The 57,671-nt window shown below is 35.6% G+C and carries 51 protein-coding genes (1 of these 51 running past the window's edge); 28 read left to right on the top strand and 23 right to left on the bottom strand.

The annotated features are described in order from the left end of the window. Positions 1 to 457: the 5' end (the start) of a non-ribosomal peptide synthetase gene (locus BC008_RS28355; protein WP_058184098.1), read on the bottom strand. Its footprint begins 6,173 nt before the window's first position; 457 of the gene's 6,630 nt are visible here — the first part of the coding sequence; its start codon is at positions 455 to 457; the stop codon falls past the left edge of the window. Then, positions 454 to 648 carry an acyl carrier protein gene (locus tag BC008_RS52815; RefSeq protein ID WP_153009678.1) on the bottom strand — a complete coding sequence of 65 codons (195 nt, stop codon included), beginning with the start codon at positions 646 to 648 and terminating at the stop codon, positions 454 to 456. Before BC008_RS52815 ends, BC008_RS28355 begins: the two co-directional genes overlap by 4 nt. Positions 649 to 1,192: 544 nt before the next feature. Between BC008_RS52815 and BC008_RS49770 the strand changes: the two genes are divergently transcribed. Continuing rightward, positions 1,193 to 1,330: a hypothetical protein gene (locus tag BC008_RS49770; protein WP_161938173.1), complete on the top strand. Its 138-nt coding sequence runs from the start codon at positions 1,193 to 1,195 to the stop codon at positions 1,328 to 1,330. Between the two features lie 491 nt (positions 1,331 to 1,821). Here BC008_RS49770 and BC008_RS28350 read toward each other — a convergent pair whose 3' ends face one another. The 5 genes from BC008_RS28350 to BC008_RS28330 all read right to left on the bottom strand — a co-directional run bounded on the left by BC008_RS28350 (position 1,822) and on the right by BC008_RS28330 (position 7,725). Next, positions 1,822 to 2,478 carry a M48 family metallopeptidase gene (locus tag BC008_RS28350; protein WP_027842202.1) on the bottom strand — a complete coding sequence of 219 codons (657 nt, stop codon included), beginning with the start codon at positions 2,476 to 2,478 and terminating at the stop codon, positions 1,822 to 1,824. Positions 2,479 to 2,738: 260 nt separating this feature from the next. Further along, positions 2,739 to 3,623, bottom strand: coding sequence for an NAD(P)-dependent oxidoreductase (locus tag BC008_RS28345; RefSeq protein ID WP_036264992.1), 885 nt, complete (start codon positions 3,621 to 3,623; stop codon positions 2,739 to 2,741). Between the two features lie 87 nt (positions 3,624 to 3,710). Further along, positions 3,711 to 4,307 carry a Crp/Fnr family transcriptional regulator gene (locus tag BC008_RS28340; protein ID WP_058184097.1) on the bottom strand — a complete coding sequence of 199 codons (597 nt, stop codon included), beginning with the start codon at positions 4,305 to 4,307 and terminating at the stop codon, positions 3,711 to 3,713. 101 nt (positions 4,308 to 4,408) lie between these two features. After that, a complete protein-coding gene (locus BC008_RS28335) occupies positions 4,409 to 5,644 on the bottom strand; it encodes a BaiN/RdsA family NAD(P)/FAD-dependent oxidoreductase (RefSeq protein ID WP_027842200.1) in 1,236 nt (411 codons plus the stop codon). A 299-nt stretch (positions 5,645 to 5,943) separates the two neighbouring features. After that, positions 5,944 to 7,725 carry a M61 family metallopeptidase gene (locus BC008_RS28330; protein ID WP_027842199.1) on the bottom strand — a complete coding sequence of 594 codons (1,782 nt, stop codon included), beginning with the start codon at positions 7,723 to 7,725 and terminating at the stop codon, positions 5,944 to 5,946. A gap of 328 nt (positions 7,726 to 8,053) precedes the next feature. On the opposite strand from BC008_RS28330, the gene BC008_RS28325 reads away from it, so the two are divergent. The 7 genes from BC008_RS28325 (at position 8,054) to BC008_RS28295 (ending at position 15,805) form a co-directional block, all read left to right on the top strand. Next, on the top strand, positions 8,054 to 8,545 hold the full coding sequence (locus BC008_RS28325; RefSeq protein ID WP_153009676.1) for a carboxymuconolactone decarboxylase family protein: 492 nt from the start codon (positions 8,054 to 8,056) through the stop codon (positions 8,543 to 8,545). Positions 8,546 to 8,724: 179 nt separating this feature from the next. Beyond that, positions 8,725 to 9,603, top strand: coding sequence for an RNA polymerase sigma-70 factor (locus tag BC008_RS28320; RefSeq protein ID WP_027842197.1), 879 nt, complete (start codon positions 8,725 to 8,727; stop codon positions 9,601 to 9,603). Between the two features lie 325 nt (positions 9,604 to 9,928). Continuing rightward, positions 9,929 to 10,531: a vWA domain-containing protein gene (locus tag BC008_RS28315; protein ID WP_027842196.1), complete on the top strand. Its 603-nt coding sequence runs from the start codon at positions 9,929 to 9,931 to the stop codon at positions 10,529 to 10,531. Between the two features lie 61 nt (positions 10,532 to 10,592). Then, positions 10,593 to 11,198 (top strand): vWA domain-containing protein, encoded by a 606-nt coding sequence (locus BC008_RS28310; RefSeq protein ID WP_027842195.1) that lies wholly within the window; start codon positions 10,593 to 10,595, stop codon positions 11,196 to 11,198. Between the two features lie 35 nt (positions 11,199 to 11,233). Beyond that, a complete protein-coding gene (locus BC008_RS28305) occupies positions 11,234 to 11,704 on the top strand; it encodes a salt stress protein, Slr1339 family (protein WP_027842194.1) in 471 nt (156 codons plus the stop codon). Between the two features lie 606 nt (positions 11,705 to 12,310). Continuing rightward, positions 12,311 to 14,674, top strand: coding sequence for a peroxidase family protein (locus BC008_RS28300; RefSeq protein ID WP_027842193.1), 2,364 nt, complete (start codon positions 12,311 to 12,313; stop codon positions 14,672 to 14,674). A 273-nt stretch (positions 14,675 to 14,947) separates the two neighbouring features. Then, positions 14,948 to 15,805: a 2OG-Fe(II) oxygenase gene (locus BC008_RS28295; RefSeq protein ID WP_161938172.1), complete on the top strand. Its 858-nt coding sequence runs from the start codon at positions 14,948 to 14,950 to the stop codon at positions 15,803 to 15,805. Positions 15,806 to 16,136: 331 nt separating this feature from the next. On the opposite strand, the gene BC008_RS28290 is transcribed toward BC008_RS28295, so the two are convergent. Then, entirely contained in the window at positions 16,137 to 16,547 is a 411-nt protein-coding gene (locus BC008_RS28290) for a universal stress protein (RefSeq protein WP_027842191.1), read from the bottom strand. Between the two features lie 89 nt (positions 16,548 to 16,636). Here BC008_RS28290 and BC008_RS28285 point away from each other — a divergent pair, with 89 nt between their 5' ends. The 5 genes from BC008_RS28285 to BC008_RS28260 all read left to right on the top strand — a co-directional run bounded on the left by BC008_RS28285 (position 16,637) and on the right by BC008_RS28260 (position 26,138). Beyond that, positions 16,637 to 17,842, top strand: a complete 1,206-nt coding sequence (locus tag BC008_RS28285) for a phosphoglycerate kinase (protein ID WP_027842190.1) — start codon at positions 16,637 to 16,639, stop codon at positions 17,840 to 17,842. Positions 17,843 to 18,055: 213 nt separating this feature from the next. After that, the gene (locus tag BC008_RS28280; RefSeq protein WP_027842189.1) at positions 18,056 to 18,700 is read left to right on the top strand and encodes an NUDIX hydrolase; all 645 of its coding nucleotides are present in this window, start codon (positions 18,056 to 18,058) and stop codon (positions 18,698 to 18,700) included. Between the two features lie 858 nt (positions 18,701 to 19,558). Continuing rightward, positions 19,559 to 22,651: a GAF domain-containing sensor histidine kinase gene (locus BC008_RS28275; protein ID WP_235595949.1), complete on the top strand. Its 3,093-nt coding sequence runs from the start codon at positions 19,559 to 19,561 to the stop codon at positions 22,649 to 22,651. Positions 22,652 to 22,994: 343 nt separating this feature from the next. After that, positions 22,995 to 23,339, top strand: a complete 345-nt coding sequence (locus BC008_RS28270) for a hypothetical protein (protein WP_027842188.1) — start codon at positions 22,995 to 22,997, stop codon at positions 23,337 to 23,339. Between the two features lie 816 nt (positions 23,340 to 24,155). After that, positions 24,156 to 26,138, top strand: a complete 1,983-nt coding sequence (locus tag BC008_RS28260; RefSeq protein ID WP_027842187.1) for a DUF3857 domain-containing protein — start codon at positions 24,156 to 24,158, stop codon at positions 26,136 to 26,138. 78 nt (positions 26,139 to 26,216) lie between these two features. Here the strand turns inward: BC008_RS28260 and BC008_RS28255 are convergent, their stop codons facing one another. From BC008_RS28255 to BC008_RS28240, 4 genes are all read right to left on the bottom strand, one after another. After that, entirely contained in the window at positions 26,217 to 28,019 is a 1,803-nt protein-coding gene (locus BC008_RS28255; protein WP_027842186.1) for a HEAT repeat domain-containing protein, read from the bottom strand. A gap of 114 nt (positions 28,020 to 28,133) precedes the next feature. Continuing rightward, entirely contained in the window at positions 28,134 to 29,090 is a 957-nt protein-coding gene (locus BC008_RS28250; RefSeq protein WP_027842185.1) for an effector-associated domain EAD1-containing protein, read from the bottom strand. Positions 29,091 to 30,267: 1,177 nt separating this feature from the next. Next, complete coding sequence (locus BC008_RS28245) at positions 30,268 to 30,903, bottom strand: ABC transporter permease (RefSeq protein WP_072207780.1); 636 nt, start codon at positions 30,901 to 30,903, stop codon at positions 30,268 to 30,270. Beyond that, the gene (locus BC008_RS28240; RefSeq protein WP_027842184.1) at positions 30,900 to 31,649 is read right to left on the bottom strand and encodes an ATP-binding cassette domain-containing protein; all 750 of its coding nucleotides are present in this window, start codon (positions 31,647 to 31,649) and stop codon (positions 30,900 to 30,902) included. Before BC008_RS28240 ends, BC008_RS28245 begins: the two co-directional genes overlap by 4 nt. A gap of 423 nt (positions 31,650 to 32,072) precedes the next feature. On the opposite strand from BC008_RS28240, the gene BC008_RS28235 reads away from it, so the two are divergent. From BC008_RS28235 to BC008_RS47680, 5 genes are all read left to right on the top strand, one after another. Continuing rightward, positions 32,073 to 32,474 carry a GFA family protein gene (locus BC008_RS28235; RefSeq protein WP_058184101.1) on the top strand — a complete coding sequence of 134 codons (402 nt, stop codon included), beginning with the start codon at positions 32,073 to 32,075 and terminating at the stop codon, positions 32,472 to 32,474. After that, complete coding sequence (locus BC008_RS28230; protein WP_058184095.1) at positions 32,471 to 32,677, top strand: hypothetical protein; 207 nt, start codon at positions 32,471 to 32,473, stop codon at positions 32,675 to 32,677. Before BC008_RS28235 ends, BC008_RS28230 begins: the two co-directional genes overlap by 4 nt. A 63-nt stretch (positions 32,678 to 32,740) precedes the next feature. Further along, positions 32,741 to 33,325: a protoporphyrinogen oxidase HemJ gene (gene hemJ, locus BC008_RS28225; protein ID WP_027842182.1), complete on the top strand. Its 585-nt coding sequence runs from the start codon at positions 32,741 to 32,743 to the stop codon at positions 33,323 to 33,325. A 1,116-nt stretch (positions 33,326 to 34,441) separates the two neighbouring features. Next, positions 34,442 to 34,876 (top strand): ArsR/SmtB family transcription factor, encoded by a 435-nt coding sequence (locus BC008_RS28220; protein ID WP_235595948.1) that lies wholly within the window; start codon positions 34,442 to 34,444, stop codon positions 34,874 to 34,876. Positions 34,877 to 35,059: 183 nt separating this feature from the next. After that, entirely contained in the window at positions 35,060 to 35,410 is a 351-nt protein-coding gene (locus tag BC008_RS47680; protein WP_058184094.1) for a hypothetical protein, read from the top strand. A 276-nt stretch (positions 35,411 to 35,686) separates the two neighbouring features. Here BC008_RS47680 and BC008_RS28210 read toward each other — a convergent pair whose 3' ends face one another. The 5 genes from BC008_RS28210 to BC008_RS28190 form a co-directional block, all read right to left on the bottom strand. Next, positions 35,687 to 36,832 carry a sensor histidine kinase gene (locus BC008_RS28210; protein WP_027845475.1) on the bottom strand — a complete coding sequence of 382 codons (1,146 nt, stop codon included), beginning with the start codon at positions 36,830 to 36,832 and terminating at the stop codon, positions 35,687 to 35,689. A gap of 106 nt (positions 36,833 to 36,938) precedes the next feature. Further along, on the bottom strand, positions 36,939 to 37,343 hold the full coding sequence (locus BC008_RS28205; protein ID WP_027845474.1) for a hypothetical protein: 405 nt from the start codon (positions 37,341 to 37,343) through the stop codon (positions 36,939 to 36,941). Further along, positions 37,344 to 37,841: a Rab family GTPase gene (locus tag BC008_RS28200; protein WP_027845473.1), complete on the bottom strand. Its 498-nt coding sequence runs from the start codon at positions 37,839 to 37,841 to the stop codon at positions 37,344 to 37,346. A 13-nt stretch (positions 37,842 to 37,854) separates the two neighbouring features. Beyond that, positions 37,855 to 39,639, bottom strand: coding sequence for an OmpA family protein (locus BC008_RS28195; RefSeq protein WP_027845472.1), 1,785 nt, complete (start codon positions 39,637 to 39,639; stop codon positions 37,855 to 37,857). Between the two features lie 191 nt (positions 39,640 to 39,830). Then, the gene (locus BC008_RS28190) at positions 39,831 to 40,436 is read right to left on the bottom strand and encodes a coiled-coil domain-containing protein (protein WP_027845471.1); all 606 of its coding nucleotides are present in this window, start codon (positions 40,434 to 40,436) and stop codon (positions 39,831 to 39,833) included. 769 nt (positions 40,437 to 41,205) lie between these two features. Here BC008_RS28190 and BC008_RS28185 point away from each other — a divergent pair. The 3 genes from BC008_RS28185 (at position 41,206) to BC008_RS47675 (ending at position 45,880) form a co-directional block, all read left to right on the top strand. After that, positions 41,206 to 41,703, top strand: a complete 498-nt coding sequence (locus BC008_RS28185; RefSeq protein WP_027845470.1) for a GNAT family N-acetyltransferase — start codon at positions 41,206 to 41,208, stop codon at positions 41,701 to 41,703. Between the two features lie 145 nt (positions 41,704 to 41,848). Continuing rightward, entirely contained in the window at positions 41,849 to 42,898 is a 1,050-nt protein-coding gene (locus tag BC008_RS28180) for a Bug family tripartite tricarboxylate transporter substrate binding protein (RefSeq protein WP_201026189.1), read from the top strand. Positions 42,899 to 43,852: 954 nt separating this feature from the next. After that, a complete protein-coding gene (locus BC008_RS47675) occupies positions 43,853 to 45,880 on the top strand; it encodes a calcium-binding protein (RefSeq protein ID WP_058184092.1) in 2,028 nt (675 codons plus the stop codon). 422 nt (positions 45,881 to 46,302) lie between these two features. Here the strand turns inward: BC008_RS47675 and BC008_RS28170 are convergent, their stop codons facing one another. Further along, positions 46,303 to 47,445 carry an ARPP-2 domain-containing protein gene (locus tag BC008_RS28170; RefSeq protein ID WP_036266728.1) on the bottom strand — a complete coding sequence of 381 codons (1,143 nt, stop codon included), beginning with the start codon at positions 47,443 to 47,445 and terminating at the stop codon, positions 46,303 to 46,305. 130 nt (positions 47,446 to 47,575) lie between these two features. Here BC008_RS28170 and BC008_RS28165 point away from each other — a divergent pair, with 130 nt between their 5' ends. Continuing rightward, positions 47,576 to 47,932, top strand: coding sequence for a four helix bundle protein (locus tag BC008_RS28165; RefSeq protein ID WP_027844890.1), 357 nt, complete (start codon positions 47,576 to 47,578; stop codon positions 47,930 to 47,932). On the opposite strand, the gene BC008_RS28160 is transcribed toward BC008_RS28165, so the two are convergent. Both BC008_RS28160 and BC008_RS28155 read right to left on the bottom strand, forming a co-directional pair. Further along, positions 47,929 to 49,359 (bottom strand): hypothetical protein, encoded by a 1,431-nt coding sequence (locus tag BC008_RS28160; protein ID WP_027844889.1) that lies wholly within the window; start codon positions 49,357 to 49,359, stop codon positions 47,929 to 47,931. The two genes, BC008_RS28165 and BC008_RS28160, sit on opposite strands and share 4 nt — an antisense overlap. Positions 49,360 to 49,863: 504 nt before the next feature. Continuing rightward, on the bottom strand, positions 49,864 to 50,226 hold the full coding sequence (locus BC008_RS28155; RefSeq protein WP_027844888.1) for an alr0857 family protein: 363 nt from the start codon (positions 50,224 to 50,226) through the stop codon (positions 49,864 to 49,866). A 1,060-nt stretch (positions 50,227 to 51,286) separates the two neighbouring features. Here BC008_RS28155 and BC008_RS49765 point away from each other — a divergent pair. Then, on the top strand, positions 51,287 to 51,436 hold the full coding sequence (locus BC008_RS49765) for a hypothetical protein (RefSeq protein ID WP_161938171.1): 150 nt from the start codon (positions 51,287 to 51,289) through the stop codon (positions 51,434 to 51,436). A 994-nt stretch (positions 51,437 to 52,430) separates the two neighbouring features. Then, positions 52,431 to 52,841: a DUF4278 domain-containing protein gene (locus tag BC008_RS28150; RefSeq protein WP_027844887.1), complete on the top strand. Its 411-nt coding sequence runs from the start codon at positions 52,431 to 52,433 to the stop codon at positions 52,839 to 52,841. 540 nt (positions 52,842 to 53,381) lie between these two features. Here the strand turns inward: BC008_RS28150 and BC008_RS28145 are convergent. After that, entirely contained in the window at positions 53,382 to 54,554 is a 1,173-nt protein-coding gene (locus tag BC008_RS28145) for a hypothetical protein (RefSeq protein ID WP_027844886.1), read from the bottom strand. A gap of 13 nt (positions 54,555 to 54,567) precedes the next feature. Between BC008_RS28145 and BC008_RS28140 the strand changes: the two genes are divergently transcribed. Continuing rightward, the gene (locus BC008_RS28140) at positions 54,568 to 55,185 is read left to right on the top strand and encodes a glutathione S-transferase family protein (protein WP_027844885.1); all 618 of its coding nucleotides are present in this window, start codon (positions 54,568 to 54,570) and stop codon (positions 55,183 to 55,185) included. Between the two features lie 133 nt (positions 55,186 to 55,318). Here the strand turns inward: BC008_RS28140 and BC008_RS49760 are convergent, their stop codons facing one another. Next, the gene (locus BC008_RS49760) at positions 55,319 to 55,483 is read right to left on the bottom strand and encodes a hypothetical protein (RefSeq protein WP_161938170.1); all 165 of its coding nucleotides are present in this window, start codon (positions 55,481 to 55,483) and stop codon (positions 55,319 to 55,321) included. Positions 55,484 to 55,508: 25 nt separating this feature from the next. Between BC008_RS49760 and BC008_RS49755 the strand changes: the two genes are divergently transcribed. After that, positions 55,509 to 55,652, top strand: a complete 144-nt coding sequence (locus BC008_RS49755) for a hypothetical protein (protein WP_161938169.1) — start codon at positions 55,509 to 55,511, stop codon at positions 55,650 to 55,652. A 289-nt stretch (positions 55,653 to 55,941) separates the two neighbouring features. Here the strand turns inward: BC008_RS49755 and BC008_RS28135 are convergent, their stop codons facing one another. After that, complete coding sequence (locus BC008_RS28135) at positions 55,942 to 56,202, bottom strand: metal ABC transporter solute-binding protein, Zn/Mn family (protein WP_058184091.1); 261 nt, start codon at positions 56,200 to 56,202, stop codon at positions 55,942 to 55,944. Between the two features lie 101 nt (positions 56,203 to 56,303). On the opposite strand from BC008_RS28135, the gene BC008_RS28130 reads away from it, so the two are divergent. Next, positions 56,304 to 57,038: a metal ABC transporter ATP-binding protein gene (locus BC008_RS28130; RefSeq protein ID WP_027844884.1), complete on the top strand. Its 735-nt coding sequence runs from the start codon at positions 56,304 to 56,306 to the stop codon at positions 57,036 to 57,038. Next, positions 57,032 to 57,439: a metal ABC transporter permease gene (locus tag BC008_RS51600; RefSeq protein WP_235595947.1), complete on the top strand. Its 408-nt coding sequence runs from the start codon at positions 57,032 to 57,034 to the stop codon at positions 57,437 to 57,439. Before BC008_RS28130 ends, BC008_RS51600 begins: the two co-directional genes overlap by 7 nt. The last annotated feature ends 232 nt before the right edge of the window (positions 57,440 to 57,671 follow it).

The following is a 57,671-nucleotide window of genomic DNA, read 5'->3' as shown; positions in this document are numbered from 1 at the left end:
AATAAAGTTCTGTTTCATCCCAATCTGAAGCATCTATATGCTGCCAATTTAATTGAAAAATTTGATGTATTTTTTGAATTGGTTGTTCGCCATGTTTTGGAAAAGTACTACGTAAGCAAGGGTGGCGTTCAACTAATTCTAAGCAAGCTAAACGTAATTTTTCTACATCTAAATAATTACAAATACGAGCAGAAAAAACTTGGTTATAAGCGGTACTTTCAGGTTCTAATTGCCATGTAAACCATAGAGCTTTTTGACCATGGGAAAGAGGGTGAACATTAAAGATATTTGGCTCAGACTTAAGCAGTTGGATAATTGAAGCTTTATTCTCTTGGAGTTGAGCTACGATTGTAGGAGTTAATATTTTCCTAGAACCATCACAACATAATTCTTCTCCCTTAATCGAGAACTTTACTCCTTGACAAGAAAGTTCTTGTAGAAATTTAACCAACTTCATAGTTTCACCTTTATCCAATTACTTTGTTTTAGGTCTACTTGCTCAAGTTTATGCTTATTTTTTTGATTCAAATTGAATTTATCAAAATGTACTTTCATCAAATATTCACTCAATTTAACAATTGTCGAATATTCAAAGATTAAAGAGGGAGCAATTGAAATATTCAAACTTTTTGACAAATTTTCTATCAGTTCTACACCTTTAAGTGTTTAAGTGAATCAATACCTAAAGCAAAAAAACTTTTACTTAAATCCATCTCAATTTCTCTACCTTGGAGAAAAATATAAGCTTGTTTGTCCTACTGATATTGCGCTTTATGACTGAGAATGTCTTATAAGTACTTAGACAAAATTAATTGGGCAGAGGGCGAACGCATCTTGTCATTAAAACTCTCTGTTCTCAATAAAGCCTCAAGTAATCGTACTAAGCAATGCTTATTAAGTTTTCACTTAGTTAGCCTTCTGACTCAAGTTTTATAAGTAGACAAGATATCCTCGATGATAAATCTTATTTTCTCGCTTCATTCATAAATAAGTTCTTTCGTCAATAGCTTATGCACTAAATTTAGATGTATTTGCCCTGATTAATTGGGTTGTGTTGTAAAAATTAGAGATGGTGATGTAATCGCCAAGCGAGTATTAATTATCAAGAAAGGTAGAAGTTTGTACGCACTGCGTGAATGCCTCCTAACGTAAGTAAAACCGGTAGCTGCTGGCGTTTGCCCACACTAAGTGTATGACTAACACACGCTACGCTAAAATCCGTAATGATGCGGACAAACAAGCACTTGCACATTTTATTTATTTATTGAAAATGCCCAAGTTCAACTTAAAAAGTAATCGGGAAAAACTAGGGAAGATGGTAGTTCTGTAGAAATAATAATGTTAGGGGCAAATATGCCCAACCACGAACAAAGAAACGGTTGTATTGCAAAAATAGGGGTAATGTTGTAGATGAGTTGAGGATATAGTAAAAGGCTATTGAGACTAAGTAAAATTAATCTTAATTCATGGCTATATCTCACTTTTTCAATATTTTTATTTTCATGTGAAAAACTTCTTTTTCTTTTTTCTCAATATAAATCTTGAATAGTTAGCGATGCTTGGAACCACCATCAACATCAACCCACAAGCTTGCTTAAATATTTGTACGTATAACTGTGGTAATATTTTTAGTTTATTCATAGCATTTCTTATGCTACAAAGTGAAGTACAGGATTTAGGTTATCCCTCTGAGTATTTCAACATTTACTTTATTTCAGGTAGGATTCATTTATATATCCTACTCTGGAATTTTTCTTGTAGCATCTTCCTTTTTTGGTTATTTAGTTTATATAATGTTATCAAAATCTGATATTTTTCTTCTTAGTTAATCCAATATCTTCCATTTTTCTTCAACCATATTTTTGCCTCTTTGCATTTAGGGTATATACTTTCTACTACTTCCCAAAAGGCAGGTGAATGATTCATTTCTTTTAGGTGAGATACTTCATGAGCTATAACATAGTCAATAATAAAAGTAGGAGTTTTTATTAAGGATAGATTGAAATTAAGATTCTTCTTAGAGGAGCAAGAACCCCATCTACTTTTAAGTTTTTTAATTCTAACTGTGTTAATTGCTACTTGAAGTTTATGACTAAACAAAGTGATTTTTGGTTTGATGTGGGTGCTTAACTCTTCTTGGTAGAATCTATCGAGTTCGAAAAAATCATCATTGAACAATATAGTTTTATTGTTATTTTGAATTAGATAATTGTTTACTTTGCTATCATTCCTTAATTGAAACTCACTACCTTTGAACCAGATTTGATTAGTAGTATTGTGGTATGGAGTATTCTTTTCCAGTACTTTGTTTTCCCAATTCTTAAGTTTTTTATCGATCCAAGGTTCTTTTTCCTTGACTAGATTACTAATCACCTCTTTTGGAGTTTTCTGGGGTGCTCTGATAGTTAGACCTTCTTGATTAATCTCTAAAGCAATAGTTTTTCTTGCAGAGTATATTATTTTGTAATCTGGGAGCATTAGTTTATGGGATAGATATTTATTTGGTTGTAAGCTATCTTAGAAGATTTCACTTCACTTCATGATTACAATTGATTACTAACTATTAATCTAATCATCATCACTTTAGTATTAATTACCAATAGTGACGATTGGGTGACGAGTTATTCAAATCATGATTTTGTGCAGCATAATAGTGATTTTATTATCAGTAAAGAGGCACCGGAATGCGCCCTTACGAGTAATGTATTTTTTATTTGAAATTTTTATTTGAAAGTTTCTTAATTCCCTGTTCCTTCTTTCAAAAAGCTGTAAATTGCTGAGAAATCTTCTTGTCCCAACCCTTGTTGCATTGCTAGTCGATACACTTCTTTAACAGAACTTGTCACTGGAATTGCAACACCGACTTCATTAGCTGCAGTAGCTACCATATGTAAATCTTTCTGCATCCATCTTAGGGGAAACTCTACATCATAATCTTCCCGTTCTAGCTTTTCTTTCTTCGTGGACACAAAAGGTGCAACAACTGGTCCTCCTAACAAAACGTTGAATAGCATCTCTTGTGAGATACCCAAAGCTTGTCCTAAGACCATACCCTCCGCAAATCCCGCCATTGATGTACCAAGTAACAAGTTAATTGCAAGTTTCATTGAAGTTCCCATCCCGTGTCCTCCGACATGGACGAACTTACTTCCCATAATTTCAAATAGGGATTGACAAGTTTTCACATCTGCTCGATCTCCCCCAACAAAAAAGACTAATTTTGCGTTTTCAGCCTGATTTTTTGAACCTGCTACTGGTGCATCTAAAAAACGAACTTGTTTGTTTCCAGTTTCTTGAGCCATTTTACGAGAAAATGAAGGATGAACTGTACTGCAATCGACCCATAAAGTATCTGGTGCAAGAGTATCTAAAAAACCATTTTCTCCCAGTGCTACGTTCGTAACAGCTTCTGGATTTGATAACATAGTGAAGAGAATATCAACTTGTTTACCTAAAGCTTTCGGACTATCTGCCCATAAAGCTCCATTATTTATCAAAGAAGTTGCTTTATCTTGGGTACGGTTGAAAATTATTATTTCCCGATCCTGTTGGTTACGCAGAATATTTCCAGCCATTCGGCTACCCATGATTCCCATTCCGATGAAACCAATTTTTATGTTCATTGTTGTGTGTCGCTCTAAATTCACTGCGAGCACAATGTACATGAAAACAAAATGGTATCGCCTTAACAAATGATAAGAAACAAGTTGTTATTTGAATGTGCGTTTGAGCCGAGATAAAGATACTTCAGTTATTCCCAGGTACGATGCAATATGATATTGGGGTACCCGTCGAACCAAATCGGGATAGTGTTTGATAAACTCCAGATATCGTTCCTTAGCTTGTTGTTGTTGTAGACTTCTAGCTCGTAATTCCTTTCTTATTAACAACCATTCAGCTAATTTTCTTCCCAAACGTTCGAATATTGGGTGTTTTTCAAATAGATATACAAAATCACTAAAACTAGCAGCTAAAAAAGTTGTTGCTTCCAAAGCCTGAACCCCATAAAGAATAGGAAGATCCAGATGATAAGCTGCAAGGGAACCAGCAAAAGTATTTTCACTAATAAACGCCTTATTTGATTCTGTACCGTTGTCTCCAATATAGTAAAAGCGCAGTAATCCGCTACAAACAAAATATAATTCGTGTACTTTGGCTCCGGGGAAAAGAATATATTCTTGTTTTTCAATTGTTCTAACTTTAAAAATTGATGCTAGTTGCTCCCATTGGGAATCTGTTAAATCAACCCAATTATTCAAAGTTCCTCGCATTTGTTTGTAGTGAATAGATATTTCTGCTGTATCCATAAATTCAATAAAGACTCATACAAACAAGAATACTTTCGTTTGCATTTGGCATAGTCTATTTTTATTGGATTAAGTGCACGGATAAATTAGAGCACAATTTTCTAGTCCCCCATCCCCAAACCTGCTAAATAACCAGTTGTCCAAGCACTCTGAAAGTTGAAACCCCCGGTGACACCATCTATATCTAAAATTTCTCCTGCAAAGTGTAAACCTGGAACTAATTTACTTTCCATGGTTTTAAAATCTACTTCTTTGAGATGAACGCCGCCACAGGTTACAAATTCTTCTTTGAATATACCTTTACCACTAATAAAATACCTTGCTTGGGTAATTTCTTGAACCAATTTATTCAGATGTTTTTTAGATAATTCCGCCCAACGGTCTTCTGCAGAGATCCCAACGCGACTAACCATATATTGCCAAAGACGATGGGGTAAATCCACTCCTCGATGTAATGCGATCGCTCGCTTTCCCCATTCATCTTTTACGGCTAATATTTGTTGTCGTACTTCTTCCTGCTTGAGGTCAGGTAACCAATTTATTTGTAAACTACCTTGATAATTGTTTGAGTGTAGTATCCTTGCACCCCATGCGGAAAGCTTGAGGACAGCAGGACCGCTCACACCCCAATGAGTAATCAAGATTGGACCAGTTTGTTCGAGATGGGGATTTTCTGGAACTGCTAAACGTACGCGCACTGACTTAACGCTAACGCCAGATAATTCTTGAAATTCTGGATCTCGAATATTAAAGGTAAATAATGAGGGTACTGGTTGTTTAATTTGATGTCCTAAAGACCTTGCTATTTTGTAACCCGAGGGATTGCTACCAGTTGCTAATAATACAGAGTAGCATTGCAATTTTTCTTCTGACTTTAGGGTAATTTCAAAACCCCCATCTTTTCCTGTAGGTGAAACGAAGTTTACAGCTTCACCAGTGCGAACTTCTACCCCAGCAAAATGTGCAGCTTTGCTCAAACAGTCAATAATAGTTTCTGAATTGTCTGTAACGGGAAACATTCGCCCATCTTTTTCGGTTTTGAGTTTGACACCATGTTTAGTAAACCAATCTACGGTATCTTTTGCCTGAAAGCGACTAAAAGCACCAATTAAAGCTTTACCACCCCTAGGATAATTTTGCACTAATGCTTTTGGTTCAAAGCAAGCATGGGTTACATTACAGCGTCCACCACCAGAAATACGTACTTTGGAAAGTGTTTGCCGACTACCTTCGAGTAATATTACCTTTGTATGGGGATAGGTTCTCGCTGCAGTAATTGCACCAAAAAATCCTGCAGCACCACCACCCACAACAACTATATTTTGTTTATTTATCATCTGTATTTTTCATTAATTACTTATTACTGTGGGAGTAAAACGCGCCTTGCAATACCAAAGGTATACTATTGACCAACGTCATGCAGGGCGCGCTTACACGTTTGGACGCACTACGTGTTAGTACGCGCCTTCCGGCGAACGCCTAAGCCGCGTCAACAAACACCGTAGGTGCGTCTTTCGCTGCTAACTGCTAGGCGCTAAAATACTCATTACTTATTACTCATTACTCATTACTTATTACTCATTACTCATTACCCATTACTTATCACCGATCACTCAAATTTCCCAGTAATTATCTATCAAATATTTTTCAACGGTTTACCCAACCATCCAGCAAAATTTTCTTGCTGAGTAGAAGATGGATTTTCTACTACTTTGAGGTAATGCTTGTTAGGACGTGGTGAATCTAGAGTAACAGGAAAACTACGCAGTTCGTCTTGGTGGAATACTGTAACTTGAATCGTATCTCCTGCTTGATAATCTTTGAGGCGATCGCTCAATTGGGATGCTGCTACTTTCAGCCCATCAATAGCAAGTAATTCATCTTTGGCGTCAATTCCTGCTTGCTGTGCTGGCGATAGGGCTTCAACAAATTTAATAACTTCCCGTCCATTTTCGTTATTAACTCGAATACCCAAATAAGGTTCTTCTGGTAAGTCTTCAACTAAATGTAAACCAAAAGGTTCTAGATATTCATTGAATGGTAAGTCTTCGGTATTGTGAACGTAACGTTGAAAAAAGTCGTGTAATTGAGTATCTGCAACTGACTCAATGACTTCTTGCAATTCTTCTGGGGTAAAGCCAATTTCTGACTTACCAAATTTTTCCCACATTTGCACCATCACATTATCAAAGGAACGCTTATTGCTGTGACGTTCTCGAATCAGTAAATCCAGTAGTAAGGATACAAGTTCTCCTTTTAAATAATAGGAAATCTGGGAATTACCACTGTTTGCATCTTGACGATAAAGTTTAATCCAAGCATCAAAACTTGATTCGGAGACCGGTTGAACCCGACGTCCCGGAGTTTGTTCGTATCTTGTAATTTCCTTATTTAAATTCTTGATGTAAGTTTTAACATCATAAATCCCTGCTCGGTAAGGAATTAACAGATCGTAGTAACTAGTTGCTCCCTCACAAAACCATAGAGAAGGCGTGTAATTTTCTTGATCGTAATCAAAAACTTCTAAAACTTTAGGACGAATCCGTTTAACATTCCACAGATGGAAAAATTCATGTGCAGCTAATTGCATAAACCGTTCGTATTTCTCGCGATCGCGAAAGCCAAAACGGGGATAAATTAAGCAACAACTATTTTTATGTTCTAAACCACCGTAAGCTTGGGCGAACAAATGTAAGAAAAATACATATCGATCGTAGGGTAACCCACCGAACATCTTTGCTTCGACATCAATAATCTTTTGGAAATCGGCGATTACTGGTTCTACTTTTAAGTTTCCCGAACCCCAAATTGCGAACTCATGGGGTTTACCCAAAGCTTCAAAATGGTGTATTTGGTGGGTTCCAATTTCAAATGGACTATCTACAACTGTGTCATAGTCAGCAGCAAGGAAAGTATTTTTCTCACCAGAAACCGGCGGTAATCCCGTGGTGACTCGCCATTGGGGGGCTGGCGGAATGATAGTAATTTTGACTGCTTGCTTATCTAGTCCTGGAATCCGGAACAGTGTTGCTGCGCCGTTAAAATAACCGTGGGAAGCATCTAAATGATTTGTGCGAACTGTAAGTTCATTCGCAAAAATACTATATTTAATTGTTATTTTGGCAACTTCTTCTGTTTCTACTTGCCAATGATTTTTGCTAACTTTTCGCCAAGTTAGGGGTTCTTCGCCGCTGAAAGCTTCAAAATCCTGGAGATGTTTGGCATATTCCCTTACTAAGTAAGAACCTGGAGTCCATACAGGTAATTTTAAATCTAGTAATGGGGATGAATAATTGCTTATTTGTAAGGTAACCTCAAATAAATGATTTTGAGGTTGAGGCATTGCCACCTGATAATCAATTTTAACTTGGGCAGGGGAAACTTCACTGTTAAGAAGAGGTGCTGTAACTTGGGTCATCTTTGTTTCAGATTTAGGCTACCTTCGTTAAGAGTCAAGAGTTAATTAACATAAAACTCATAACTTATAAATCCTAACGGTTTGTTAAGCCAAAAGAGGCGAGCATACGTACTACAGTCTACACATATTGAGCACAAAAACCATATTGCAGCGGCAATTTACAGCCAATTTCATCTAAGTGAAGTACACTTCATATCTTTATAATGCACAGAAGTAAGGGAGTAAGGAGCAAGGGAAATTTACCTTATCCACTTGCAATGTCACAACAGATAATACTATTTCGTCTTTATTTGTAAATACTTCCTATCATTTTTTAGGAGATTTATAAATGCAACCCAGAATGGAATTTGACAGTTACTCTGCTGCATATGGAGCAATGCTTCAATTGGAAAAGTATGTCCGAGGTTGTGGTATTAATGCGAGATTATTGGAACTAATTAAAATTCGCGCATCCCAACTTAATGGTTGTGCTTTCTGTATTGACATGCATACCAAAGATGCCAGATTATACGGTGAAACAGAACAGCGAATTTATGCCCTTAGTGCATGGCGGGAAACTCCATTTTTTACAGCGGAAGAACGAGCAGTTCTCACCTTCACAGAAGCCGTGACCATGATTTCGGCTGATCATATTTCAGATGAAATTTACGATGATGTGTGTGGTTATTTTACTCAGGATGAAGTTGCTAATATGCTGATGGCAATCATTACAATTAATGCATGGAATCGCATTGCTATTACAACCCGAGTAGTTCCGGGAACTTATGAGCCTCAAAAATTACAAAACAGCAAAGATTCCGAAACGTTGTCTATGAAATAGTACTCGACCACATTAATTATGATGGGTTAGTTTTTCCAAAAAACCTGGTAGAGGCGTTGCATGCAACCTCTCTAGGGGGGTTTTGACAACAAACCAATCCGTCATAATTAATGAAAAAGACTACTAATCTACTCCTTCAATCTTCATAGTATCCAAGAAAGGTGAATCGATAGAAAAAGATGAATTATCTTGAAACCTTTAACCAGCACCGTCCTTTGCTACTTGCCATTGCTTATCGGATGTTAGGTACATTAACTGATGCCGAAGACATTGTACAAGAAACATTTCTGCGCTGGCAACAAACCAGGGGGGAGACAGTAAAATCAGCTAAAAGCTATTTATCCACGATTACTACACGTCTGTGCATTGACCATCTGCGTTCAGCGCGCATGCAACGAGAACAATATGTGGGACCGTGGTTACCAGAACCTATTCTGACTAAGCAAAGGGACGACCCGGCGTTTCAAGTGGAATTAGCTGATTCACTTTCGATGGCATTTTTAGTAATCTTGGAACGTTTATCGCCAATTGAAAGAGCTGTCTTTCTTCTACGGGAGATTTTTGAATATGACTATGATGAAATTGCTCAGATGGTGGATAAAAGTCCAGCTAACTGTCGCCAAATTTTGCGGCGATCGCGTCAGCATATAGCAGCTCAACGTCCTCGATTTCCTGTTTCCCATCAGCAACAGGAGCAAATCACAGAAAAATTCTTAGAGGCTTTGCATCAGAGCAATTTGCAAGATTTAGTAGCACTTTTAGCAAAAGACGTTACCTATTGGTCTGATGGTGGTGGACAAGTTCCTGCAGCCCTGAAACCGTTACATGGAGCAATGAAAGTAGCTCGATTTCTACTCGCGCTGCGCCGCAAATTGCTTTTAAAAGCAGTTTTTAGCGTGATCGAAATTAATGGACAACCTGGCGCGATCGCTTTTCTTGACGGTGACATTCACAGCGTCACTACATTTGAAATTGTGGATGGTTACATTAAATCTATTTACAGCGTCAGGAATCCAGAAAAATTAGAACGATTTTATGAAACTGACGGCTATCGTTGATATTAATAATTAACTAATATATTTATATTTTCCTTTTATCTGCAATAAACTTGCTGGGAAGTTTTCAAGTCTCTTTCCGAAATATATGGCGAGCAAATTGTATAAATATATATGTACACAGTACAGGTAAACTTATACATACTTGTTGTTGAGTAAAATCCTATCGAATATTATTGAAATCCTATCGAACATAATAAAAATAGGTCTCATCTCACAGCAGACTCGATAGTGCTAACAATAAAATTTGATTTCTGAATGGTTCTCACTTTTGAGAACCAAACGTTACACTATACGCACACAGAAATATTTAGTAGAAAAACTAGCAATGCAAGAACGGGACTATACATTAATCTTAGATAAAAGTGGAAGCATGTCCATTTCTGATGGAACAGATGGAAGAACAAGATGGGAAATCGTTCAGGAATCTACTTTAGCATTAGCGAGGAAATGTGAACAATTTGACCCTGATGGTATTACCGTATATGTGTTTTCAGGCAAATTTAAACGTTATGATGATGTCACCTCAGCAAAAGTATCACAGATATTTCTAGAAAATGACCCTATGGGGAGAACTAACTTAGCAGCAGTGCTTCAAGATGCTACTGAAAATTACTTTAGACGTAAAGCTGCTGGAGAAGCAAAACCAAACGGAGAAACAATTTTAGTGATTACTGACGGCGAACCTGACGATCGCAAAGCTGTGTTTGAGACAATTATCAACGCATCTCGTCAGATGGAACGCGATGAAGAATTAGCAATTTCTCTGATTCAAGTTGGTAACGATCGCGAAGCAACGCAGTTCCTCCAAGCTTTAGACGATCGAATGCAAACTGTTGGAGCAAAATTTGATATTTGCGATACAGTCACCCTTGAAGACATGGAGGATATGAGTATCGTCGAAATATTAACTAATGCAATAGTTGATTAATCTGTATATCTACTACTAATTTATTTTTAGTTTATTCAATAATCATTAAGCACATACAACTATGCTGGAAAATCGCGATTACACCTTAATCATTGATAAAAGTGGCAGCATGGCTACCCCAGACCAAAAAGGTGGTAGAACAAGATGGTTCGCAGCACAAGAATCTACCTTTGCCTTAGCCAGTAAATGCGAACAATTTGACCCTGATGGTATTACATTATACGTTTTCTCTGGTAAGTTTAGACGTTATGAAAATGTAACTTCTAGCAAAGTAAATCAAGTTTTTCAAGAAAACGATCCTTCTGGGACTACAGATTTAGCAGCGGTATTAAAAGATGCTACTAATAATTATTTTGAGCGTAAAGCCGCAGGTCAAATTAAACCTAATGGAGAAATAATTTTAGTCATTACTGATGGCGAACCAGATGATCGTAAAGAAGTAATGAAAGTAATTATTGAAGCTTCACGTCGTATGGAGCGCGATGAAGAATTGGGAATTTCTTTTATTCAAGTCGGGAAGGATCCCCACGCAAATCGGTTTTTAAAAGTATTAGATGATGAATTAGAAGGTGCCGGTGCAAAATTTGACATTTGTGATACGATCACTATGGATGAAATGGAAGATACTAGCCTCAAAGAAGTATTGCTAAACGCCATTATTGATTGAATACATTGAACCAGATGAAATGGAATAGATAAGTAATGGACCCCATCGAGAAGCTTTTGGCTGAGCTTAAAAGTGAATACAATCGCACTTCACCACCTAAAGAAGAGAATGAAGACACTGATGAGTGTCAAAAGCTTCAGTCAAAAACAATTCGAGGGACATCAAAATTTGCAAACTCGCCCATTACCAAACAATCGCCTATTTCTCCTGATTTTAACCAAAGCGATCCGATGGATCGGTTGTTATCAGATGTTAAAGCTGATTTCGAGCAAAAAGATTTAGAACGAGATTTGCAGATACAGCGAGAATTGGAACAACAACGTCTCGAACAGGAAAAGTTTCAAGCAAAACAGCAAGAACTGCTTCAAAAACGTGCACAGGATTGGCTTTCTAAATTAGACACTCTGTCCTATGAAGGTCTCTGGTTTGAAAAATTTGCTCAAGGATATTCGTCAAAATTAGCTGCAGCGATAGAATATTTACAAGCAAACCGGGAAAATACATAGGTTAACAGAATAACAATGGAATACAAATTATTTCTACTGCCAGCATTCATTCCTAGAGGAAGGCAACAATTACAGGAATTTTAATTAAAAAAATAAATTCTCAGAAAAATAAGGGGCTAAACCCCTTGTCTTTATAATGATATAATTTGATAAACAAATGCACCCTGATGAACTGGAGAGCTGTTTAAGTAGCTCTCTTTTTATATTTATTTTTATTTACCTAAACTTAATTTAAATTTAATGTTTATATTTGTCAAGAGGGGTGTAACCCCTTAATTATGTGCTATATTATTTTCAGTAGATGCACCCTGATGATCTGGAGAGCTGCTCAAGTAGCTCTCTCTTTTTTTATTGGTAATTGATGTTGGCCGTTTTAAGATAAGCATCGCCTCAAATAAAGCTGAATTCCTGATTTTAGAAATAATTTTGTATTTTCACTACCCATCGGTGTGTTCCGTTATCTGCTTATATGTAATATTTACGAAGATTTATATATCAAATTCAAAAAGTAGAATGGCTTTACGGTACTTTTTATACTTCGCTGCATACGTAAAATTGATAAGATCGATAGAGAAAGTAATGTAAATTTTTATAAATCATACAATAATGTCAATCCTGTCACGAGACCCATTTGCTGACGGTAGTTTGGTTTTGGGAGATGGAGGAATTTCCACTCGAACGATTGACGGTTCTAACAATAATTTAGAACAACCTGAATTGGGAGTAACTAGCACTCCATTTATTCGCTTGGCTCCTGCAGAGTTTGAAGATGGTGTTTCCTCACCTGCTGGATTAGCTTCAAATGCTGAGGGTAAGCAATTTATTGGTGCAGATGGAAATCCAGTCACTCGTCAACCAATCCCAGTATTTACAGAAGTAGAAAAAAATAGGTTAATAAGTTTAGGGTTTAATGTTGTTGATAATACGGAAAAATTAAGTAATGTACCTGATGCACCTTTTATATGGTTAGAACCCTCTGATCGTCCTAGCGCGCGTGTTATTAGTAATACTTTATCTTCGTTGGAAGAAGGAGAATCTCTTCCCAACCCGGATGGTTTGAGCGCATTAAATTGGGCTTTCGGTCAGTTTGTTAACCACGATAATAATTTAGCTCGGGTAAGTGAAATTAATTTTCCCATTGATATCCCGACAGATGACGTTAATTTCCCACCTCAAACTCCACCTTTACCAACTATCTCTCGTCAAGAAGATGGTGGCTTACAGTTTGAATTTCCCAGGGATTCGATTGCGGATGGTACCGGAGTTGTTCTTGATGATGGGACTATAATTCCAGCAGAAGCACCCAATGATTTGACTCATTGGCTCGATCTTTCGGCTGTTTATGGTTCTAATGATGAATTTGCTACAGCCGTTCGTGCTTTTCAAGCAGGTAAATTAAAGGTTTTTTCTGAAGAAAGCTGGGCTGTTAACGATGATTTGCTACCTGCAGATGAACAAAACATCACCCGTGGTGGATTTTTCCAAGGGGTAGGTTTTCTTGCTGGTGACGATCGGGTGAGCGAACAAGATGGATTAGTTTCCCAGCATACTTTATGGGTTAGAAATCATAATCGTCTTGCTGTAGAATTATCCAGATACCATTCTAATTGGACTGACGAGGAAATTTTTGAACGCGCTCGTCAGATCAATATTGCCCAATATCAGAAGGTTGTCATGTATGAATGGCTACCTTTACAAATAGGCAATGTCATAGATGCTTATACCGGTTACGATTCAAATGCATTTCCCCAAGTAAGCGACGAATTTAATGCTGCAGGTTTACGCCTCGGTCACAGCCAAACAGGTAATAAAATAGAGAGCATTGATGCTGACGGTAATGTTACTGTTTTACCTTTATTGACTACATTTGGTGCGCCAAATATCAATAGAGGAAGTGATGTTGACGGTATTTTACGCGGTAACACCTATACCCTTGAAGAAGAAGTCGATACGAATGTAGTTTTTGACTTGCGTAATGCTTTATTTCCTCCTGCTGGTGTGGGCTTTGATTTGTATTCTGCAAACATGCAACGGGGACGAGATCGAGGTTTAGCCGACTACAACCAAGTTCGGGCTAGTTTTGGTTTAGAAAGAGTAACTAGTTTCGACCAAATTACTTCTGACCCTGAATTAGCAAATTCTCTGGAAACTCTTTACAAGAGTGTAGAAGATATAGATTTACTAATTGGACTATTTGCAGAAGATAGAGTTGCTCCATCTGGTGCAGGGGAGACGATCCAAGCAATTTTAGCCGACCAATTCGAGCGTTCCCGAGCATCCGACCGTTTTTGGTATGAAAGACCGATTTCTGAAGGTGGTTTCTTTAGTGCAGAAGAAATCGCAGAAATTGAACAAACTACTTTTGGGGATATTATCAAGCTCAATAGTGAAATTCCTCATCTTGTAGATGATGTTTTCTTCACTCCTTCAGCAAATAATAATATTGATGATGGACTTTTAGATTTAACCGGGTTTAGCGGACAAGCTCAAGTAACTATCAGCAGGGAAGCTGCATTTAATAACTCAGTCGGTTTTTACGTTGTCACAGATCGTGAAGGAACAATTACCGACTCTGTTACTGGTGAAACTTGGACCCCCGAACAAGGTGCAGATTATGCTCGAGTTGCGATCGCTAACAGTATTGCTAATTTTCAAGTAGAAGACAATCTCAGTTCTGGGAACTTTAATTTTGATTTACCTGTAGGAAGTTTCCTAGCTCCATATCTAATTCAAAATGGAGATATAAGTGATTTTGAAAACGGTCAAGTAGAAGCATTCTTTGCTTTTGATGAAGCTAACAGCGATAGCGTTCATCATGTCCTAGAACTAGGTAATGGTAGTAATGGTACTTTCAAATTTGCTTTTGAGGATTTGAATAGTTCTGGAAGTGGAGGTAGCGATAAGTCCATAGGACATGTACAAAGCGATCGCGATTTTAACGATATGGTGATGCAAATTACTCTCACTTAGTAGTAAATCTGGTCATCAATCTAACTCAATGTTCTAGATTTTTGCTTGGTTTAGATTCCCAGGTTGAACTTTGTTTGTCTAAAGGGTTAACAGCAAAAAAGCGCGACTGCGAACAAAAAATTCCTAAATAAAAATTCCCAAATATTCAAATGTCCCTTTTAATGCTTGTGACTTGAGGAATATTTTTTATTCGTTAAGTCTGAGACTCGAATGGTTCTGACTTTTGCTGATTCTGAAATTTTCTTCTTTACTCACCTTCAAAGAAAGTCTTATATGAACTTAAATAACAATCAAAAAAACTCAGGTAACGAGCCTCGAAAAGCATTAGTAAGAGTATCACAAAGCCTACAACTAACAGATCTACTTGATCTATTAGAAAGCAAATATCTTGCACTTCGCATTCCTAACTATTACCCCCAACAAGAAGCAGAAGAAATTAGCCAAGAACTGATTAAACAAAAAACTCTCGAGCGTTATGACAGAGCACCAGATGTAGGAGTGCAAAGAACCGCAATCACTTTTTTTGAAACTAGTTGTTGCGTGGAAATGCTCCAACGCTATTACAAACATGCTCAAGTTTCGATCCAAACTCTGCGACAAGCTTGCTTTCCTAATCTGTCACCCCTCGATAAGCTCAAGCTTGAATTAGAAGAGATGTGGGTTGCAGGTGCTCACATTGAGAATATCCATGACAAAACGATGTTAGCGGGAATCGGGCGCGTATTTGAAGATAATTTTGAATTACCACCCCACCAAGATATTTTTGCGCGAGATATCTCAGATTCAGGAGTTCCTCCAACTCGTCCCTTCGAAAATTTGACTGCTCAGTTATCCGCAAACATCTATCTTCAAATTCCTGAATCGGGTGGTGAATTAGAAGTTTGGGAATTAAAACCATCTACCTTTAAGCAAGAAGAAATTCGCGATCAAGACTATAAGTATGAAGGTATTATTGACCGTAATATTCTTCCTAAGCCAACTCTACTAATTAAGCCAGAAAAAGGTGAATTAATTCTATTTGATTCAGGAAGAGTCCATGCTGTTCGTTCCTGTCAAGGTGGACCCCGAGTTTCTATGTCCATATTTATTGGATACCGCACTCAAGATAAATCTTTGACATACTGGAGCTAGTTGCGCCAGCGGTAGCAACTAAAAAACTAGCATATAGTTTTATAACTCGATTTTTTTATACTGCAGAGACGTAGCAACGCTACGTCTCGCTCGAATAAATATCAAAAGTTATTTGCTTTGTGCTCTTGTTGTCTTCTTCAGCTTCAAAGAGAAAATAAAATGAAAAACGAAAACAAATAACAAAAACAAAATATTATTTGGCTATATAGTTATCAATAAAATCCACATATTTTTTACTCCCAATTAATATAAGAGGTAACTTGCTGGGTAGATTAGATATAACTTTTTATGCCAAAACAGATCCCAAGCTTAGCAATAAATTAAATTTTTATTACGGGACAATCAAAACTGGACAAGGAGAAAGATTAATGACACGGTTCGTAACACTGTCGTTAGCTCCTTCTTCAGTAAGTCCTAATCCGCGACATCCCATAACAATTAGATTTGCATTAACTTCATCAGCAACATCGCAAATAGTAAATGCTGGTTTCCCTTGTTTTTCAATGACTTGGACCTGGATCCCTTGCTTTGAAAAAATTTCTTCAACATTTTCTAAAAGTTTTGCAACAGCTGTTGGTGACTTCATTGGATCTTCCTCATTAGATGAATCAGAGGAAGTTTCTTCCACCACAGATAGCAGTATTAAGCGGCTTCCGTACTGTTTTACAACATCAATTGCTACCTCCGCTGCATTGCGTGCTTCTTGACTTTGATCGACTGGAAATAAAACTGTCTTGAACATGGCATTCACCTCTGCCCCCCTGAGTCTGTAAAATTTGGATGGTTATACTTTCAAAACAATAACAAAAAGGCGATCGGGAGGGTTTGATTGTGTCCAAAAAAACTTTAGCAAATTTATCAGCGAGTGAAGTATCTGGAAAACGTGCTTTGGTACGGGTAGATTTTAACGTACCTTTAGACGAATCTGGAAAAATCACCGATGATACGCGGATTCGAGCAGCCCTACCAACGATCCAGGATTTAACAGGAAAAGGTGCCAAAGTCATTTTGGCAAGCCATTTTGGGCGTCCCAAGGGTGTTGTAAACGATAAAATGCGCTTGAATCCAGTTGCTAAGCGTCTTTCTGAATTATTAGGGAAAGATGTAATTAAGTGTGATGATTGTGTTGGTGAAGAGGTAACAACAAAAGTTACCGGGTTACAAAATGGACAAGTACTTTTGTTAGAAAATGTCCGTTTTCATGCTGGAGAGGAAAAAAATGTTCCGGATTTCGCCAAGCAATTGGCTGCAAATGCTGATTTTTACGTAAATGATGCTTTTGGTACCGCTCACCGCGCCCATGCTTCTACGGAAGGTGTAACCCACTATCTCAGCCCTTCTGTTGCTGGGTATTTGATTGAAAAGGAATTACAGTATCTCCAAAGTGCAATTGAAAATCCCCAGCGTCCTTTAGCTGCAATTATTGGTGGTTCTAAAGTTTCCAGCAAAATCGGTGTAATTGAAACCTTATTGGAAAAATGTGACAAACTCATCATCGGCGGTGGAATGATTTTCACTTTCTACAAAGCCCGTGGTTTGAATGTTGGTAAATCCTTGGTAGAAGAAGACAAGCTAGAATTAGCCAAATCTTTAGAAGCTAAAGCAAAAGAAAAAGGCGTACAATTATTACTTCCCACCGATGTAGTAGTTGCAGATAACTTTGCTCCTGATGCTAACTCCCAAACCGTGAGCATTGATAGCATTCCTGATGGCTGGATGGGTTTAGATATTGGTCCAGATTCAGTTAAAACATTCCAAGCAGCACTTGCTGATTGCAAAGCTGTAATTTGGAATGGTCCAATGGGTGTGTTTGAATTTGATAAATTTGCTGTTGGAACTGAAGCGATCGCTCGCACCCTTGCTGATATCGGTAAAAGTGGTGCTACAACCATCATTGGTGGTGGGGACTCTGTCGCAGCTGTAGAAAAAGTTGGTTTAGCCGACCAAATGAGTCATATTTCTACCGGTGGTGGTGCGAGTTTGGAATTACTTGAAGGTAAAACCTTACCCGGAATTGCTGCTTTAGATGATGCATAAACTCTAAGTTTTCATCGAAAGCAAATGGTGATAAACAATAACCATAAACCATGAGTAATAAGTAACTAGCAATAAGCAACAATAGAGTAATTTATTTTACTCTTAGTTGCTTGCTAGTTATGACCGCTAAAAATTAGTCCCAAATTTGTGGTATTGTGCATGCGTTGGAGCACTCAATATCTACGGGACGGTTGTATGGAGGAACAAAAGGCCATAACGTCACAATGGTTAGAATGGGCGCAAAAATTACAAGCGATACGCCAAAGGCGTGACGCTGTGCGTATCGCCCAAAATGGTCTGGCTTATTCAAAGAATCAGTTTGACATTGAACGTTACAATTCTTTACAAAATATTACTGCGGAAATCGTATCTAATTACTCAGAGTTAGAGCATAAGCAAATTCTCGATTTATTCATAGGGGAAGTGGGTTATGCAACCCCTAAAGTTGATATCCGTGGTGCAGTCTTTCGCGATAATAAAATTTTACTAGTCAAAGAACGAGCCGATGGTTTATGGACTTTGCCAGGTGGATGGGCCGACGTGGGAGAATCGCCAAGTGAAGCTGTTGTCAAAGAAATTTGGGAAGAATCAGGTTATCAGACTCGTGCTCTCAAGTTAGCTGCCGTATACGACCGAGATAAACAAGGGCATACCCCGTTTCCATTTTACTGCTACAAATTCTTTTTTCTCTGTGAATTGATTGGTGGTTCTCCTTCTGTTTCCATTGAAACTGAGGAAGTGGGTTTTTTCTTTGAAGATAATATACCTCCACTATCAATAGGAAGGGTAACAAAAGCACAGATAGAACTAATGTTTGAGCATTACCGTCACCCAGCTTTATCTACGGATTTTGATTAATGTTCAAAATTTAAAAACTTAGAGATTTAAAAATTTAAAAATTTCCAGATTTCTAGATAAAAAATAATCTTAAATTTTAATTACCCTATACTTTTAGTGCCAGAAAATAAATAAAACTGACTAATACCTGAATCTTAACTTAAAAATATCTTCCATCTCACTGGATAATTATCGTTATTACCAATGCGTTTATAAAATGTTAAATAAACTATCATTTAAATTACTCTCGAATTTTATTTATTACGGACAAAATATTATTAAATAATAAGTGTATAAGAAATATTTCATATGATAGATGTGATATTGTAATATGTATTTTATTAGTAATAATTGCAATTTGCTTTTTTTAATTAATTTATTTTTCTCTTATTTCGAGGAAATAAACTAAAAAATTATATTATTGACCCCTAATAGTAAATCTATTGATAGATGGCATTGTCGTAAAATAAGACTATCTTTAAAATGATTCCTATTTGATTGGAAACTGAACTGAAAAAAAAGTAAGATATCAAGTTATCTTGGTAATCATAAATCACTATATCTATATCGTTGTGCTCGGCATCGTAGATGTTGTACATATCTTAACAGTGATTTACAACTAAATAAAATGATGAATTTAAAATATAAATCTCTCAACGAATAAATTCTGATTTTTTTATTTTTCATAAAAGATATTATTTATATGATTTAATTTGATTTACTGAAATTTCTGTATTTTATCCAAGAAAATTCTCAAAAACCATATTTTGTTATGAAATAAACGCTTATATGATTGCAAAAAGGCATCCATATTAAGCAAGTTTTATGCTGTCTTAAATAATAAAATTTGGTCGCAAAATTTTCAGGAAAGTTCTCTAAATGATTAAGGCTATGCAGTTAAGTTCGCAAAAACTAAAGAAACAACTTGATCTTTTTACTAAGGGTTTTCAAGAGCAACCAGCACAACATAAAGTATTGGCAAGTATGATTGAAGAAATTCGGGAACCGATAGATTTGAATGCAACATTTGAAGCTATTGTTGCTCAAGTTCGACAATTATTGAACGCTGATCGGGTTGCGGTGTTAAGATTTTCTCCCGAGGATGATTGGGAAGGACAATTTATTTTTGAAAATGTTTCCACAGATTGGGATTCAATTGTAGGAGAAAAAATTCGCGATCGCTGTTTTGCAGAGAAATTTGCCACTGATTACTCCCAGGGTAGGATACAAGCAGTTACAGATGTTCATGTAGCCAAACTTAATGATTGTCATGCAGAAATGCTGGAAAAGTACCAAGTTAGAGCTAACTTGGTAATTCCCTTAATTAAAGAAACAAAATTGTGGGGTCTGCTATGCATTCATCAATGTAGTAGCGCTCGTGAATGGAAATCTTCTGAAATCAAATTTGTAATTACCATTGCTAGGCTGTTGACAGTTGCAATTCAACAACTGGATCGAATTGAAAAGGCTGATTTAGCTAAAAAACTAGCCACTGCGAAGCAGAAACACAAAATGGTTGTTGAAATTATTGAAAAAATCCGTGATTCACTCGATATCGACACAATATTATCAACTACGACTCAAGAGATTCGACAATTATTGAAGGTTGATCGTGTAGCCATTTTTCAATTTAATTCAGATTGGAGTGGTAATTTTGTTGCAGAGTCATTCGAACGAGCTTGGACGCCTCTGATTGGAGTTTCTCCGACAATTAACGATACTTATCTGCAAGATACTCAAGGGGGACGGTATACCAATAATGAGAGTTTTGCAGTGGACGACATTTATCAGGCTGGTTTTAGTGAATGTCATGTAACCCTACTAGAACAGTTTCAGGCTAAAGCTTTTGTAGTCATTCCAATACTAAAAGAGGACAAGCTTTGGGGGTTAATTGGGGTATATCAAAATTCTTCTCCTAGAAATTGGCAAGCTGATGAAGTTGAAATTTTAGCTCAAATTGCTTCCCAGGTTTCTGTAGCACTAAGTCACTACGAATTATTCGCTAACGCTCGCTATGAAATCGAACAGCAAAAAGCATTGACTAGTACGATTGCCAGTATCAGACAGTCTGTAGCTTTAGAGGATATTTTCCAAACCACTGTTACTCAAGTACGTCAGTTACTTAAAGCCGACCGAGTTGCTATATTCCGTTTCGATCCGGGGAATAAATGGGAAGGAGAAATTATTTATGAAGATGTGGCTTTGGGCTTAAATTCAGCTCTTAAAGATAAAGTCTATGACCATTGCTTTGCCCAAAACTATGTACCACTTTATCGCCAAGGTCGAATCAGTGCGATTTCGGATATTTACAAACATGATTTCAAGAAATGCTATATCCAAATCCTGGAAAAATTCCAAGTACGTGCGAATATTGTTGCACCTTTAATTAAAGCTGGTGAATTATGGGGTTTATTATGCATTCATCAATGTGAGAGAACTCGAGACTGGCAATCTTCAGAAATAGAGTTTGTCTATCAAATTGGCGAACAATTAGGAACCGCATTGAAACAGGATACCTATTGGGAGCAAGTTCAAAGCGATATGCAAGCAAAAGTTGCTGAACATAAACAGGCGATGGAGCGGCAAAAATTATTAGCTATAACTGTAGATAAAATACGTCACTCTCTTGATATCCAAACTATTTTTGAAACTAGTACCCAAGCAGTAAGGGAACTACTAAAAGTTGATCGAGTTTCAATATATCGCTTTGATTCTGACTGGAGAGGTGAATTTGTTGCAGATTCCTTTAAAGATGGTTTGCAACCCCAGTCAAAAGGACACTCAGCTATATTACCAACATTTACAAATACAAATAAAGATGGGAAACTGCCGCGTCATGAAGTTTTTACTTCTATTTCTCAAGGTAAAGAATTATGGGGATTATTGATTGCTTATCAAAACTCCTATCCCCGTCATTGGAAAAGTGAGGAAATCGAATTACTCAACCAACTTGGGGCTCAGTTGGGGGTTGCAATTCAGCAAGCAGAATTACTCCAACAGACAAAAGAGCAAGCAACACAACTAACTGAAGCATTTGAGGAAATCAAACAAACTCAGGAGTACTTAATCCAGGGTGAGAAAATGGCAAATTTGGGAGAGTTATTGACAGGTATTGTTAGTGAAATGAACGATCCTGTTAACTCTATCCTGGAGAATATTAATGAAGTTAGCCAACGTACTGGGGACTTACTGGAAATTACTAGCCTCTACCATCATAGTTACCCTGAAGCTTCACCAGCGATTGAAGAGCGACTCAAAAAACTCAACCTAGATCTGCAAAACACGGATTTATATGAAACTCTTAACTCCATGAAAATTGGAGCTAAACATCTGAGTCAGACTTTAGGATCGTTGGAAAAATTTTCCCGTGCAGATGAAAGCGAATTGAAACTAGTGGATATCAATGAAGAATTAAATAATATTTTACTTATTTTAGAGCACCGATTAAAAGCCAAGGGCAAATATCCTGGAATTGAGGTGATAGAGAAATATGACAGAATACCGTTAGCTGAATGTTATCCAGCCCAATTAAATCAAGCATTCATAAATATCTTGCTTCATAACATTAGTACTTTAGAACAGAAATTTGTCACCATTGAAAAAGAACATTCAGGAAGGTCATCAGAATGTCCTTATATTCCCTTATTTATCTGGATTGTGACTAAATCTGTCGGTAGCAAAATTAGCATTAAAATTACTGATAACGGTCCAGGTATGATGGAATCGGTACGGGAAAATATTTTTGACTTGACCTCTAAAAGTAAAGATTTCCAAATTAAAGATTCCACAACAAAAGAAGTTTTTCCCAGAACAGGATTAGGTTTAGGTATTTGTCATCAAATTATTGCAGATAAACACCAAGGTCAAATTAAGTGCTTTTCTCAAGTGGGTCAGGGAACAGAATTTTTGATTGAAATTCCCACCAGACAAAGTCTTCCCATCGAACATTTCTCTACTTTCAAAACCTTTTAGCTAGGTAGAGAAAAAATCGCACATATCTGTATAAAGTATGATTTCGGTATATTAGCATTCGCCGTTAAGTCTTAAGTCCTACTTAGGATGTCGTTAGCTTGTGATTAAACCGAGTCTAGGTTAATTACAAGCAGCGATCACTTTGGTCAACATTCAACTGAGGATGAGAAATAGTGAAAACTCTATAGCTATTACTAATCCAATAAAACTAAAGTTAGGAAATATTGGATAGAAGATAGAATTTCCATTTTGTAACAATAGTATATTTTAGTACAGCTTAATATGTAATTGGTCTTCTCAAAGCTGTATCTATGTTTAGTAAAACTAAAATAGACTAAACATTATGATTAACCAAACTATAACTTTAGAACAAATCGTTAAAATAGGTGAGAAGATTGGACTTCACACCGTAAAACAATTACAACTTCAAGGTGGTTACCAATTTTATATTGTTTTTCGTCTTCCTCGTCTTGAGAATTACTCGATTTGTGTGAATGTTCATAGCGAAAAACCGATCGAGATTGAAGCTTGGGAATCTTCATCTGACATTGATATTGTTTCTTTACAATTATCAATGCTTGATAGTTGTACCTTGGAAATAATTCCTCACACGCTCCAGTACGTGATGCATTTAATTGAAAAATATGAAGAGATTGATGATGATGTGTTGCTCCGACTAGTAGCTTAAGTAAATCAGAAAATACATTTCTGGTAATCATTTAGTTGGGCAATTTTTACCCGATCTGTTGACACAGTTAAATGACAATATTCGCTCCTCTTCTTTAAAATAAGTTAGGAAGTGGGGAATTTGTCCTCATCTAAATTTTGAACAATTATGACATTTTCCCAACTACTTGTATCTTCTGTAGATAGATAATTTCTCTAAAAAATATAATATTCAATAAATCAACGAGTACTTAAAGGCGAGGTAACCATTCTCTGCTCTAAAGAGACAGAGCTTTATCCCCCTCCACAAACTAACCGCATGTTGGTGCGTACTCATTTGTTTCGCGGAACTTTAGGCGCGGTTACGTTTGTCCAGAGGGTGTAAACTCACCCCCGCGCCCCCTAGTGACTCAGTTTTCGTAAAGACACTCGCTGTTTTACTTGACTACTGCCCATTAAGCCTTGAGAACGAATCAAAATTCTCTGCGTTAGGTCATTTCGTCATAACTAACTTGACGTTAACACTACACAAAGGTTCCCGATGCCAAGCATTTCTCTAAACAAATTTTCACGGACAATCAGTTGTCCCGAGTCGTTTTTCCTACCAGCTATAAATAGACTGGGTTTCCAAACTCCCGTGAGGTTCTTATGAGTTATTCTTATTTCTCTTTGTATGAAAAGAAATAAAAATGTCGTGGCACTATAAACCAATACCATAATAGTGTGTGATTTAAGTCACAAGCTTTTTGACAATAATAAGTTAAAAGTACTACTTGCTATATAAATGCTTGTACATTCTAATACAAGTATTTGGTGTCTATTGCTTGTGTCGCGAAAAATGAAATATCGAAAACAAAAACTTATTTTTAGATTTATTGTTGCCTTTTATTGTGGAATATTATTCAATATAGTACCTAATCTTGGCTATGGTGCTGATATTACACAAGTTATAAGTTCTCGCCAGATAAGCCCACCCGTAAAAATAGAAACCGATATTAAGGGTGAGAAAAATAAAATACAGTCTATTCCTCAAGCAGGTCAAGATAAAAATATTACCCATAATGTAAGGATAGACAATTATGAAAATAAGTATTTAATTAATTCCGACTATACATATACTCACTTCAAAACCCAGCAAACAACTTTGCTCACCAAACAAGGGATTGAAGACTGGAAAAGAGATTATCTTGATTATTCTCCCGATACCCAATCTGTAGAATTAATTGACGCTTATGTCATTCAACCAAATGGGAAAAAAATTAAGGTTACCAAAGAAAATATTTTCACTCGTTCTAGTCCTGAATATGTACCGGGTTTCACCAACGATTTAAGGATGACGATAGTATTTCCCCAACTCAAAGTTGGATCTAAAACTTTTGTGCAATGGAAACTGACTCAAAAAAAACCTTTTACTGTTGGTTTAAGCGATGTTGAGGCTCCATTCTTTTCCGTACCAGCAGTTAAAGAATCTATAGAGATAGAATTACCTCCATCCCTTAAACTTTATTGGGAAAAGAGAGGAGACTATACAGTAACAGACACTTATGAGGGAAATCGTCGCAAAATTAAAGCCGTAATAACCAATCGACCTGGTTATGACTTTGAAAATCGTATGGTTAATACCTGGGATTTTGATTCTATGTTTGTATTTTCCAATCTAGATCGTTGGGAAGAAATAGGTCGGATTGTTTGGGATAAATGGCGGGATAAAGTCATCATCACACCAGAGATCGAAAAATTAGCCCTGCAAATAGTAAAGGATAAACAGGGTATTGAAGCCGCAAGGTCAATTTATAACTGGGTCGCACAAAATATTGAATACCTAGCAGTTTATCTCAACGAATCAGCAGGTTATATTCCTCACACTTCCACGCAAATTCTCCGCAATGGCTATGGAGATTGCAAAGATTATGTACTTTTAATGCATACTTTACTTAAAGCCATAGGTATTAAATCTATTCCTACTTTGGTCAATTCGGGAGATATGTACCAAAAGTTGCTATTACCTACATCTTCACAGTTTAATCATGCCATAATTTACTTACCCGATTATCAGATTTTTTCTGACCCAACTAATAATTATGCTGCTTTAGAGGAGTTAGATGATTCTGTTAGTAATAAGTTCGTTGTCTTACTGACAGAAAAAGGTTTAACTAAATACACACCAAAATCTTTGGCTAAAAATAATAGCTATCAGATGAAAGCTTCAATTAACATCGAAAAAAATGGAACCATCAAAGGTCAAAGCGAATTAAAATATTCTGGTAATTTTAATAGTGGTTACAGGCAATACTTTACATCTAATGCACCAAAGCAAATTGCGAATAAAATCTTAGCAGGTACTCCTGAAGGTGGTGCTGGAACTTTAAAGACCGGCGATTTAGATAATTTGGATGTACCTGTAAAAGTAAAAGCTAAATGGAGCAGCCCTTATGCTGTGGATGTGGAAGATCGCATATATTTCAATACACCTGTTGGAATTAATACTATCAACTCTCAATGGTTAAGGAGATACCTTACACTTGATAAACGCTTGTATCCATTTATTGTAGGTGCTAGAAGTTATAATTGGGAATATAAAATTAATATTCCTGTTGGATATAAAATAGTCCGCCAACCAAAGAATAGGAATTTATTAAATACAACTGGTTCCTATATAAGTAGCTACGAACAAAAAGAAGGATATATTTTAGTAAAACGTAATTTAATTATTAATAAGGATGTTTATAAGGCTGAAGAATATCCTGATTTTCAAGAATTAATCTATAAACCGATTAATGATGCTCGTAGTATTATAGTTTTCGAAAAAAAATCTGTTTGAAATGAATATAAAAATGGATATAAAAGTCAAGTCCAAACACTATCATCAATTCTGGGATGATCGGACTGGTTTTTGTTTCTATTGATATATTTGCTTGAAAATCTCACGAATTTTATCATTGCCAATGATAATTCCTAATAGAAAAACCAATAATAAACCTAAGAAAATATTAGAACCTAACAAAAAAATAATAAATAACCATATTAATAAGTTTTTATTTCCAATAGCATAAAGACCGATGAATGATATTAAAATTGATAATAATAAACATATGAATATTAATAGTAATTTAACTTTAAAATCTAAATTTTTATCTGGTTTGAATGCTTTGTTTTTTGGATATATATTTTCTTGATTGAAATCTTTATTTTGACATTGATTAATGTCTTCTTCTGTTTGAGCTAGAGAATCACTATCTTCTTTTTGCTCTACAGGATTTAGTTTTTTGCTTGCATCTGTATCAGCTTCCACAATAAAGTAGTTTGATGAATCATGTGTTGTCTGACCGATTTGATTCATCAATATAAAAGGGTCACTCGAGTATTTCCGCAAGGCTTCTTCTGCATCTTTGTAGTCATTTTTTATATATATATTCAGCAAAGTTTTTTCTACTGCATCTCTGACATCAGAGATAATATCATTACGCAAGCGTTCGACAAGAATATTTTTTACTAGTTGTGTCTCATCCAATAGAATGCTGGGAATGTTTAGTTCGCCGAATGCTTGAATTACATACTTGCGTGCAATCCAATCATGCTCTAATACTTTTAGCTTTTCAATCAGTGGTTTTAATGCGCGGGGATCTCCCATTTTCCCTAAAATTTTAGCGATCGTAACACATTCATCTGTATTGATTTCGTCTTTTAGGGACTGAATAAGTTCGTTTACAGTCATTCGGTCAAAATTAACATTTCGTACCGAACTCAATTCTTTAATCAGTTTGGAGTCCGGAAAATTTTCTTTTGACAGTTGTTTGGTATCCTCAGGGTAGGCTAACTCTAAATATCTAAAGACTCTAATCTTGTCCTTACTAGATGTTTTATGAACTCGAATATAATTTTTGAGCGCATCTTTTGCAGCATCACGCACATTACTAAATTTATCTTGTTTAATAGCTTGTTCTAAAGCATCTATGGCTTTTGAAGGTATTAATTTACCCAGTGCAATTGCTGCTTGCAAACGTACAAAACTATCGTTCTCAATCGGCTCGCTATAGTTTAAAGCCTGTATTAGAGCATTAATGATATCGTTGTATTTGTTTAATTCATAGTTATTTAACTCAGGCGTTGTTATTTTTGCGAGAGCAACTACCCCTGCTGCTCGAATGTCGGGGTTTTCTGCAGCATCTCGGAGTAAATCAACAAGCAGTGCGATCGCTTCTTGGGCTTGTAAATTTCCTAGTTTCTCAATAGCAGCCTCCCGCATATCGATATCTTCAGAAGTATTTATTGTTTTTATTAAGTTTGCAGGATCTGTTTCTGTTAATTCTTCCTTTTTTTCTTGAGTTAGGTCTGCTCCGGCTAGTATCAAAGCCCGTCGAAGTTTTTTTAGAACATTTGTTAATTTAGAATCCAAACCCTCTCCTACGTGGTATTTTATCATCAGACGATAATATATTGTTCCTCCTACCTCACGGGCTCGATCGCGAACTGGCTTCATGTAATCGTTACGCATCGCGTAAATTAAAGATTCAACTGCTTTTAGTAACTCAAAGAAAGCTGTTTTATCTTTACTCTCAATAATCCAATCGACTATCTTACCCAACTCAGAAGCTGCTGCTTGTCTTTCATATCTATCTTTTGAATTATTTAAATTGAGTACGCAAGTTTGCTCTTCAACTAAAAATTCTAAGGTATTTTGGGAACTTTGAGGTTCTTCCATTACCTAACTCCTTAATCGCTGCAAAATATAATCAGAATTATTTTAAATAATTTCATTACGTTATTACTGTCTTAGTATTATCCAGCGAAAATCTAGTATTAATTTTCTCGGTCTTCAATTATTCTCAACTGTTTTCTTAGGAAAACATAAATCGCAACTGCAAAATTCTAGCTTTTCTATAAGATGGGGCATAAGAGCGGCATTAACTTCTAAGTTAGAAGAGAGTGTTGGTAGAATCCCCTTATATTTTCTTTTATTACAGCAAACTTTTGCTCTGAAAGCTGGGTCTGATAACAATCGCCATTTTTTAGTATCAGCATCATACCAACCTAAGTAGTAGCCAAGTGTTTCTAAGTTAGTGCATCTTTTCTCTTGCCAAATACTTTGCTGAACAGCTAAGCCAAAACAGTAATTGCTGTGTTGTTGCCACATTCGATCTATTTGACATAGGAGATAACAAGGCAAAATATAAATATCTCTTTCATTCAAAGATTCATTCGGGCTTTTTTTAGAGAAATAATTTAAAGTTGTATTTATAATGTTGAGGGTTGCTTGATTTGCTTCTACCCATTTACGGGCTTGAAGAAGATTGCTTAAGGAGCGATTTAATTCATATATTTCACTTTCAGTTTGTTGATTTTGGTGTAGTTTTACTTCAAATTTTCGATGTAATTCTTGATTTCTATTTCTTTCTTCTTCAAGTTCTCGATTCAATTGTCTGTTTTTGCTTTTCTCCTTCTCCAATTCTTGATATAATCTACTGTTTATGTCTCTTTCTTCTTCAAGTTTTTCCAGCATTTTTACTCTATAAACTGTTCTATAAAAATTTTCTAACTCTGGATTACTGGGGTTTTCGTTATATGCGCCCTCAATTAGTTTTTCTAATTTACCCTGTGCTTTAGCCCATGTAATTAATTTAAAAACAACTGTATTAAGATCTATCTCTCCAGCTATTGTTGCTAAACTTTCTTCTAACCTGAAATCAACCATCATCGCCAATTTACTTTGTGTTGGATAAGCACTTATTATGGCTTGATGTAGTTGACTGCGTTTTTCACCATTCATATCCATAACCTGTTACTCACAACTGCGAGCGACAATTAAATCAATCCCAAATGTATAAATAATATGAATACAGATAGGCATAGGAGCAAATAAATTAAAATAATTGCTAGTAGTTTGTTTGATAGCTTTATTCACAGAAAATTTTTTAGTATTTGGTAATCTATAATTAGACCAGTCTATTAATATAGAGTTCAATGTAATTTTTATTTTTTAAATAGAATTTTATTAAGATGAAAACGAATACATTATTAAATATTTTTGCTTTCTTTAAAGTACTTCACTACTTAAATAAACTCTTCCGAAAAAAGATGATTGAGAAAAAAATATATTTTTGACTATCCTTTTTCTCTATTCAATCACAAGATAAATTACAAGCACCCAACTATATCTGCATTTGATAAATATGCTTATGCAGAATATTTTAACGAAATATTTCAATTATTTATAATTTTAACACAGCAAATGACAGCGTTACAGACATATCTTACAATATACCTTCATGGCAAATAATAAGTAAAAGAATTAGGTTTTGTTTTATCATTTTTTATACGTACAGATATCCCAAATAATGCAGTCGTCTGCTCTATGGAAGCAATAGCTAATTAATCTAAACTCTCATAAATTTAAAAATTATTTAATTTTTACTAAAACACTTTATCTTTTTGTATTAATTTAATATCAGGACTTACGCAATGGAGATTTGTCATTGCGACCGAAACGGAGTGTAGGGAAGCAATCTCAGAGTTCTTGCGTTAGCGCAGCGTGTCCGCAGGACATATACGTCGCTATCGCTCGTAATGACGCAATTACGTTAATTTTGCGTAAGTCCTAAATATATCCAAAATTTTGAACTAACTTTAAAATAGTATTTGTTTTTTATATTAATTGTGCGGAAGTTTTTGCAGTTTACTGTAATCTTTTAAAGACATTTCTATGCTAGGTAACCTCTAATGACCTAATTCGTAAATATCTACACAATAATAAGTAAGTAATAAAAATAGAATTTAAATTATTATTTAAGAGTAATTAATTATATTTAAACTCAAGACAAAACATAGGAAGGGGAAATCCTATGGTGTGTAATTCGTGAGCAGCAAATGCGATTTATCTGCCAAACATCTTAATTGTTTGCGACTTATCGTTCTTCTTTCCCCTTCCAATAATCCCCTGTTTTCCGTTCCACTTATTTTTTCCCAACTTTCAACTTTTTCTCAAGTCCACCAATTAGAAGATCGGCAAGTAAGGCAATCCCAGCAGCAGGAACAGCACCTGCTAGAATTAAATCGTTGTTAACTGTAGAAATTCCTCGGAAAATAAATATCCCTAAACCACCAGCACCGATTGCAGCAGCGATAGTTGCAATACCAATAGCAATTACTGTTGCAACCCTAACTCCAGCTAAAATAACTGGCATTGCTAAGGGTATTTCTACTTGCATCAATAATTCTTTGTCAGTCATTCCCATACCTCTTCCAGCTTCTCTAATTGCTGGATCTACACCGGATATACCAGTGTAAGTGTTGCGGATTATTGGTAATAAAGAATAAAGGGTGAGCGCAACAATTGCAGGTACCTTACCGATCCCACCAAGTACAGGTATGGGAATTAGTAAACCAAACATCGCTAAACTGGGAATAGTTTGCAAAACATTTGCAATTCCAAGAACTGGTTGACGAAAATTCTTTTCACGGGTAATTAAAATACCCAGAGGTAAACCAATTAGTGTAGCAATAGCGATGGAAACAAGTACAAGAAATAAGTGCTCCAGAGTGCTCTCCCAAATCTCTGAGCCATATTTAATCAAGAAAAAATTATTCATAGTGCAAATTCAATACATTCAAGAAAGGCGCGAGCTTCTGGGTGTTTAGATTGCTTAAACTCTTCTGGTGTCCCTAAAAATACCATTTTTCCTTCATCCATCAAAGCAATTCTAGATGCTAAAACAAAGGCTTCTTGGATGTCATGGGTAACAAAAACTACGGTTTTACCCAATTCTTCCTGCAATCTTCGAAATTCCTGTTGTAGCTCCAAACGGGTAATGGGATCCAATGCACCAAAGGGCTCATCCATTAATAATACTGGTGGATCTGCCGCTAACGCCCTTGCAACGCCAACTCGTTGACGTTGTCCCCCAGAAAGTTGATGGGGATATCGATGAGCAAATTGGTTTGGTTCTAAACTAACTAACCGTAGTAGTTCGGAAACACGACTTTGAATTTGCTTTGGTTTCCAGCCTTCCAAAGCCGGAACTAATCCCACATTTTTTTCTACCGTAAAATGGGGAAATAAACCAGTTTCTTGAATGACGTAACCAATTTGTCTTCGTAATTTAATTTCATTCCACTCGGTAGTTGGAATATCATTGAATAGTACTTCACCTTCCGTTGGCATGTATAGGTGATTTATTAATTTCATCGTAGTAGTTTTACCGCTACCGCTACGACCAAGTAATATCAAGGCTTCTCCTTGATTAATACTGAAGTTAAGATTGGCTACCAAAGGCCGATTGCCCTTGACTAGAGTAACATTACGGAATTCAACTGCTATTTGATTGTTAGACGACATGAATAAATTTATACTCGAATTTGATTTAAGTTAACTTAAGTTTAGTGATTTTGACTTCCCAAGGTAGATTCTGAACTAATAAGAACTTGAATATTTTAACTTTCCAAGAAACTAAAGGCGCAAGCATAAATACTCTACCATCAAGGCTTCGACGGTAAAGACTTTAAGTTACTGAGAAGTAAAACATATATTTTAAAAACTAAATAGCACTACACTTTGGATGAGAGAGATTTTTGTACTGTGTTACCTTTTTCTAAATTGGATGCTCCAAGCCGTCAGCTAAATACTGGTAAATTAAATGCTGGGAACTGCAGACTTAAACGTTTATTATCCCAAAGATATAAATTTCTCAAAAAATCTTGCTTTTTGAAACTACGTAGGAGTAGGTTAAAAACGATTGCAACCTTATTTGAGACTTGTATTATGGTGAGTGCTAACCAACCAAAGATATATACAGGTGGATGTCATTGTGGTGCTGTTCTCTTCAAAGTCGCAGTGGAAAAATACCAAGTAGATGAATGTAATTGCTCAATTTGTCAAAAAAAAGGATTTTTACATCTAATTGTTCCGTGCAATAAGTTCACTCTCCTCAAAGGTGAAGAAGTTTTAACAACTTACACCTTCAATACTGGTGTCGCTAAACATAAATTCTGTAAAATTTGTGGGGTGCACTCATTTTATATCCCCCGCAGTCATCCAGATTGTATTGATGTAAACCTACGTTGTCTTGATGGAAACCCGATTTCAGATTTCGAAGTTACACCCTTTGATGGAGCAAATTGGGAGCAAAATATTCAGAACCTGCGTTCCAGGAAGACGTTATGAGAGAATTGATGCTTGGGAGTTGGGCATTAGAAATTGGGAAGCGACTAAGAACACTATTCACTACGTTAGCAGTGCGGGCGTATACCAATTACCAATTACCAATCACCAATTACCAATTACCAAAATCAATCGTAACTTTGCACTTCTTTATATTTTTAACAGCAATAACAGCAATTTCCGTGAAGCATTTTGGCGTACCCTAATTGATATGACTCGCAGGAATTAAAGAACAAAAATTATCGAGCGTTTGAGCAAGGGGAGAACTTATGGCATATTCCTGGTTTAAAGCATTTCATATCATTGGTGTGGTAGTCTGGTTCGCCGGCTTATTTTATTTAGTACGTTTGTTTATCTACCATGTTGAAGCCGAGCAAGAAGCGGAACCAGCCAAAAGCATCCTAAAAAATCAATACCAAATTATGGAGAAACGGCTCTATAACATCATTACCACTCCTGGAATGGTAGTGACTGTAGGGTGTGCTATTGGTTTATTAGTTACCCAACCTGAGTATCTAAAGCAGGGTTGGCTGCATGCTAAATTAGGTTTTGTCGCTGCTTTACTGTTCTATCATTTTTATTGTGGACGCTTAATTAAGCAGCTAGAAGAAAATACTTGCAAATGGGGTAGCAAACAACTACGCGCTTTAAATGAAGCACCCACAGTTATGCTATTGGTGATTGTATTGCTAGCTGTGTTTAAAAATAGTCTACCGACAAACGCCACAGTTTGGGTAATTTTTGGTTTGATTATTACAATGGCTGCGACAATTCAACTTTATGCGAAAAAACGTCGCCAAGATAAAGAAAAATTAGCAGCCCAATTAACACAAATCCCTCAGGAGCAAGCTTAAAAATAGTCATTGCTTTTGGGGAAAATTTGAGGAAAATTCGGGGAAAAAACCTAATTACAAGCTAAAAAAAGGAAAAATTGCCTTCATAAAATCCATCGCGTTCTATCATGTACGAGAATTATGGGTATTCTTTTTTAACTGTATAGCTATTTTTTAGTTATCCTCAGAAAGTTTAGAGACGTTGCGTCACAGCAGCGTCTCTAGGAATTATTCCAGAAAAAAATCTAAGTTCAAAACTTTATCCAAGCCGATTAAATTTTGTATTTTTAGAGTAATAATTCTGAAGATAAGTAAGTAGGCGAGAAAAAAGTAAACTATGTAAATAAATATAAAATATCTGTATTTGGCTAGTAGTCGCGCTTTAGCGCTAAAGCGCTATTACAAACAAGYTATGATTTTTCTTACTAATGTACTTGGTTGGGTACAAGATTCACATTGAACAAATAAACAAGGCTGACGGCTTGAATAAATATTCAAGTACCAATTTGGAAAAATAATGAGACAAATATATTTTGCAGAGACCTTGCACGCAAGGTCTCTACAGAAGRATCTGTTGCAATGATTTATTGAATCGGTGTAACAAAGAAAATGCCAAAATATAGATTCTCCCATACTTTATATTGATTTATTGTGCGGTGCATGAAGACTAAAGTCGCGAGCACAGGCTGAAAATAGAATATTTAAATCTATGAGAAGTCCCCATTGAAAACTGTAAAACTGAAAACTTTAGGGGTATAAGTTTTAATTTTACAGAATATATATGTAAATTATCGCCAAAAAAATACACATTTTGTAGAGATTCATAATAAATTAAGATATAGGCGTTAAAAATTATTTCTAACCTCTTATCTTTAGTTCTAGATCGAAATGCGTTTTTCGGTTCCAGAACTATACGTTTTATCGGGCGACGAATTGGGTAAAAAAAACCAGACATTTCAGTAACTGATACTTGGTGGCAAGTATTACTTTACTCTTGAAGATGTCATCTCAACGTTGCCCTAATTTACAGGTAAAATGATTCATAGGGACTATGGATAAACCTATTTTTTCAAGATATGATTGGGATACTATAAAGCCAAATACTTACAGGCAGAGGGATTGAATGCATCATATTAAATGATGCTTAATAACAGTCATATTAATGTTTGCGTAACATTAGAACTGATTTTTTTTCTGCTAACATCAGGGCAAACGTATTATAAGGAACCAGTAAGAGAGGAAAATATCCAACCTTCGCGATATTATGATGACATGGAAAAGAAAGATGTATTCAAAGTTCTCGCTAATGAAACAAGACTTCAGATACTTCAATGGTTAAAGAATCCCGAAGTCCATTTTCCATCACAAGGGATAGATACGGCTAGAGTTGGTGTTTGCGTTGGTGACATTCAGAAAAAAACTGGTTTGGCTCAGTCCACAGTTTCTCATTATTTATCCATGCTCGAAACAGCAGGTTTGGTAATCTCAACCCGTCAAGGGCAGTCAACTTACTATCGCCGGAATGAGGAAGCTTTTTCAGAGTTTGCATCTGTAGTCGCCAATGAGCTATAATCCTTAAGGACTAACTCGTTCAAGACATAATTTAGCTTTAATCATAATTAGCCTGATACATATCTCATTACTTGATGTATTTTTGTAAAATTTTGTATATAAATCATTAAATATCTCTATGGCATGTATTTAAGTGTTAGACTTAGATAGTATTTTGCTAAGTCTGCTTAGGGGTAAACTTTATTGGTTTTTGTTGATCGTAGCTTCAAACCGTTTATATCGATTTATTTCGATATTTCTAAATTTTGTACGGTCGTGAAGCGTTGGCGTAGCAGAAAACCCAAGTTTGAATATGGAGAATTGAAAATGCTGGCAACCTGTTTGGTTTTATTAGTTATCGGGATTGGCTCTATCTGGGGAGGATTAAAGCTCCAAGACGAGATTCTTCGAATTGCAGCGATAGTAAGTGGATCGATATTGTCAATATTAGGGTTTATTTTAGCCCCTTCTTTGTTGAAGTTTTTCCTTATATTTCCTTTGATTGTGCTTGTCATGAAAATGGATAAATTTGATGCCGCACAACAGAAGTTCTAGTATACAAAAAATATTAATTGAAAAGGAGTGGAATTAATCCCATAGACTATACCTATTAGCAGAGACTCTTTGTTATGGGGAGTTTTTTAAGCCATTGCACCCTTTGAAGATGACTTTAGCAAAACAAAAAACAGAAAATCTGGATATCTGCAGGTAAAAAAGATATTACAGACAGCTTTAGCATAGCCTAATTTTCAAATTAAAGGCATTTTAAATGTGCAGAGACGTTATGGCGTAACGTCTCTGCATATTTTTTGAATTTAAATTTTATGTTTACTATGCAGATGCTACTTTTGGCAAACGAAACCAAAAACAAGAACCACCTTGCGGACGAGGAGAATAACCAATTTTACCTCCCCAACGCTCAATTGTAATTCGACAAAAATAGAGTCCTAAACCAGATTTACCCGATTTATCTTTTCCTTGATAAAACTTTTTAAATAAACTGTGAGTTAATTCTGAGGGAACACCAGATCCTTCATCCTCTATAGTCACAACAATATATTGTTGATCTTGTTGTAAACTAACAATTACAGTAGAATCTGGATAACTATAGCGAAAAGCATTCTCTAACAAGTTTGAAATCACTCTTTCCAAACGAGAACGATCGCCAACTACTTTCCAATTAATGTTTAAGTCGATATTAGCTGCTAGCTGAATGTTGATTTTATTAAGTGCAAAAGTTGGGGCTAATAGTTCAATTATCTCCTGAGTAGTTGTGAGTACATCTGGTGCATGAATCGGATCGGTGTAGAATTGTTCTTGAGAGCTAACTTCCGAAGAAAAAGCATTAAGTATTTCCCTAAGGAGCATTTCCTGCTTAATAGATTGTTTTCTCCCTGCTTCTAAGTGCTCTTTCCCTTTTGGCGTTAAATTTTCTAATTCTAAAAGCGCTAAACAACAATTAATCCCACTTAGTTGACCAGCTACATCATGAATTAAGCAATGAATTAATATCTCTTTTTTTTGGTTCTCTTTAATAAATTGTTGATAGTTAAGTTGATTTTCCCTAGCTTTTTGAATGAACGATTGTTTTTCTTGGTAAGTATCTTCAAGTAATTCAACTAATAATATTTTGCGTTGCTCGCTCGCTTCGTGCATCTCCTGTGGGGATATCACAATTGCAGATGCTTCTAAATAGCATTCCGTTCCGAGTAAATCTTGCTGAATCCAAAAGCCAGATTTAAGTGGTCGATTGTGAGGATTTAACCAAAACTCTTCAGCATCAATTAAAAAATTTTCTAAAAAAGGAAATTCTTCTTGAGGAATAAATATTTTTTTGCCAATATTTATATTGCGTTCGCAGAAGCGGGTTAACCAATTTGGTACATTTCCAGTAACTTTAAATAAGCCAATATCTAGTCTCTCTAACACTAGAATATTTAAGGCGGCTAAAATGTCAGTTGTAATCGAATTTGTCATAGTTATTTCATGCCGCAATTGTAGGATCGGAGCATTATGATATTTGTACTGATTTTGAGCGTAGAGAGGTTAATTAATAACTATAATTTATGTGTGCTTTAATATTTTAGGTGTGCCTTAATATTCTACGAAAATTTTCTTCGATTAACTTGGAATTATTAATCTGCTGCTGAATTCTTCTTACATGATTTTCATCCCACATAGCATCTAAAAATAACACCCAATCCCCCTGTGCAGAGGGGAAAAGATGTACATCTGCACAAATTCCCTTCTCAGTTTTCACACAGGGTAAGAATAAAGGGAAATCATCTAAAGGTAACAACCCTTCTAAAAAAAATACTTGTTGACCGATATCTTTTCCCCATTGTAAATCTGTGATTCCATAAACTGATAATTGTCCTCCCCAATCAGATAAGCAAGCTTCCTTATTAGTTAAAAGATAAGCAAGCGAGCGATTTTTGATCGTAAAATTAATGATATAATCTGTAATATCCGTGGGGATTTCTATCATTTATTCCTCCAACATTTTCTGTGCCAATGTTTGAAAAATATCTTCAACTCCCAGACCATTTTTAGCACTGGTCTCGATCGCAGTCCATCCCTTTTGAGTTAAACTACTTACTTCGTCTCGATCTATTTCCCACTCATCTTGCAAATCAGATTTATTGAGTACGAGAATAAATGGTTTTTTACCAATTGTTGCTTCTACTCTTTGCTGTAAATCTAAAGCTTTTTCTAAAGTCTGATTGCGGGTACCATCAACAACAACAAGATATCCAGATGAACCTCGCAGGTAAGAAAGTCTGAGTTTTTGAAAATCATCTTCTCCATAAAGGTCCCAAATAATCAAATTGAGATCCCGACCTTGAATATTCAATAATTTTTTATCTATTTTTACACCTACAGTTGTGAGATATTTTTCTGAAAAAATACTATAAACAAACCGCGAAACTAAACTAGTTTTACCTGTTGCAAATGCACCAACCATGCAAATTTTTTTCTGGAGCATATGGCATACTCCTTTATTCTTTGGGAACCGTAATAGACACTTTAAAGGATACCCTTATATTTGCTTTTTCCATATCTTTCTGTGTATTTATTTTTATAGATTGATTTTTTAGAGGTCGGGCTGAACCAACACCAATTGCGCGAATCTGACGAATTTTAATTTCTTGATCATCAAGATATCTGAGAATTTTTTTCGCTCTATTTTCACTGAGAATAATATTTGTTTTTTCATCTCCTTTTGTATTAGCATGTCCAATTATCCGAATGCGTGCTGTACGATTTAAGTTTTGAGATGTAGTGAATAGTTTTTGGAAATCAAGTTTGAGTTTTTCTAGTTTCTTACCCTGATTTGGTAATAAATTGGTCGTTCCTTCTTCAAATAGAATCTTTGTTTTTTCGATATTTCGTTTGGATGAATTTAATTGATTGAGTTCGCTAGAAATAAGATTTACATCGTCAAGTTTATTTATTCCAGGAATAAAACGCCATAGTTGTCTCAACTTTAAAATCCATTCATGTGATGCTGAACCTTTCGCTTGAAGCAAGCCATTTTCGTTGACTTGTAAAGACGTTGTGTCTGGTGGTTCGAGTATTTTTTTTGCTCTTCGGGTCATTAATTCTGCTTCAAGGGATTGGTAAGCTTTCAATTGAAAAATAACTTCTTTGGGAGCAAAATTTGCTTTTTGGAGTAAAGTTTGAGGTTCCACTGCTAATGGGTCGCGCATTCCTGAGACTATAAATTTACCACCCTGCCGTTCGCTTTTTATAACTACAATACCTGGTTGCTTGTTCAATTCTGTAATTAGAGAGTTTCGACGAACTAGATCTATAACTGCAAAAAAGCTGAAAGTTCCCAAAATTGCTGCTATTATCCCTAGAAATATCCAAGCATAAGTATATTTTTTTTTGCTTTCAGATTTGTAGTGAGACTTCAGACAAGCTTCTAAATAAGGTTTACTTGTAATAAAAGTATCGGTTTCACCATCAAAGTCATTTAACTCATCTGCGAACTTGAGATGGATTTTTTCTATAGCTTCCTGAAACACACAACGCAATTCCTGTGGTGTGTTACCCCGCATTACTCCTGCAACGAAACCCAATGGACCTTCTTCGATCCAGATATTGAGATCTCCTAATTTTAGCGATTGTAACCCATCTCCCCGAGCAACATTAAAGGAATCTTGAACAAAGTCTTCTATTGCTGTTAGCATAGCCGACACAAGTTCTGGGTCCTGGGTTGCTACCTGTGGAGCTACTACATGTTGCAATAGTAAACCCGTTTGTTTGTGAATTAGGAATACTTGTTCTACCTGAAATATTAAAGTCCGCAGCAAAACAATTTCTGCAAATGACTTACCAGTACGTTTTGCTTCCCACCTCCACTTAAAACTTTCCGGAGATAAACTATGCTCCAAGGTTTGATTTAAAGATTGAATCATCTCTTCCAAAGCCGTTGCAATCGCTTTGCGGGTAGCTGGAGCAATAATTGGGAAAATAACTTCGGAAAGGGTGTTAATATCTTGCTTTACCGAACCTTGGATCGCATCTTCAACCGTGCGTATCATTGCTTCTCCTAGTTGTCGATCCTGCTTAGACCGCAATACTACTGCTTCTGGAAGCAACTTGCTCACATCTTCTGGTTGAATTTCGGGGTTTTCGAGTCTTTTGTACAAATTATTCAGTTTGGATTGTTCGATCCCCAAGAGCAAAAGCCGAAGTTCGTTAAGTTCGTCACTATCTAAGTCATGATGATTATTTGGAGACTTTTTCCCCAACTCATTCATCGAATAGTCACTCACCACTTAACCCCCTGATTTGCCAAGCTTTTCTAGTCACCTTGTATTCTGTATGTTTCAAAAATATTACGATAATATTGCAGTGTTGAAATATTTATGCATAGTAATTATGCACGTAAACAGCGTAAGCGTATAAAGAAGATAGGCATTTAAGAAACAAAATTTAAGAAACGAGCATTATTTCACTTAAGCAGTTATTTTTGTGAATTTAATTGAATCGCAAGTTCTGCAAATAAAGCTGCTAAAGTATTCCGATCAGTTTTTTGATTGCGCAATTCTTGGTTTTCTCTTTGTAACAAATTCAAAATTTCTTCATATTTTTCCCGAATATCATCTTGAAGAGTCTTAGATTGTTGAAGAATCTGTTCGCGCAATTCTCTCTGATTACTAGCAGTTTCTTCATCAAATTGTGTCAATTTATTTTCTAAAGCATTAGTAATATTTTTATATTCTTCGTTTAATCCATTTAATGCTATTTCCCGTTCATTTTGTTCTGTTTTTAATCTTTGTGCGATCGAGTCAATTTCTTGTTTTATATATGCTTCTAGGGCATCGAGACGTTTATGGGATTCAGAACGCAATCTCAGACATTCTCTTTCTATTTTTTCTTCCATGCGAGCAAATCTTTGCTCTACATCCTGTAACTGTTTACCAAATAAAATATCTCTAACTCTAGCTAAATTATTGTTGTCGCTAATAGTTGAATCTTTCAATTCGGACTTTTGATTATCCGAAATTAATTCTGCTAATTGTGGAGTTAGATTATTGGTAGTACTTAGTTGAATTTCTGGAGGGTTCATAATTATGTATTCCTTTGTAATTTAAATAGGTTGTAAAGTGCTTCCATTAAATATCTTAGCAAGCTCTTAATCTAAGAGTAAAATAACACCCAAATATCACTTTCTAAGGTATAAAGTTAACTAATTACAATAGATATCATTTTCCCCAAGAATAAAATTAAAAGATTTAAATAAGAAATTCTAAAGTAAAGAATTACCTGAAAATATTTATCCTGGTGAAAAGTTGATTGGTTGAAATAGATGCTCTAATTTTATTAAATTTATTCAACAATAAATTTTAATCAAGATAGTAATACACCTACTGAAGCAATAGGTATAATTTATTGCCATGTAGTTCGCGGTACCAAATAAAGGAAGTAGTGGTACCAGTGCATCCCAATAAATTTCGACATGATTGCGTTACACCTTGATATTACCGTAAAATCCTATTAAGTCCTCTGCCACAGTATTGACTTTTTGTATACTGACGACTAAATAATATTAATGACCTTGAAGATTGTTACACTTTCTTGCTAGGAGTGAATTGGGAACATATTCAGAGAATTTATATTTAGCAGTATTTTTTTATTTTATTGAAAATTATTTATTGAAAATTATATAAAAATAACAATTCTAATTTTTGAAAAAAGAATAATTAGCGGCACTCAAAACTTAGCAGAACCAAGAACAGGGAATAAAATTGTTTGGGTTTAAAATGTAGTGCTATGTGTGTCGGTGCGGACGCTAGTCTAAAGTCCAGTAAAATAACTTAAAACTTATAAGAGTGCTAATGGCAAATATCCGTTACGCCACAATTAACGACCTCGCTGTAATTGTGAAAATTTACAATGCTTCTATCCCGAGTCGTATGGCTACAGCTGATTTAAAGCCAGTTTCTGTTAACAGTCGTCGTGGTTGGTTTGAGTTACATTCACCAACCAAACACCCTATTTGGGTTATAGAAGTTAATGATATGGTTGCTGGGTGGTTAAGTTTTCAGTCATTTTATGGGCGTTCTGCCTATGATGGTACAGCAGAAATTAGTATTTATATCGCTTCAGAATATCATCGTCAAGGCTTAGCAAAGCAGCTATTAGCGAAAGCAGTTAAGTATAGTCCCAACTTGGGCTTACAAAATCTCCTTGCTTTTATTTTTGGTCATAATCATCCAAGCTTGAATTTATTCGCACAATTTGGCTTTCAAACTTGGGGAAGATTACCGGGAATTGCATTGATGAACGGTATTGAATATGACTTGGTAATTCTAGGTTTGCGAGTTGAATCCTAATCTTTAAGCTTGAGGTGATTCGGGAAATTTGCCTGTCCTCCTGTTTACTCACTATAAGTTGTGAAAATAACAATTAGCGTATAAAATATGTTGTTTACTTTATTACTCTGAAGTACGTAGTTTACAGCGCTCAGGAGGTTGCTAGATGAACATCAAGAAAATATTCATGCTTTCACTGCTGGGTATTGGGACTTTTACCGTAGCATGTAGATCTACTAACGATGTTCGTAAAAGTGCTGTAAAAAGTGGAACCAGTACCCAAGCAACTACTCAAACTGATAATGAAGCTTTGGTTTCAAATTGGCAACCAGAAAAGAGAATTGAATTTATAATCATGGCTGGTAAGGGTGGTGGGGCTGATAAGATGGCTCGATTCATGGGAAAAATTATTGAGGACAATAACTTATCGTCTCAACAGTTTGTCCCTATTAATAAACCAAATAATTCCGGTGCTGAAGCTTTACAGTACTTGCAAAATGCAGAGGACAAGAACCATACTATTTTAGTGACTCTTAATAGTTTTTATACTACTCCTTTACGTAATCCAGAACTGGGTATTGATATTTATAGTTTTACTCCTATTGCTCGCATGGCGGAAGATTCTTTTGTTTTGTGGGTTCACAAAGATAGTGGAATCAATAATTTAGAAGAGTTTGTAAAAGCAGCAAAAACAGCTGGTGAAAAATGGCAGATGGCTGGTACTGGTAGAGGACAAGAGGATCAAATCATTACTAATTTCTTAAATAGTAGCTACGATTTGAATATTAGCTATCTACCTTTTAAAGGGGGTGGTACTGTTGCAAAACAGTTAGCGAGCAAACAAGTAAATTCGACGGTGAATAACCCCTCTGAAGCTTTGAGTTTTTACGAAAAAGGTATTTTCACCCCACTTGCTGTTTTTACTGCAGAGCGCTTAGCTAGATTTCCTGATACGCCAAATTTTCAGGAAAAGGATCAAGATTTTGATTATGACATGCAGCGCAGTATAGTTGGTCCTCCAGGGATGAGTAAAGAAACTGAAATTTATTACCGAAACTTGTTCAAGAAAGTATATGAATCTCCAGAATGGCAAAAGTATATGAATGATAAAAGTCTCAAAGGTAATATCATTTTTGGTGATTACCTGAAAAGCTACTGGAAATTTCAAGAAGAGAAGCACAAGCAGTTACTGAAGAAAGCAGGGGAAATTAAATAGAAAATAAAAGGTGTTGGTTGCATCATTGTGGCATTAATTCGAACTTGAAAGAATTGAAAATTTATTTATAATTCAGCAAAAGTCTATTATTTGCAACGCCCAAAATTATTCTTCATAACAAGAATATGAGATCATTTTACTTCAAAGTATTTTTACTTGAGTATTTATATATTTTTTATAAAAATTTTACAATATGAGCTAAGTATAAGTAACTCCAAATAAATTGAATTAAGTTATCAAGATTTTTACTGAGCACGAGTATAACCCTTAAGAATATTGAATTCAGCATAAGTCGAAGATAAACTCAGATTTGAGATTAGAACGGGAAAAGTTAAACTCCAACGAAATTCGGAGGTTTTAGGAGTTTAAAGAAAATATAAAGGTTCTTAATAGCACATTATTATTAATTCCTTATGAGATATCATGCAAATAACAGGAAGACTGAGAAATAACATCTATCAAGTCTTTCAGAAAAGATACTTTACATTTAATCTTGATAGCTCTCAACTAGGGATGTATCATCGCTCGGTTATTACTGTTTAATTCAATATTTAAGTCGTCAAATCTTGTATATTAATATAATTTATGACTGATGAAGATATTAGTAATTTCATCTGGTGATTTTTTGTAGCCAGTGTAAATTTAGCCATGATTGATTATTACGTAAATTTAACCAGAAGTTATTATTTTGGTATTCTGTTAAACAGTATTACAGCATCTTTAATCCTCCTAAATCCTTCTATTATTTAGGTATTTTGCGTAAATAATAACAGTTATGTTGCTAAATTTTTGGAATTTTAACTCTTCATATTGAATTAGATATTAGTTGAAGCATCAAGCATTAATTCAATAGACAATATTTATTGTATTTATCCGAATAAAGAACGATTCGCTATGACCTGAGAAATCCAGCGAATCGTCTTGCCAACCTACTCTATAAGGATTGACATAACTATGATACTAAATGGTGGACCTAATAACGATTATTTGATTGGTAGCAATAATGCAGATTTAATTTCTGGTAAGGATGGTAAAGATACTCTTGAGGGTGGAAATGGTAATGACACTCTCGAAGGTGGTAAAGGTAAAGATAATCTGAATGGTGGAAATGGTGATGATGTTCTCGAAGGTGGAAAGGGTAATGATATTCTCAATGCTGAGAATGGTAATGATAGCTTAAGTGGTGGAAAAGGTAATGACACTCTTGATGGTGGGAACGGTAATGATAATCTCGAAGGTGGTAATGGTCGAGATTATCTTGAAGGTGGAAACGGTCACGATCGCTTAAGTGGTGGTAATGGAAATGATCGCTTAAGTGGTGGTAATGGAAAAGATACCCTTGAAGGTGGAAAGGGTAATGATACCCTTAATGGTGGTAATGGTAATGATAGCTTAAGTGGTGGTAATGGTAATGACTTGCTCGAAGGTGGAAAAGGTCATGATACTCTAAATGGTGGTAATGGTGATGATACCCTCGAAGGGGGAGATGGTAAAGACTTGCTAAATGGTGGAGATGGTAATGATTCTCTCGATGGTGGGAATGGTAGAGATATTCTCGAAGGTAGCAAAGGTAACGATATTTTAAATGGTGGTAATGGTAAAGACACTGCTGATTACAGCCAACTAACTGAAGCAATTACCCTTGAAGCTGTTGGTGTGGTTAACAAAGGTAGTTTGGGTTCCGATCAAATCGTGAATATCGAAACCATCATTGGTGCGACTGGTCAAGACAATAAAATTGATGGTTCCACAGGTAGAAGTGGAGTGACATCTTTCAATGTTGATTTGTCCCAAAACAGATTGACTGTGAGAAATATTCCTGGTTTTGGTAATGTTAAGTTCGCAGTCGAGAATTTTGTTAATGTTACCGGTACCAGTCAAAACGATAAGATTACCGGGAATGCACAGGATAATATCCTCATCGGTGGTGGTGGTAACGATTTCTTTGGTGGTACTGCTGGTAACGATACCCTGAATGGTGACGATGGTGGTAATGACACCGTTGATTATACTGGTTTAGGTCAAGCTATTACCCTTTCACCTACTGGTATTGTCCAGAAAGATGGTGGATTAGGAAGCGATGAACTGGTCAGAGTTGAGAGAATTATCGGTGATGCAAATCAAGACAATACTATTGATACTTCAGGTACAGGAAATCAAGTTTCCGTTAATGTTGACCTCGCTGCAGAAACTTTGCAGGTTAATAATATTCCTGGAGTTGGTACTCTCAATCGAACTGTTGTTAACTTTGTAAATGTTGTTGGTACGACTCAAAACGATAACATTTCTGGTAACCAACAAAATAATACTCTTACTGGTGATGCTGGTGATGACTTGTTTGGTGGTAGTGCTGGTAACGATACAATCAATGGTGATGATGGTAACGATACCATTGATTACACTGGCTTGGGTGAAGCTATTACCCTTTTACCTACCGGTATTATTGAGAAAGATGGTGGTTTAGGAACCGATAATCTCTTCAGAGTAGAGAATATTATCGGTGATGCGAATCAAGCTAATACCATTAATGCATCCAGTGCGGGAAGTCCAGCTTCAATTAATGTTGACCTCGCTGCAGAAACTTTGCAAGTTAATAATGTTCCTGGGGTTGGAACTCTCAACTTTAACGTTGTTAACTTTGTAAATGTTACTGGTACTGCTCAAAATGACGATATTACTGGTAACTCCGAAGATAACATTATCAACGGTTTTGGCGGACAAGATGTATTAACCGGAGGAACTGGAGCAGATACATTTGTCTTAGGAGAAAGCGGTAGTATTTTCTATGATGATGCTGGTCTTTTAGATCTTGCAAGTATAGAAGATTTTGTTTCTGGCGAAGATAAAATTCAACTTACTGGTAGTTTAGGTGATTATTCTTTCCTAAATTTAGGTTCTACCAATCTGATTATTTCAGGTAACGATCTCATTGCATCTGTCAATGCTACCATTGATACTGCTAATGATATCGTGTTTGGGTAATTGTAAGTAAATTTAGTCTTAATTCGAAATACTGCTGAAAAAATTACACATCACTCTTAAATCTTAATTTGATTATTGCACCTCACCTTGTGGGGTGTTTTTATATTAGGGTCTCTCACAACAAAAAAACTCTATAGAAATTTGTCAAAAAATATCTTCAATAATATTGCACAAATCATTTTTTAATTGATAAAAATTGGATAAAGGGTCAATGTATCAAAACCCTTAGTAATAAACCTTATGCAGATATGAATATCACTGATGTTAAAGGTTTAACAGAAGTTGAAAAAAGTAACCTCAAAGCATTAGGCGCAATAGATAACAACGAAACGCAGCAGTAAACTTAGTGGATGATATCTCAAAACTATCCGGTCGATTAAACCGAGAAAACCAAAATAAACCATAAATAATATAAATAACTTCTACGAACGACGGAACTTTTTATGTACTTTCTCCCGCACTTGTTGATTTAATAAATACCCAAAACCTACCCTTTCTAAATTAAGCACAAGTTCTTCACGACTATTATTTAAAGCTGCGGCTGTTGCATCAATATTCCAATCATATTTAGCTAATTTACTTAATAAATAAATGCGCCTAGTTTGTGCTGCCATTAAACGATAGCTTTTCAAATATTCTAATTCACCATTATCCCGAATTATAGCTTCACCAATATGATTTTCTGCTTTAAGTTCTAAATCCGTAATAAATTTTTGTAAGGTGAATGGTCCCGCAGTATAAGAAATTTTAGATTGTAACGGACGTTGTAAAAGTCCCCCAGCCATGAAGCCTTGAAAAGATGACCATTCAGAACGCATCTTTTGAATTGCTAATCTCAAAGTTTTCAAATCATTGATATCAGAATCATTTACAGATAACTCCATCGGAAAAGTAGTTTTATAAAGTAAGCCGTATTGATATAGCAAATCGCCATAAAAATCTTCCAACAAACTAGTATGTAATAGGCGATAATCTTCTGGAGTGGGAACCACAAAAGCTGATGCTAAAGCTTCAGCCACAAATACTAAAACTCCCACCTGTTGATCGTGAATTTCAAATACCCGTAAAGCTTCTTCCAAACCAGAAATATATTTTCCACTCACAGCAGTTTCATAACGAAAACCAAGTCCGTGGGAAATTGCATATTTAGAATACTCTTCCCAAGCGATATCGGGACCAGAGAAAAACATAGAGAGAAAACCTTCCATCGCCAGATGCAAAGGTAAAAACCGCAATTGATTTTTTGCTTCCCGTTTCCGCATGCGATGTAGTAAGCCTACCTTAGCACAGCCTAAATCATAGTGTTTCCCATCTTTAATAATCTGTGCTTCCAAAGCCGCAACAGGAGAACCATCATCAGTCCAATTAATAATTAAAGCATGGGGAATATAAGAAATATATCCAGCATTTTTTTCTACAGAAACAATCGTCAAATCATCATCATAAGAACGACGAAATAAACGTAAATCGCCTCGTACTTGATGGCGTAATAAGGGGACAATTCGTATTGATCCCCATACCTGAGAAGGAGCTATTTCTAAACCTTGAAGCGAGATATCAATCATCAGTTATCAGTTATCAGGTGTCAGTTAATACTTTGCTAATAGTTTATGGCTAACGCTATGCCCTTACGGGCTAGAGGTGTCAGTTATCAGTTATAACTTAACAGTTATTATTCATCAGTGCTCGGTGACAATGAACAGCTTAGTTTATGAAAAAGCATATAAATTTGCTATCCGGATTGTTAAAGCTCACAAATATCTGACTCAAGAAAAAAAAGAATTTATTTTATCAAAGCAATTAATTAGAAGTGGAACATCAATTGGAGCTAACCTCGCAGAAGCTAACGGAGCAATTTCAACAGCAGACTTTTCTGCTAAAGTTTCTATTGCATATAAAGAATGTTTAGAAACTAAATATTGGCTTTCTCTTTTAAAAGATACAGGATATATGGAGATAAATGCCTTTGATAGCATATACAAAGATGCAGATGAAATTGGAAAAATACTTTTCTCAATCCTAAAGAAAACAAGAATAACTGATAACTGTTAACTGATAGTTGATAACATTATTTGAACTCTTTTTTCCAAATATTCTTCTAGTTCTGAATATGAACTTCCACCTGATGCAAACCTAGCGAAGCTTATTACTGTTGGTAAATCTTCAGCGCTTCTTAATCCAACTGTAGGAATATTTGGACTTAGCGATCGCAACGAAAAATCATCAGAATTAAAAACTGGATTACAATGAATAACTGAGGTATTTTGTTTGGGGTCTATTTGCTCGCAGTAAATACGCAATACTTCCGCAGCACCTTGGGGTGGATCATTCTCATAACCGTCAGAAATTATTATTACTAAATCTGGATTTAATTCCAAAGCATCCAATAAAGGTGTTGCTAAATCGGTTTGTCCGCGAGGATGTACCAATAATGGATCTTGTACGGGTACTGTCCAAAAAGGATGATATTCTTCAGATGCAACTTTAAATAAATAATGAGCAGCTAAAACTATACCTAAAGGACGACGACGTTTTTCTGAAGAACCGGAACTTGAATAACTACAATCTAAAACTACTGCAACTTTCCCCAGTTTAAAAGGTCCTTGTTTTAAAGTTTTTTGAGCGGAGTTAATCAATGCTCGATTGAGAATATCCCATTTTTGACGCCGAGTTTCCAAGGATAAGGAAAGAACATATAATGCCAATTTAGTTAGAGGAAGACGACCCAAATTTAAGTCAATCTTGACTTCACTTGATTCTGCTGCACCTTGAAAGCGTAACTTCTCCCCTAAAGTCATGCGTTCTTGAATTCGAGATAAAAATAGATCGCGGGGAATTTTATGTTTTGTTGCTAAACCTTCAGCAACCGTGAAAGGAAGTTTATAAATAGCTTCAGTACTAAAGTGAGCTTGGCGAAAATTTTCGAATAACTCAGTTTGATACTCTTTCTTTTCCCAGTTACGAAACAAAAAACTATTTAATTCACCCTGGAGTTTGAGGTGAGTATGGCATGCGATCGCTCGCATTTTTTTGCGATACTTGACCGCATCAAAACTCACATCACGGCGTTGTTGGAGATAATCACGAGCGATCGCGCGGCTACGACGATTATTAATTTTCCTATGTTGCAGTTGTTGTAATACTCCCCAAGCTCTTTGAGGTGGTAATTTTTTTAATGCAGTTGCAATAAGTGTACCTTCTTCTTGCTTGTATTCTGGAAGGGTATGACGTCCTGTTGCTAACAGCTTTAAAATTATTTGTGCTTGATTGAAATGATTAATACCCGTCGCTAAAGTCCGAGCATATAGCAAACGGTAATTACCTAAAATATATTCGTGTAAAAAATCAATCGATACCCTTTGACCGTAAGCGCTATCATAAAATTCTTTTTGTCCGGTACAGGTGACACAAGCATTGATGAACATCACCAAATCTTCTCGCGCTACCTGTTCCAAACGTTCTTCAGATCTAATAGACATCAACAATAAAAGTTTTAACTCGCAACTACTAACTGCTAACTGATAACTGTCAACTGATAACTGTAGCCCGTAAGGGCGTGGCGTAAGCCAAAACTGTTAGCGCCTAGCGGTTAGCGTACCGTAGGTATTGCGTGCGCGACCTAGCGTAAGCGTACTGTAAGTATTGCGCATTAACTGTTAACTGTTAACTGTTAACTGATAACTGAAAAGGGGTGCTGTTCGGGGAAAGGCGGTACGACTAGCTAGCACAATTTACAAGATTGGATTCGGAAGTCATACCATAGTCCCGCAAACAGCAAGACTAATATACAAAAAAAATTCCGTCTTTGTGGGAATTATGTACTTATTTCAAGATATGTGGAGGCGATAGTCTACAGCGACTTCCTACGGGAGTATCCCCTTAAATCGCACTGAGGTTTTAGGTTAGGACATTTACCTGTTCCCTGTTCTTCGTTCCCTTCTTTGTGAAAGATAACGTCCTAACTTACATACTTACTGCTATATCTAAGTATGACAAAGTTGTAAATTTTGTTGCATTTGCTCGAATAGAAGCTCGGTTGATTCTTCAAGATTTGTTACGAAAATACCAACTTCACTTTCTGGATCCGATGTTAACCATAATCCTTCGAGAACAACTTCCACTAAATCTTCATCGCAACGATATAATTCGACTCGATTTTCTTGCTCGAGGTTAAACACTTGAGGTACATATTCTCCGGCTAAAAGGAAAGATGCGCTACTTGATTCTAGATGTATTGGTGTATTACTTCGTATCGCAAGAGTAACTCTAATATTTACCCATTTCTCTAAAGATTCATCTAAACGCTCTAAGTTAAAATTATTCTCAGTGTAAGTTAGCTTTAACATATCAATTTCTTGAAATCAGCCGTAAATTTCTTTTTGCTGTTCCGATTTCCTTATTCGCTGAAAACAGCTTATTGTAATTTAATTCCCCCAACCTTATCGGAGCACTAATTGTTAAATAGGCTATAAAAGACGAACCTATGCAATTGGGATAAACCATCGAAATGGGAAAAATTCCCGAACTCCTGCTTGGAACTAAAGATTACAATTGTCAGAAGCTTAAAATACAATTTCTCGCTTTGTGTTGGGTCAGGAAATTTTTGATCCTAGAATAAATATATAGTACTCATGAACTACTGAGCTATTATACACAAGATATGACGTTCGAGATGAAATAATATTGTGCTAATAAGTAAAAAACTGTAAAGATTTGAATCTCGGTGCTGTAGTCCCGCAAACTCAATATACTATAACGAAGATAACGTAGACAAAAGCGAAGCGTCTTCCCTCCCCCCAAGATTAAAATTATCAGTAGAAATTTCACAAATCACGTTTAATGTGAATTAAATTAAGTAACATTAGAATCCTGGTTTAGGTTACGTAAGTGAAATTTGAAATATTATTGCTGGAATAATAAGTCAAAATACCTAAACCTTATGAGGTATATTAGGGAGCATATTAAATTGTAACTAGCAATAATGTATATTCTGCGAATTTCTTTACTACTAAGAAATTACAGTTTTTTAATTTATAAATGTCTGTAGATGTGATAGGACGAATAATATGACAAAAGTCATAAATTTTGTATGACATTTGTCTCTATAAGGAAAATAAAATATAAGTTAAATTACAAATAGTTCGCAAAAAAAAGGTTAATTTTCAGGAAATATCATTAAATATTGCTTGCCTTCAGATACATGACATTAACAAAAGTTATTGCGAATTTGACTAATGCAGGTAGGTCGATACTTGTGAATGGATTATTCAATTAAATTTGCGAACATAATACTACCCAATAGGGTGAAGTCTCGCACAGTCAATTCATCATAAACTGGATTGCAACTAGTTATTTTTAGCTAGTGAAAATGACATTCGGTAGTTAAATCCACTCCCTGACTCGGCAATGAATACAAAAGACAAATCAGAACTGAAGTTAGCTTACCAAACAACTGCGGAAATAGCCTCTGCTATTGCAATTGTATTGAGTGCAGTCAAAGAATATCAGAGTATGGAAGAATTCATTAACAATTTTTTCATCGATAGTAATAATTAAATTAGGAACTTCTGACGATCGCTGTTAACACAACCGAATAATATATATTGCCATTTCATCATTGAGAGACGTAGCGTGCTGCGTCTCTATGTTTCTGTAGTGTGCCTCTAAGAGTATTTTTATAGATGGTGAATCTTAGGTATTTACGTAGTGTGAAAATCAGTTCAATTGCACATATTTGAATTTTTGTGCATTACAAAACTACAACGCTGAGGGAAGATCAAAGAAAACATTTAACTATTTATATTCTTGTTAAATATTATTTAAACTTATTGGTAACATAGTTAATGATTATTAATAATGTTGATTTTCCCTAAAAAATAGTTACAATGGATACAGAAATAAAACCAACATATTTAATGTAATTTTGGAGACTAATTTTAATTTGGATGAATTGTAAAGATGGAAGTGGGGAATTAACTTGAAATTAAAAAATGCCCTGTTGATAAAAGCCTTTCTAGGTTTTCATGAATAGGTAAACTTGCAAGACTCAAAGTAGGCAAACATCAAGCGTGTTTTACCTTCATAAGAAATTGCGTTTGCTCTAATAAGTTAGTTGATGCCTAATTTCAAGCATCTGATTGCAGGCTATAAACTTAATTGCGAAATGCTATAAGGTTTTGCCAAATAAATTCCTATACGTAATTCCAAAAATAAGCTTCTTTTGTGTCCAACACAGAAATTGAAGTTAATTTCCAAATAACTTAATTTTTCAGTAGCTTAATTTCCCGTTAGAATAGTTTCCCGATTAAATCCCGATTTGAAATTACCATCGGGTATTGAGGAAGAATGAAAAATATAGGAGAAAATAACTAGGTCAAAACATAAAAGTTCAAGAAAATCAACTTTATAAGCAAGTATAGGGTTGATGATTTAAGAATTTTTTCAAATTTGGCAGTAAGTCAAATAATTACCTATTCTTCTTTTTCTAGATATTCTCAAACTTAGGCAAAAAATAAAGTAAAAAATCAAAAGTAAAAATTCAGGAGGCTTTATGAAACTTACTTACCGTGGTGTAGCATATGAATACACTCCAATTCCAGTTAAAATGACTCCTGGTAAAGTTGGTGGTAAATATCGGGGTATAGCTTGGAGACATCATCAAGCAGAGTCTGTTCCAATACATCAAAGCTTTGCTCGATTGAAGTATCGGGGTGTTGCTTACTGTATTGGCGAACCTCAAAATATTCAAGAATGGGAAGATGCTGTAACTTTACAAGAGCGTTATACTGCGAGTACTTATAAAGTTAATAATGCCTTTAAATCTAGGGATGAATTAACCAAGACTCATCTATCAAATATCCGCAAGAATTTAGAGCGTCGTTTGCAGCTTGCAAAACAAAGAGGAGATACAAATTTAATTTATTTGTTAGAAGAAGAAGCGAAGCAAATCGCATTTGGCTGATATAACAGAATTTTTTAATTGAGGTGTCGCATACTACTACCCTGTAAAGTTTTAATGTCAAATTTCAAAATGTCTGACATTACAGATTGATTATAGATGGGTAGTATGCAGCATTTCTAGAGAGCTTTGGGAATTTTTATACCTCTGTGAATATAGTTTGTAGCTGGAAAAAGCCGGTTTTTGCTGTGCAATAATCTCTCTAATTAGATTTAGATCGATTTGGTTAGATTCGGGAAAGCCTGGAAAGACTCGATACAGACTACATTAAGTATAAGAGATTATCGTAAGTTGCATTCAGAGTAGTTACAACTTTAATCGTAGCTTGCGGTCTAATTTTTGTTTGACGACGATGACACGCTGAAATTGGCATTTTAAAATTAACTTTGCTCTTTTCTTTATGAAGTTTGTCAATGTTTGCATTAGACGATTAGGCTTTTTGTAGAAATAGGAATAGGGGATAAGAGACAACAAAACCTATACGTGCTTACCAACGGGCTTTAAAGATTAACCCCCAGGATGCGAACGCCTCAAATTTTCGTCTCAACTTATAGATTCAAGAAAAAGAAATAACTCTCCGTGCTTGATATATTTGCTACAAAAAAGTTTTTTCACGATGCTTGGTAAATCATCAATTTCTATATCTTGTGGTTGAAATAATTTATCGCCAATTCTAATAGTTATATCTGTTCTGTTGGCAATATGTCTAAATAGCTTTGCATGTTGCACATAATAACCACGATTGCAAACAATGTATTTAACTCTGTCGTAAGTACAGTGAAATTTACCTGATTTGATAATGTCTAATTTTACGTAGAGACAATCTTCCAAAGATATAGTTTTTGGATCTCGCCATATCTGATCGAATCTTTGGTTAATAAATTCACTCACAGGAGAATCAATATGTAGTTTTAATTGTTGACTCATAGTTGTCAGTTCACCTGAACGGAAAAACGTCACAAATAAATATGGTCTACACATATACATCGCCAAAGATGGAATGTAGTTGTATAACTTTACTTTTAATCTATTTTGATTCCCGCTAAATTTTAACTCTTGAATGATTTTTTGTATTTCTTTTAAGTTAATATAAACATTATTCCTTATGTTAATACTACTGAAATCATTCGATATACCTTGTAGATCTGAGGACCGGGATTCGACTAAATCTCTATTTTCTGGATTGAGTAACAAAATTTCAATTTCGTTATTCTTTTCTGCACACCGAAGGATAGCTTCAGATAATTTTTCTTTATAATTATCATCTTTTAGTAATCCAGCCCAAGTTTCTAATATTCTTACGGTTACTTTGGGTTGAGCAGAAAATCGATTACAGGATTTTAATTGCCGTATTTTAGCAATAAACTCAGATTTATTAAAATAATCTAACTGTACTCCTTGTTGTTTATCTAATTCTTTTAGGCGAATCCAAACAATATCAAATCCGATAAAAGCAAATACACCACCGAGTAAATCAAAGCCTACATTCTTAGAAATATTTGACCACTCTTGGAGATTTATTTCCTCTAACTTAAAAATATAAGGAAATGCTATTAATAATCCGGATATAATTATAAAACAAATAATTACTGCAATCGATGGATCGCGAAGAAAGCGAACTAAATTTCTCAATTTAATTAGTATTAAATTATCGTCTTGGTTTCTTAATTCTTTTTTTTTATTAGATCGTTTAATGTTGGGTAAATTCACGCTCATCCAGATTCTCCTTATGGATAGAATATTGTACTATCATCAGCAATCAAACTTTTCTCGAAAAATTCGCATATTGTTAGCAGAGAAAAATTTAGAATGCGAACTAAAAGCTGTCGATCTCCGGAATAAACCTCCTGAATTTCTCAAGCTTTCTCCCATTGGTAAAGTACCTGTATTTGTAGAACAAGATGGTACCGTGATGTGGGATTCTACATTAATTGCTGAGTATTTAGACGAAACCTATCCAAAACCTAGTTTTTATCCAAGCAATCCTCGGGAAAGGCTTGAATGTCGTAAGTGGGAAGAATTAGCAGATCATTTAGGCGATAACATCATTAATCTGTGGATACTAGATTTGACAAATCACTTGGCTCCCAGTTTTTATCTAACAAAATTAGAAACGACAATAAAGCGTCTTGTACCAATTTTCGATGAAAAATTAGCAAAATCTAAATACCTGTTGGGTAATGAAACATGGACCTCTGCAGATATTTCAGCCTTATGTTCTTTTGGTTACTACAGTTTGCGCTTCAATGAAGATTGGCTTGTGCAATATCATAATTTAAAAAATTGGTTCAATAACTTACACGAGCGCAAATCAGTAAAATCAACGATTCCGATACCTTATCATTAAGATTCTCACCCTGAAGTTAGCTTTCATGGTTCGTATATTTGATAATGACAGTAAGCGTTTAATTCAAATATGGTTCGCACACACAAAACTCTGAAATCATAACCCTTCGTTCCAACAATAGCTTTGAGTGTCTTTATCGCGATCGCCTGGATGCTAAACAATTATTATGTTTTTCTCGGTGAGAAACAATTTCCCTTAGTGGTTGACTCTGTTTCCTATTAATGTAGAGTTTGATGCTGTTTTGCTGAGACTTCGATCGCACAACACTCTCTGAAGCAGCACTAATCCCAAAACTCAATGATAAATAGAGAAAATTATTAGTTATGAATGATAAATCCAATTCATCTTTAGCAGCGAAAATTTTACAAGACCATAAATTATTGCAAAAACTTACCGATAAAGTTTACGAACTGATGTTAGAAGATATACGAAACCAACGCGAGCGCTCGGGAAATTATAGAAAGTAGAGTAAAATACTGGGAATTGATCGGAACCACCCAAAACTTCACCCAGCGAAAGGAAAGATACTCAACTCCAGTTAAATAATCAAAATTTACCAGTAGCTAAACCATTAACTAAAGCATCACTTATTATTGATGAATCAAACTTTCAGCTTTCTGAACCGGTTAATGAATTCTCAGAAGATAAATTAGAAAATAAACTTTATATTTCCGAACAAAAACCAACCTTATCAGATTCTGAATAGCACAAGATTTGGTAGAAATGGGTATACCAAAAGAAGATATCATTCTTGGTTTATATCCAATTTATAAACGTCCTACGGTCTTCTGATTTCGGTTTATAAACATGGGGATCTTGACCCGCACCTATCAAGCATTTGAGGTCAATTGTTTTGCCTGCGACTTGCTTTGTTAAATCGCACAACGCATTTGTGGTTGTGGTCGCAGAGGGACGATTTTTGATTGATGAATTGTTATTAGTAGTAACAGCGCTTCCGTCGTTATTCTCTATATTGGGTTCTGGAATTGTACTGCAGCTGAATAAATTTGTTGCCACAGCTGACAACGTAATTACTTAAAGTTGTAGTTTTTTGAACATTATAGTAACAGTATAATAATTAGGATGATAATTATTATCATAATCATATAGGAGATATCGTGTTAGAGGTAGAGAATTTAGACGTGAATTACCGAGGTACAATTGCCCTTGAGAATATATGCTTTCGGGCTTTACCGGGACAAATGATGGGGGTAATTGGACCCAACGGCGCAGGGAAAAGTACCTTAGTAAAAGCAATTTTAGGTTTGATTCCATCTGCACGTGGACTTGTAACATTTCGTGACCGTAGTCTAAAGAAACAATTAAATTCAGTTGCTTACGTACCACAAAGAACGCAGATTGACTGGGACTACCCAATTACAGTCTGGAATGTAGTGATGATGGCGCGTACCAGACATACGGGGTGGTTTCGCAAACCCAGTCGCCAATCAAAAGAAATTGTGAAATCTGCATTGCAACGAGTTGGAATGTTGGATTTCTGCTCCCGTCAAATCGGTGAATTATCCGGGGGACAACAACAGCGAGTATTTCTCGCAAGAGCGTTAGCACAGCAAGCAGACTTATTTTTTTTTGACGAACCATTTGTTGGTATAGATCGAAAAACAGAAGCAATTATGTTTGATGTTTTTCGCGAACTCAAACAAGATGGCAAGATTTTGATTTTGGTTACCCACGACCTAGGTGCAACCTTAAAAAAATGTGATTCCTTGCTCTTATTGAAGCAACAGATCATTGCTAATGGTTCTTTTAAGGAAGTCATTACAGCAGATAATTTGCAACGTGCTTACGGCGATAGTATTTTATTATTCGAGCAAGAAGAGGTAGCATGTTGAATTTGTTACTGGAACCTCTTAGTTTTGGGTTTATGCGAAATGCCCTTGCAGTAGCGATTTTACTGGGAATTCTTTGTTCCGTTGTTGGTTCCTATTTAATCGTCCAACGTCAGGGATTATTAGGAGATGTAATTGCTCATGCAGTCTTACCGGGACTTGCGGTCGCTCTATTTTTGAGTATAGATATCTACCCAGGTGCTTTTATCTCCGGGACTTTTAGTACATTTATCATTGCTTGGATTGAATCCAAATCTCGGGTCAAAGTCGATGCAGCGATGGCGTTAGTATTTCCCGGTTTTTTAGCATTGGGTATCATGCTTATCAGCGTACTCAAAAGCAAAGTTGACTTACACGATTTTTTATTTGGCGATATTTTAGGCGTTACAGCGAGTGATGTTTGACACACTTTAATAATAATTACAGTTGTGACCTTATTTTTAGTAAAAATTTGTTATAAAGAATTATTATTTTATACTTTTGACTGATTGGGCGCTCAAGCCAGCAGATTACCAGTAAATTTAATTCATTTTGGTTTAACAGCAGCAGTAATACCAACTCTATGTGAAGTTGCATATAACTGTAGAATAAAGAATGAAGAAATAAAAGAAGCAAAAGCGAACAATGGGGCGTCCC

This window comes from Mastigocoleus testarum BC008, from assembly GCF_001456025.1.
Classification (GTDB): domain Bacteria; phylum Cyanobacteriota; class Cyanobacteriia; order Cyanobacteriales; family Nostocaceae; genus Mastigocoleus; species Mastigocoleus testarum.
Note: the sequence above shows the minus strand (reverse complement) of the source record. Positions and strands in the feature narration are given on the sequence as shown.

Coding starts and splice junctions, on each gene's coding strand:
- BC008_RS49770 (WP_161938173.1), top strand. CDS start 1,193: ATGACTAACACACGCTACGCTAAAATCCGTAATGATGCGGACAAACAA.
- BC008_RS28350 (WP_027842202.1), bottom strand. CDS start 2,478: ATGCTCCCAGATTACAAAATAATATACTCTGCAAGAAAAACTATTGCT.
- BC008_RS28345 (WP_036264992.1), bottom strand. CDS start 3,623: ATGAACATAAAAATTGGTTTCATCGGAATGGGAATCATGGGTAGCCGA.
- BC008_RS28340 (WP_058184097.1), bottom strand. CDS start 4,307: ATGGATACAGCAGAAATATCTATTCACTACAAACAAATGCGAGGAACT.
- BC008_RS28335 (WP_027842200.1), bottom strand. CDS start 5,644: ATGATAAATAAACAAAATATAGTTGTTGTGGGTGGTGGTGCTGCAGGA.
- BC008_RS28330 (WP_027842199.1), bottom strand. CDS start 7,725: ATGACCCAAGTTACAGCACCTCTTCTTAACAGTGAAGTTTCCCCTGCC.
- BC008_RS28325 (WP_153009676.1), top strand. CDS start 8,054: ATGCAACCCAGAATGGAATTTGACAGTTACTCTGCTGCATATGGAGCA.
- BC008_RS28320 (WP_027842197.1), top strand. CDS start 8,725: ATGAATTATCTTGAAACCTTTAACCAGCACCGTCCTTTGCTACTTGCC.
- BC008_RS28315 (WP_027842196.1), top strand. CDS start 9,929: ATGCAAGAACGGGACTATACATTAATCTTAGATAAAAGTGGAAGCATG.
- BC008_RS28310 (WP_027842195.1), top strand. CDS start 10,593: ATGCTGGAAAATCGCGATTACACCTTAATCATTGATAAAAGTGGCAGC.
- BC008_RS28305 (WP_027842194.1), top strand. CDS start 11,234: ATGGACCCCATCGAGAAGCTTTTGGCTGAGCTTAAAAGTGAATACAAT.
- BC008_RS28300 (WP_027842193.1), top strand. CDS start 12,311: ATGTCAATCCTGTCACGAGACCCATTTGCTGACGGTAGTTTGGTTTTG.
- BC008_RS28295 (WP_161938172.1), top strand. CDS start 14,948: ATGAACTTAAATAACAATCAAAAAAACTCAGGTAACGAGCCTCGAAAA.
- BC008_RS28290 (WP_027842191.1), bottom strand. CDS start 16,547: ATGTTCAAGACAGTTTTATTTCCAGTCGATCAAAGTCAAGAAGCACGC.
- BC008_RS28275 (WP_235595949.1), top strand. CDS start 19,559: ATGATTAAGGCTATGCAGTTAAGTTCGCAAAAACTAAAGAAACAACTT.
- BC008_RS28270 (WP_027842188.1), top strand. CDS start 22,995: ATGATTAACCAAACTATAACTTTAGAACAAATCGTTAAAATAGGTGAG.
- BC008_RS28260 (WP_027842187.1), top strand. CDS start 24,156: ATGAAATATCGAAAACAAAAACTTATTTTTAGATTTATTGTTGCCTTT.
- BC008_RS28255 (WP_027842186.1), bottom strand. CDS start 28,019: ATGGAAGAACCTCAAAGTTCCCAAAATACCTTAGAATTTTTAGTTGAA.
- BC008_RS28250 (WP_027842185.1), bottom strand. CDS start 29,090: ATGGATATGAATGGTGAAAAACGCAGTCAACTACATCAAGCCATAATA.
- BC008_RS28245 (WP_072207780.1), bottom strand. CDS start 30,903: ATGAATAATTTTTTCTTGATTAAATATGGCTCAGAGATTTGGGAGAGC.
- BC008_RS28240 (WP_027842184.1), bottom strand. CDS start 31,649: ATGTCGTCTAACAATCAAATAGCAGTTGAATTCCGTAATGTTACTCTA.
- BC008_RS28235 (WP_058184101.1), top strand. CDS start 32,073: ATGGTGAGTGCTAACCAACCAAAGATATATACAGGTGGATGTCATTGT.
- BC008_RS28230 (WP_058184095.1), top strand. CDS start 32,471: ATGAGAGAATTGATGCTTGGGAGTTGGGCATTAGAAATTGGGAAGCGA.
- hemJ (WP_027842182.1), top strand. CDS start 32,741: ATGGCATATTCCTGGTTTAAAGCATTTCATATCATTGGTGTGGTAGTC.
- BC008_RS28220 (WP_235595948.1), top strand. CDS start 34,442: ATGATGCTTAATAACAGTCATATTAATGTTTGCGTAACATTAGAACTG.
- BC008_RS28210 (WP_027845475.1), bottom strand. CDS start 36,832: ATGACAAATTCGATTACAACTGACATTTTAGCCGCCTTAAATATTCTA.
- BC008_RS28205 (WP_027845474.1), bottom strand. CDS start 37,343: ATGATAGAAATCCCCACGGATATTACAGATTATATCATTAATTTTACG.
- BC008_RS28200 (WP_027845473.1), bottom strand. CDS start 37,841: ATGCTCCAGAAAAAAATTTGCATGGTTGGTGCATTTGCAACAGGTAAA.
- BC008_RS28190 (WP_027845471.1), bottom strand. CDS start 40,436: ATGAACCCTCCAGAAATTCAACTAAGTACTACCAATAATCTAACTCCA.
- BC008_RS28185 (WP_027845470.1), top strand. CDS start 41,206: ATGGCAAATATCCGTTACGCCACAATTAACGACCTCGCTGTAATTGTG.
- BC008_RS28180 (WP_201026189.1), top strand. CDS start 41,849: ATGAACATCAAGAAAATATTCATGCTTTCACTGCTGGGTATTGGGACT.
- BC008_RS47675 (WP_058184092.1), top strand. CDS start 43,853: ATGATACTAAATGGTGGACCTAATAACGATTATTTGATTGGTAGCAAT.
- BC008_RS28170 (WP_036266728.1), bottom strand. CDS start 47,445: ATGATTGATATCTCGCTTCAAGGTTTAGAAATAGCTCCTTCTCAGGTA.
- BC008_RS28165 (WP_027844890.1), top strand. CDS start 47,576: ATGAACAGCTTAGTTTATGAAAAAGCATATAAATTTGCTATCCGGATT.
- BC008_RS28160 (WP_027844889.1), bottom strand. CDS start 49,359: ATGTCTATTAGATCTGAAGAACGTTTGGAACAGGTAGCGCGAGAAGAT.
- BC008_RS28155 (WP_027844888.1), bottom strand. CDS start 50,226: ATGTTAAAGCTAACTTACACTGAGAATAATTTTAACTTAGAGCGTTTA.
- BC008_RS49765 (WP_161938171.1), top strand. CDS start 51,287: ATGAATACAAAAGACAAATCAGAACTGAAGTTAGCTTACCAAACAACT.
- BC008_RS28150 (WP_027844887.1), top strand. CDS start 52,431: ATGAAACTTACTTACCGTGGTGTAGCATATGAATACACTCCAATTCCA.
- BC008_RS28145 (WP_027844886.1), bottom strand. CDS start 54,554: ATGAGCGTGAATTTACCCAACATTAAACGATCTAATAAAAAAAAAGAA.
- BC008_RS28140 (WP_027844885.1), top strand. CDS start 54,568: ATGGATAGAATATTGTACTATCATCAGCAATCAAACTTTTCTCGAAAA.
- BC008_RS49755 (WP_161938169.1), top strand. CDS start 55,509: ATGAATGATAAATCCAATTCATCTTTAGCAGCGAAAATTTTACAAGAC.
- BC008_RS51600 (WP_235595947.1), top strand. CDS start 57,032: ATGTTGAATTTGTTACTGGAACCTCTTAGTTTTGGGTTTATGCGAAAT.